Genomic DNA, 46,067 nt, shown 5'->3' with positions numbered 1-46,067 from the left:
CAATGCGGGCTGCCTGACAATGGCATAATTCAAGCATATCTCGTACCAACGCGAGGAAAATTCTGTCGCGTGGACGAATTTACGACTCATCGTCGCATGATAAGCGTCACAATGTGACGCGCCTTCCGTTATCCAAACAACGTCGGCTGGCTCACCATTCCCCGCAACGCCTTCCGCAGCCCTTCCATCTCTGCTCGCTCTCCGTGGGACAGCCCGCCTTTCCGCTCCGTTCGCTCGATCAACTCCGCGATCCCGGCGCGCCTCGCTTCGTCTTCGCTCTCGAAGGGTTCTGCCAGCCACACGGATGGGGCGTAGGAGTATCCGAAGTTGCTCGTTTGGATCGACGTGCAGAAGACCCACACATGCTCTCTGACTTTGCAAAGGCCAACCGTCGCTGTCGCTTTCCCGCAACGAGCGACAACTTCCTCCTGCCGAGGGCAAAAGACGCCCGAGTTATTGACGTGGCACTCGGCTCCCCACGCCAGTTTGGCAATCTCCAGTGTCCGGGGATCGCGTCGCCAGTTGGGGTCGGCGTCCTTGATGGCTTGGATGCGTGCGGGGATGTCCATGACCGAGCATTAGCGTGTTTGCAGGTCCGGCGCAAGCTGGGTGATCGCATCGACGCCGCTCGGTTGATGCTTGACGAGATCGAGAAATATCAGTTGTGCCGCCTCACTCTCGCGGTTATTCTTCTATTTCCTCTCCCAATGCGCCAGGTATCCCCTTCGGATGCCCGCGTCCCTCCGCACTCTCCCGCCGGTTCGTCTCGCCATTCCAAGGATTCGCCATGCCGCATCGCCTGGTCCGCTCCGCCTTCACCCTCATTGAGTTGCTGGTGGTGATCGCCATCATCGCCATCCTGATCGGATTGCTGCTGCCTGCTGTTCAGAAGATTCGGGAAGCGGCCAACCGTTTGAAATGCTCGAATAACCTCAAGCAAGTCGGGCTGGCGGTGGCCAACTACTCCGACACCAATGGCGGGAAGCTGCCGGAAATCGACTCCGTCACCGGATCGCAACGGGGATCGCTCCATTATTGGATTCTGCCCTACCTGGAGCAGGAGAGCCTGAGCCGTCTCGGCATCAGCGGGGCGGGGCTGGGACACGAAACGTGGTCGGCACCGATTGATTCGACAACCAGCCTCCAAGGCATCGTCGTCAAGACGTACCTCTGTCCGTCGGACACGAGTTCCCCGGGCGGCATCTGGGCCGGAAGCACTCCGGGGGCGCTCTCGACGTGGGCCGTCACCAATTACGCGGGCAACATCGGCCTTTTCGGACCCCAAAAAGGCTCGGACCCCGTTTACCCCTGGACGCTCAAGCCCATGTCGACGTCCCCGTTCACCATCGGGACCATTCCCGATGGCTCGTCCAACACGATGGCCTTCGTCGAGAAATACGGGACAACGGGATCGGGAGGGTCTTACGGCAGCCTTTGGTCCTGGCCATACGGGACAAACGGCCCGCAACAGAACTTCTACGCCGCCGGTTACAACCTGGAGAACTGGGACTGGGGCTGGACACTGGCGACGTTCGCCACCAACAACTACATTCAGAACCGTCCGACCGTCGCCACCGCCCAATGGAATTACGCCCAGGCGATCCACACCGGAGTGATCAATATCGGTTTGATGGACGGGAGCGTCCGTTCGGTCAAAGCCACGATTGACGGCCCGACATGGGGCAAGGTCTGCGACCCCCAAGACGGTCAGGTCATCGGGGATTACTAAAGGGCATGATCATTTCAGCCCCGCATTAATCGGCCGCAACGGTTGAAACCACCCGTTGCATTCAAGACAGGCAGGCATTGATGATGTCGCATGCAGAAAATGAACGAAAAAGATTTCGATGGTGTGAGGCGGCGAGATTTTGCCATTCGGAATGAGCTTGGTTTGCCGATGATTTTGAGCTTCGAGCCGCATTGCCGGGCGATGTGGCACAAGACGTGCATTTATCTCCATCGCTGAGTTGAATGCGTCAATCGGGAAGTGGGAGAGGTTTCGCGATTGGTGGTTCGACTCGGTCAGCATTAAAGCCATCCGAAAATCAGCCGTGGGAGAGACGGCTGGTGGTCGGATGGCTTTTCCATTTTGGTACTCGCACCAACAAGAAGCTTTCGATGATTGTGTTCATGGATGACAGCCGTGTCTTCCGGCATCGCGCCGGAATGAAACCTTGCCTCGTTCAAGCCATTGCAGCTGAACGGCTTCATCAACGCCTTGCCCGCCGCTTGTGGTCAATTATCGGCGACCTGTTCGACGCCCTTTTACGTTAATTCCCGCCCGACCTTCCCCCGCAACCACTCCCGCACCTTCACCGGCACCTCGGCCTTCCCCGCCAGCCACCTGCGGATCGTCCTTGGCTCCCTGGCGAGGTCACGGGCCAGCTTGGTTTGCCAGCCCGTTTTGCCGTAGATGGTTTCGCAGAGGGTGGTCAGTTCTTCGGGGGTCATTCCCTGGCACGGTCGCGGATAGTTGCAATGGTGTCGTCGATCAGCAGTTTTCCGTCGCGGAACACCTCTCGAAGGCAGCAGTCTTCAGGCTCAAGCGAGTCCTGGCGGTCCACCAGACAGTAAACGCCATCCACGAGAATGACACCAATGCGGCCACGGGCTGACTTCTTCACCCCGTTGTCCGTCACCGGGTCTTTGAAGATGTCTCGCCCGACACCGTTCACCTCCCCGTAGGTTGATTTGACGGCAAAGCCGAATGTGTCACGAGTGACATACTGGTACGTGTACGATCCAACGCCGAATACCACGTTACCCGATGCGAAACCCTTGGCTTTCAGCCCCTCAAGAATAGCCTCGGCGCGGGAGAGCGTGATCGAGTCGCCGTAGATCAGGCCGACATGGGAATCGAGTAGCCGGAAGCCTTTGTCGGTTTCCGTGCCACCAAAAACTTCCCACAAGCACTCCACCGCTCCCTTGCGGGCCGGGGAGCCTTCCGGGGAGTCGGGGTCGCCGACGAGTATCTTCACCGGGTCGCCGCTGTCAGGCCGAAACACCAGCTTGCCTTCGCGGGCGATGATAACATCCTTCAGCTCGGCGGCGTATTCGGTGACGACCTTCCAGAAGTCCCAAGTGTCGGAAACAATCGACACGATGCCCGAGGGATAGATGCGGGTGATGATGTGCCGAAAATGACTCAACTCGCCGTATGCCAACTTCTCTTGTTCGGTCAACTCTCTAATTCTCGTCTTCATGAATCCTCCTCCTTGATATGTTTTCCCGCCACCATAATGGCCGCAGGTTCGTGTAATGGAAACAGGCCTGTTGCTGGTCCGGCTTCGTAAGGTCGAACGAGTGGCAAGGCATGATGTGGTCGATGTGCCAGCCGAACGACCCATAGTTCTCCCAACTCATGCCTGTCTCGAACTGGGACTCGATATGCTTGACGAAGTCTTCCGCACTGCAAGAGAGCAAGTCCAGCATTGACGAGCATTTGTTTTCTCTTCGTATCACATGGCCAAGCCGACGCCGTAGATTCCGCTTGACCCTGACAATGGAGTTGTCTCGGTTTTTCTCTTCCCAGACGCGTTTGCAGTCGCGAATCCGATCCTTGTTCGCTGCCCGATACTCGACGTCATACAACCTCTTTTTGGCCACGTTTTTTCTGTAGTATGCCTTCTTCTCTTCCCTAAATTTTTCCAGATTCGATTGATACCGCACTTTTCTTGCTGCTTTCAGCCTTGCGTCGTTCTGCATGCGATATTCTTTGTTGAGCCAATTTCTGCATGCCTTACACCATGAATCCATTCCATCTTTGTGGCAGGCACGTTTGTGAAACTCTGCCTGTGGCTTATGCTCTTTGCATTTGTTACATCGCTTTGTCATTGGTCAGGTACGCTATCCGATTCCATTCACCGCTCACCTCGTCGTAAGCCTCCTCCACCATGCTCACATCACCACCAAAATGGCAAGAAGAAAGACAAGCAACGCTATGTTCAGTCGCCAGCACGCTGCAACCGATCAACTCCTTCTCCGCGTCGCCGTTGTAGTAATCCTCGATCAGATCAATTGCGGCCACGGTGTCTGTTCCCACAAAGGAAGTCAGGTGGGCGGCTCCCGACAAGGCCGCATCGGTCACACCGCTCAATCCACGGAAGGAGAAGTCATGGGCCTGAAATTGCACGAAGCCCGCGTCAGTCCCGGTTTCCAAGGCGTAACGCTCAAGCAAGGTGCGGTAATGCCTGGCGATGGTGGCCGAGGTCATCGGCTTCCACAGGTAGCAGGACAGGACGGTTTCGAGATAGTTGGTAAGCCAGAAGAAGTCGGGATGCGTGTTGTAAATCACCAACGCCGGAACCTTGATCGGCACGGACGAGCCTTCGGGCAACGCTTTGATGCAGATCGGCAGATAGCCGAGGTCGTGAAGAGCCTCGATGTGTTCGACCGGGATCGCGTCTTTCCCAAGAGAAGTGTCCATCCGGCGTTTGTACCGGGCGACAACCTCCTCCTTGGGCTTGGCGAAGAATTCCGTGTTCCATGTCTCGATCAGGAAGTGCTTGATGAAGTATTGCAACCCGAAGAACACCACCCGTCCATTGAATAGATGTTCGGGGATGTTGCTCAATTTGCCCGAGCGGGGCGTGAAGTTGGAATAGACCAGCGTCGTGCCCTCGGGATACTGGCGGCGGTGATCGGCCTTATAAAAATCGATGCAATTCAATGGGTTAAGTTTCATGGGCGAGTCCTTTCAGAAGTGAATGGTTGAGATGTGAAGTGGAACGGGAGCCTGATGCGGAGATTCAACATCGCGGCTGAGAAATGTGTCAGTGGTGAATACGGCGTCGATCAATCCATTGAAAACGCCCAAGCCCTGCGAGAAGATGCCGTGGGTGACGAAGAGGAACACCCGGTTGGCACCCTGTGACCGCAGCACCTTGGCCAGTTCGATGAACGTCCGGCCGCCGTCGCAGATGTCATCTACGATGAGAGCGCTCCTGCCTGCAACCGATGCTGCGTCGTGGACCTCCGTGTGGGTGATAGCACCGGTGGTTACATCTCGTACTTTGGAAGCAGTCAGCAACGGCAGGCGGTAATGATTGGCGACGGCGAATGCCTTCTTGGCCGCACCCGCGTCCGGCGCAACGACGGTGATGTCAGAGTGGATGATGCGTCCGATCCCTTCGTGGGCGACAACAAGATCAACTTGAGGAATGATCCTGATGTTCTCGACCAAGGCAGAAGTCACATCGCTGTGCGGATCGCATGTGACCACCTCGTCGAACCCGAGGCGATTGATCAGGCTGGCGATGCTCTTCAGGCTGAACGCCTCGCCCTCTTGCATCACTCGATCTTGCCTCGCGTAGGGGAAGTACGGGACGACCAAGGTCTTTCGGCCTCCTCGATGGACGCGGGCAATCACTTCGCATGCCAGCAGCAAACGGATGATCGCGTCGGGTGATTGCAAGCGGGCAAGAACGGAGATGTCGCCCGCTAGTTGTTGCGGAAGGCTTGGAAATCGAACTTGGATTTCGCCACCGGGGAACGTGAATGATTCAGATGGGTGGCGGTTGTCGTCGTGGAAGAGTTGGATTTCAGATGGCACCGGCCCTCACTGGTTCGCCGGGCTTGATTGCCCATGCGTGCGATGACGTTAGCGCGGATTGCGCGATGTGTAAAGCGGTTTGTTGGCCGTCAAAGGCGTTTCAATCACAGGCGATAACAATCTTGTCTTCCAGGGAAAAATCCGGCCGAAACAGGATTCCTGGAGGGATGTGATCATGAGGTGTGATAAGATCAAACCAACCTTAATTAGCGTCTTGATCAGCATCTGGAGCCCGAAAGATGGGCCGGAAGTCACCTACCAAAAAAACATGCCCGGGTTGCTCCCAAAGAGCATGCAAGTGCACGGGAACGAAGATTGCCGAAAAGGGCGAGGTCAATCGCCCGGCCGGGATCGAGATGACCTACCAATGCGATAATTGCGGTCATCAGTGGAAAGTGCGCGTGACGAAGGGGTGAGGTCACTTCCCCGGCGTGAACGACTTCAAGACAGTCACCTGCTCGATTCCCGGAAATTCATTCAATGATTTCACCAGCCCCACTCCAGGCGCATACCAGCAGCTCTGCTTTCCATTCAGATCGCCCCCGACTCGCCACACGCTTTCGATCCGCAATGCCTTGAATTTTCCAGCCGGGACTTCGATCACTTCTTCCCCGATCATCGTGTAAGTTGTTCTCGACCCCTTTGGCAACTCCGGATTGCTTTCCCACGAATCACCGGCTTTGGCAGGCAGCTTGAGAAGTTGGCGGGACAGAGCGTGTTCCATGCCATTGATGGCGACTGTGAACAATCCCTTTTGCGAAACTTCAAAAGTCAGGTCTGGCCTGGGCGGGACGGTTATGTCAGACCGAATCGTGACCAAGAAGCGACCATCCTTTTCTTCCACTTTGGTCACCAATTGCGTGTTCTCGCTGGTAGTGTCCGCTACGTTGGGTTCATGAGTCCTCCGTTCATACACCCTTTTATCGCCGACCTTGGTGGCGTAATACAAGACAGGCTTGTCCTTCTCCTTTGGAGCCGGGGCGCCGAGGAGCGGAAGGCCTGCGGCGAGCAGGGCAATGACGGCGTGGCGCATGGGAAGTCCTTGGCGATTATTTGCCGGGGGTGAACGATTTCAGGGTCTGTGTCCGCTCGCCTGATGCAAGGGTGGTGATCCTTTTCACCAATCCCACGTTGGGTGCATACCAGCAAATGTTGGTCAATCGCTGGTCCTGAACCGTAATGTGTGTTTCAACACGGATGGTTTTGAATTTTCCCGCAGGAACTTCGATGTCCACGTCCGTCTGCGTAATGGTCGAAGTACTTCTGTATCCTTTATGGTCGGTCGATTCTGGCCCGTTAAGCCACGAATCACCTGCTTTTGCAGGCAGTTTGAGCAATGGATGGGGGCGGGACGTCACGCCCGCGTTCATATGCAGTCCTTTGGGCGAGACTTCATAGGCCATGGGCCCAACTGATTTGCCGTCCCATTCACGTGAAATTGTGACGATGAGCCGTCCGTCTTTGTGTTCCACATGAGTGACCACTTCCGTTCGCTCATTCTTATGATCTTGGTCTTGGTGCTCATAAACGAGTTTGTCGCCGACCTTCGATGCGAAATAGAGAGCGTTTTTTTCTTTCGGAGCGGGCGCGGCAACGGCGAGAATGGGCAGCATCACGAAGATGGGCAAAGTGCGTAACATTACGTTTCTCCAAGGGTGACGCCATTCTACCAAACCGGGTTGCGTCTCTCCCCTCTTCTCGGTATTCCTCCTCTTCGCCAACGCAAGACGCGAAGGCAAGGGCGGGGGCGGCGAGAGCCGATGCCATGACGGCAGCCCCTCGTTCAATTCCCCGGTGCCACCCATGAAACATGGTTATTGTGCCGTTGAATCGGGCTTCTTTTCTTCGGCTTCCGTCTGGTGGGCGTGTTGCTGGAAGCTCTCTCCCTCACTATCTGCCTTTTTGAGGGTCGGCTTCTTTCCCGGCTTCGGCTTTTCGGTCGCACCACTGGCAGGCACTTCGCCGTTGTGCTTTTTCTCCTGCTGAACCTTTTTGTCGTGAGCCACGTTTTTCGGGTCTGACATGCTGTCCTCTATATCTGTGCATCTGCCCGAACCATGCCTCGGATGAGAGAGCAAACGGCCGGGGGCTCTGATGAGTGCATCAGTCATGCCCTTGGGGGCGATAATTGCCCGTTTTCCGGTTTGGCGGGAAATAACAATGCGGCGAGGTTGTGGGCCGACCGCCAGAGCGTGCCGACATTGACGCCGGTCTTGCAGTTCTCGATCCCGATGCCAAAGTAGCCCTTCATGCAGTTTCATTCACGATGGACCAGCCAAATTCAGCCATGTTCCAGATTTCCTCACGAGCACATTCCTCGAAATACTCTTGGCGCGACTCCTCATTCATGTCCTCAAGCTCTTCGTCTGGTACATCTACGATCCGCTCGCACTTACTGCCGACCTTGTCCGTGGCAATCCAAACTTTCAGCTTCATCTCACCTCACTCTCCAGCCACTTGGCGCATCACCCGCGAGGCTTGCGAGCGACAGGCGGATGATGCACAAAATGGCCGTTGATGGGGATGTGGTCGCTCGCATGGGGGAGTGAATCGCATCTGACAGGTTTGGTCAAGCATTTTAATCTCCCTCCTTTCGGCATCGATTGGCACAGAGCGTGCATGATTCACTTTCAACATTCAAACACACGAAATTCAAGCGGAGAAGCAACCATGCGAACCATCGGAATTCTGCTCGTAATCCTTGGCATCATCGCCCTCGCCGTTCCGAGCATCACTTTTATGACAACCGAGCGAGCAGTTGACACCAGCTTTTTGACAATCGACTATCAAAAACCCCACACACTCATTCTCAACCCCATCGCCGGTATTGTGGCGGTTGCCGCAGGCGTCGTGATGATCGTTGCTGGCCGTCGCCGAGGCGTGGTGTGAATTTGCCGGTGATGAAAAGCTCAAGACCCGCTCCATTTTCGGGGCGGGTTGTTTCGTTTATGGGAAAGTGGTTGCGCGAGTGTCATGGATCAGGCAAGATGTCGTCGGTTGCGGTGGCGGATGTGACAATCCGCAAGTCGTGAAGCTGGATGGCGGGCCAAGCCTGTGCGAAAGCACGAAGAGTTGTCCGTGGGGTGGGCTACCACGCGAACCCTGAATGCCAGACCCGCAACCAAACCAGCCCCTAAGCCGGACGATCACGTTCCACGTGTGAGGATGAAGGTTGAGGGGTTGGCACTCAAGACCCGCAAGGGCCGCCGGGAGTGGCTACCCGGCTCAGTCATAACCAAGGAGGGATTATGGTCGCTTGCTGCTGCACTGGAGAATGTAAACATCCTGAAGGCGTCTGCCCATCCGCAAGATTTAATCGCCATTCTTCACCTCCGTGGAAACTTGCCGTTTGGCCGGCCTTGCCAGTGAGCGAACCGCCTCCCTACAGAATGGGATGGCTCTGCCCCAAGTGCGTCGCGTCCAATGCCCCGTTCGTCCAGCAATGTCCTTGCCGAAAGCCGGTTGAGCCGACCTGTTGATTAGAACGGGATCGTCTCGTCCTTGGCCAACTGCTGGCTACGTCCTGGAATCTCACCACGGACGGCTTCTTCCATGCGAACGACCTGATCGACCAGTTTGATCGCGTCGTCACGGGTGCGGGAATTACTCACACGGCCTTCCTGCGTTTGGCCGGCCTTCAGCCACTTGCTCCAAGCCTTCGATTCGGCGTCCCAATGATAGCCGGAGTCTTTCAGAACGTGCTTGATGGAATCAAACGCCTTGGGCTGGTCGTCCTTTGTGCCACTGCCAAACGTGATTAGCATTGCCGAGGGTTTCTGGTTTTCCTTGGTCCATGATCCTTCGGAAAGAGTGACCTTATATCCATCAGGCCAGTGGTGTGACAACGAAGGCCAAGGATTGGCTCTATCAACCCAAGTGCCAGCTTTCTTTTCCTCGGCAACGGCGGGTTCGTTCACAACGGAATGTGGGTCTTCTTGATGGGCTTCGTGATGCGGTGTGTGGTGAGCATGTTCGTGGTGTTCAACCGGCTCGGCCAAAGGGACATCGGAGGGGAGTGAGAAAGAGTCAGCGACCTGTTCGACGATTTGATGGGGTTCGGTATGGGATTCGATGGGTTGGTCTTTCTTGCGTTTAGCCATGGGGCCTCCGTGGTTGTGGGGTTTTTATGCCTGACCGCTGAACCCTTTTGAAACAACGACCAGGCGGAAAAGGGGTAACGCACGGAGGAAAAGATGTCAACGGGTCGGTGAACGCCTCCTATATATGTGGATGCCACCTGCTGTCATTTAAAGACGGCGGCTTATCAGTGCGGTCAAGGAACTCCCTGATAAACTGCAACTGCCATTGGATCTTCTGGCGCTCATCGCTCCCGTCGTCAGTTGACTCAATTTTGCGTTTGAGAGCCTTGTTGGTCGCGTCCAAATGTCTTCCCATCCAATGGCTGAATCGTTCAAGTGAACGTTCGTCGCGGGGAAGTGCGTGGATTCCTTCCATTCCGCATGGCGAAGTGAAACCTCGGTAGAACAATCGCTGCACCTTCTCGCCATCTACCCTCCATGTCGTTAACATTGACAGGGTTTCTCGGGCGCTGACCAACGGAAAGCGGTCAGCGTCGTAGCGATTGGCACGAGTCCAGGCGGCCCGTGTCGCGTCAAACTCTGTCATGCCTTTTTCCTGAAGCCAAGGGATGAGTCGGCTGCGGAACACATCTTTGAATCCATTGTCGAAATCCTCGTAGGATTCCAGGTTATTAAGCTCGTCGATTTCTTCGAGATCTTTGATGAACTGACGCGACGGGGTGAAGAACAAGATGTTCGTGCCCCGGGAGATGGCGCCAAACACTTGTTCGATCATGGCCTTGTTATCATCGTTGAACTCGAACATGTTGGGAAGTAGAGTGGTTGTCGTACCGCCCCAATTGCTCTCCGGCCCCATCATTCCGAACAACCTTGACGTTCCGGCGGCGAGATCGTTCACCATTTCCATCGCCTCTGCGAGGCAGCCTTGAATCTCCCCCAGAGTTCCGGCGAGCGTTCTCTCCTTTTCCGCGGCTGCCTCCTCGCTCGTCCAGCCATCCACCACGAAATAATCAGACGCATTCTCCACAGTTACATGCTCAAGGCCCATGACCTCGCAAATCGGCCGAAAGAATCGTCTGGACCATGTGTTCGTTTTTTCCCCGTTTGAAATCGGCTGTCTGGAACAAGTGTGACGGTGCTTCGTCACCTTCTCGACCTCAAGTCCAAGGCGTCTCTGACTCCATTTTTTTTGTTTGCGAAATGCTTTTACGGTGGAGGCATACGTGGGGCGATCAGGTGTCGGGTTCATGTGGCTCATCCAAGGGGGGAATAAGGAGTGAGATAATTGGCAGAAAGGCCATGAGCGGCCTCACCGGATTGTAACGCATTTGACAGGCAACCAATATTAATAAAATGGAAAAAATCAAATTTGACCTTGCCGAACATATGAATTTTTTCGCAGAGAATCGGGGCTGATGCGCATCTGCGCAGGTGCGCATTCCCGCAAAAGAAATCACAGCCATCATGAAGCGGTGGAGGAAAATTCTTGAAACTCTGTCACGGAACACCAAGTCTTACTGGCAGGCAACATAGTTTGCCAAATGCCAAGAGCGGGCATGAACCCAACATTCCCAAGCGAGCCCCACACGAAAACAGGGAGAACATGAAGAGCCGAATCACACCTGCCGAATGCGGCGGCTTACCTTCGTGACCATCCGCTCTCATTGATCTCGCCTGACTGAAGAATCAATCCAACCCCAAAACCGGAACATTTCCGGCTCCAACGGCACGCTGCGTAAGCGTCCCTGATGACGGTACGCGCTGCCATACGAAAGACGAGGCGCTAGATGCTTCAACCACCCCCGAAACAACCGGCCAACTATGTGCCGGTGATCCTCATGGCCGCGGTCTTCGGCATCGAGCCGCCGCTGATCCAACGGACCGAGGATGATGCGAACCGAGAATCCATCAGAAAGAGCATGGCCCGTGACGGCCAGCACTTCCCGATCATCGTTGTCAAAGTCGGAGCAGGCTATCGATTGGTCGATGGGCAGCATAGGCTTGCCGCAGCCATTTCGCTGGGCTGGAAAGAAATTCAGGTCAGGGTGATCGGCGAGGATTTGCCCCGGCTCGTGGAAATGTCCCTGATTCTAAGCCTGAACCGCAACAGGAAGGGCGCGTCTCCCATCGACCAGGCGATCATGCTGAACCAACTCAAGGAGGCGACGGGCAGCACAGTATTGCAAATTGCGGAACAGGTGGGCATGTCGCCCGCAGCAGTCCAACGAAGCCTCGACATCCACAACCGCATTCCGGCAGAAATCCGCGTGTTGATTCCCTCCAAACTCGCGCCGTCCAAGGCGTCTCTCATCGCGCAGATCAAGGACGTTCCAACGCAGATCAAGCTGGCTCAAATGGTCGTTGACCAGAACCTTTCCCGTGAAATGTTGCTCGCGGAAATCCAGGAGATCAAACGAAGGAAACGCGGAGACAAAAAAGCCAAGCCGGTCACGGTCAAGACAAAGGCAGGCTCCATCTACACCTTCACGACGGCGAATATTGACGTGATGGTGACCGAGCTCAACGCCCTGATCGCCGCGTGCAAGAAGATTGCCCTCGATGGGCTTCCATGGACCGTGACGCAGGCGATTCTCTCGAAGGTAGAAGGCGATCCCGCCCCCAAGAAGTAACGCGATTTAACCCTTTGTCCACGAACCGGCCGTTCTAAACGACGGCTTTAACCGAAGGCACGGACTCATGACAAACACCAATTCAACCCGGCGGTTCACCGCCATCACCGGAGGAACACGACTTGTGGAGACGATTTCGGGGCAGGCCACGGCCTCCGCCACCTTTGTTCGACCCGCACTTCCCCATCCTGGATTTGGGGGACCGGGAGTTCATCACGCTGGGCCAGATGCTGGAATCGCTGGTCTGCTTTGGCGCGACCGGCAGCGGCAAAACATCGGGTCCGGCGTTCCATTTGTTGCTGAACATCATCCGGGCCGGGTGTTCCGTGCTGGTCCTGACCGTAAAGCCGGACGAATGCCAGCGGGTGAAACGGATATGCGAGATCGCGGGACGTGGGTCCGACTTTCGCCGAATCGGAGAGGGGGAGCCTTGGAAACTGGATTTGCTGGACTACGAGCTTTCCCAGCCCCATGCAAGCGTGGAATCCGCCGCGGCAATGCTCGACACTCTGGTGGAGCTTGCCAGCCGCAGTCAGGGCAAGAACGAAGAACCCTTCTGGCAACTTCTCTGCAAACGGCTCTTGCGCATGTCAATTGCCGCCGTCTGGCTGGGGACGGGGAAGTGTTCGATCACGGACGTTTACCGCTTTGTGGCCGACCTTCCCCAGTCACCCGATCAACTTCAAAACCCGGAGTGGATCAGGGACTCCTTTGCCGGGCAATGTTATCTGGCGGGGACGGTGAGGGATCTGCCGCCGGGCAAACGTCGGGTGTTCGAGTTGTCGGTCGGATTCTGCGAGGAATGGAGCAATTTGTCGGAAAAGACGCGCAGCATAGGCCACACGATGGCCGTGAATATTTTGTCGCAGTTCATGACCGGGCCGGTGGCCGACGTGTGCGCATCGGGGGAGTCGAACCTGACGCCGGACGAGGCGATGACCGAGGGACTGGTGGTCTGCGTGGACTTCCCGGTGCTGCTCTGGAGGGAGCCGGGGCAGTACCTCCAGCAAGCGATCAAATCGACGTTCACCAGAGCCGCGCTCCGCAGAGATGTGACGAAAAGCCCCCGCGGCTGGTGCCTGTTTGTGGACGAGGCCAATTGGTTTGCGGACGCCAGGAACGATGCCTTATTTGCATCAGTGTCTCGTTCGGCAAGGGCGTTTTCGTGCGTTTTCGCTCAAAATATTCCGCTCCTCCAGCAATCCTTCGGGGAGGAGGGGGAGCAGGCCGTCGCAAGCTGGCTGGGCAATTTCAACACGACACTTTTGTGTTCAAACGGATCGCATCAAACGAACACCTATTTCTCGGACAAGATCGGCCAGCGAAGAGAACTATTTCTCGGCGGATCAACTCAGCGTACCGACGAGCCACCCTCGTTGTTCAGCGTGCTGGCTTCAACAGTGACGGGAAGCTTTTCGGAACAGTGGTCACCCATTGTCCCTCCGCATGTCTTCGCCACACAGTTGCGCACCGGAGGCGTTCGGAACGGGAAGCTCGTGGATTTCTTCGTCATTCAAAGTGCGAGGATGTTCGGCGGGCTGCCGTTCAAACTCGCCACACTTCGGCAAGGAGACTTATGAACCCCAGCTCGACGGAGCGGCAGGACAAACTCCCGCCGCTCTTGGTGATGCTTTTTCTGTGGTTTCGCACCCACGCGGCCCCGCTGGAACTGATTCTCCGGAAGCCAGGCACGGCGGGCCGGGCCTACTTTTCTTGGGCCTCCTTCTTCAGTGTGTTTTGGGTGGCCGTCTTTGCTGCCTGCGTTGCTGTTAACGACCGTCAGATGCACGCCATGTGCGTGTTCTGGATCGCGTTTATGGTTATGGCCTTCGTCCACGCTATCGCCGGGGCGAGAGCCAGGAAACGGGGCTATGCCTGCCACTCTGGCTATATGGGCGATTCGTGGATAGGCGTCATCTGGCCGTGGTTGCTTCGGAGGAAAGGCGGCTGGTGGATTAAGTCCTGCGTCGAGCCGGTGCTGATGTTCTTCGGGTCGATTCCGGTGTTCTTGCTATGCCCGCCGCTTGGCCTGTACATGCTGGTCGGCGCATTCGCGCTGCTTGGAATCACGGGCTACATCGAGGAGCGCGACAAGCGGATGGCCGAGGCTATGAACGACGCCGTGATCGAACAGCGTCATTTGCACGACCTTTATCGCCGGAACCAATGAGGAGAAACGATGGGGGCTTTTGGGGCAATGCTGAAGTCGATGGCCGCCCGGCAGAAGCTGGTCGGCACGGACGTGAAGGGGTGGCTGGGGAACGGGTGGCAGGAATTGCAACAGGCCTTCGTCCCCGGAGTCCAGCAGATCCAGCCCGGAGACAACCCGACGCTGGGAACCACCGTCACCTCGGGCGAGGTGACGAACGAGCGACGGGTGGCGAAAGACGCCCCCGAACAGCCCGAACCGGACATGGAGTAATCATGACCGACAAGCAGTTGACGAGGACGCTTCAAGACCACCGCGACTGGGTCAAGTCCAGTGCGACGGGCAACCGCGCCGATCTCCGGGCCGCCGACCTTCGCGGCATGGACCTGGCCGGGGCGGACCTTCGCTACGCGGATCTTCGCGCCGCCGACTTGTCGAGGGCCAACCTCGTAGACGCGGACATGCGTGGGGCCGACCTTCGGGGGGCCAAATTGACGGAGGCCAACTGCCAGCGGGCGAGCTTTGTGAACGCAAACCTCCATGGCGCGACGCTCGACGGGGCCGACCTTCGAGGGGCCGACATGCAACAGGCAAACGGGGTCGGGGCCTCATTCATCGGATGGCGAAAGTCTGCCGGCAAAACCGCCCCGTCCAAGGAAGCCCCTGAAATCGACATGGAGTGAAGCCATGCTCACGCGATTCCTCGCCCTGGCCAATTGCCGCTCCGCGCTCCTGCGGCGATGGCTCCGACCGTTTCGGCCCTGAGTATTTCCCTACACGTTTCAAACATCATTGGGGTTCACATGAATCTTTGGAGAAGAATCCGCCGCCAGATCAACGGGGCGCGTTACGGCTGGGAGGAAAATCTCTACCACCCCCACACGGTTCGCATCGCCGACCTCGACAATTTTTACTCCAAGCATCCGTTTGCGATGGAGGAATTCGCCGTGCTGCGATGGATGCGCAGATGCGACACGCTGCCACCCGACATCGCCGAGTTTCAGCAACGCCACGCCATCCTCGTTGCGGCCCTGCTACCCGGCGAAACACTCTTGTATCTGTCTGAAACCAAAAAGGTTTGACCGACCGCCACTTTGCGGGACTGCTTGCATGGCATCGCCACAACGCATCGTTTCGCCCGTCACCTGATTTTCAAGGAGAAGCAAATGCGACTGTTGCAGAAGTTGGCTTACTGGGTCGGCATGGGGAAGCATCTGTCGTTCCGGCGAATTTCGATTCCCTACAAGGAGTTCTTGCAGTTTGTCATGAACGGACCGGACACGATGACCGGCTGGGAGGTTGCGGCACAAATGCGACGGCAGGGTGACTCCAAGGCGTCAATCGCCGCGTTTCGGCGGGATCACGCCAGCCAGGAAGCCGTTTCAAACAAGCATGTGATTCTCTACGTGACCGAAGAACCAACACCTAACCGCGGGAGACGAAATGGATAACGCCGCCGCCTTGGTCCTCTTTTTGTTTGTCGCCAACCTCATCCGTCGGGCGGTGTCACTCGCTCGCAAGAAGCGGGCGCCAGACAGTGAGAAACGATCCCTTGGAATACTTCGGGGGATTTGGGGACCGAAAAACCCTGATTGGCAGTGACGAATTGCCCGACCTTGGCCAAAGAAATCGACCTTTTATCAAGTGGAGCCTGTCATGAAGAAATTAATCCCCCTTTTGTCTGCGATTTACATCATCAGCCCAATCGATTTCATCCCGGATGTGATTCCAGTCATTGGCTGGATCGACGATGTTGTCGCGCTGGTCATCGGTGTCTCGGCCATGTTCAAGAAGACAGAGAAGTCATGAACGGAGAATCATTCTGCCGCGCGATCCTGCTTGGCATGGCCGCATTCGCCACGCTGCTGGCAGTCATCAACCGGAGCAACAGCCGTGGAAAACGGTGAACTGAGATGTCCCGGCACACACGGCACGACACGGCCTTCAGGCTGTCAATGCAACTCGCAGAAGTGGTGGCTCCCTGCCTGAGGGGAGAGGAGGTCGTGGAAGCACGAAAAGTCTTCTACGACCTCCTCATCGCCGCCCTTGGCGAGCATGACGAACGCACCGAACGCGAACAGCATCGGTTGCACCCTGGCAAGGAATGAGAACTGTGGGACCGTGGCACAAGGCCGCGGCTGTGGCAAACAGACCAACCATACGCCCCAATGGGGCAGGAATCCTGACGATGGCTTTTCACATGTTCATCCCCGCATTGATTGTCGGCGGCCGCACTCTGGCCCAATGGCTCAAGAGCCGCCCCTCCCGTTCGCCGGAGCAAATCCACTACCAATGGATACCGATTTTGGTCCATGAGGCCGACCGCTTCGCCCGCGAGACGCCCGACATGACGACTCTCAAAATTTTCCGCGAGGCACTGATCTCGCATGGCGACCGGGGCCGCCTGGTTTGGAACTCGCTCGCCGGGGATTTGCAACGAATCGACGAGGCGCATCCGAATCACATTATCTTCGTTCGCCTGACGTGATGTTGTTCCCGAACCCTTTCCTTCACTGACACTAACCGGAGATTTGCAATGCGAGCGATCTTGCTCAACCATTTTTGGCCCTGGATGCTCGGCATCAAATACGACAACGCCCCCATCCCGGCCGAGCCATGGCCGCCGCGAACTTACGAGGGAGTCTTTGACCGGATGAACATTCGCCATGTCGCCATTCTCCCGAAAGACGTCGTCCGATTCGAGGCGATCAACGACGGTATGCAGACACGGGGGCAATTGCTGGAGATGGTCAAAGGCAAGGTCATCGCGGAGGCCAAGATATGCGTTCTTTTCGACGACCTTGAGGCCCAATGCCCTGGCCGAGTAATTTACGTCGGGTTCTATTCCGACTCGTGACAGTAGTGCCTCTCCGAAAGCGGGGAGGTTTCGCCAAATCTTAACCCGCCTCACAAGGGCATGGAGATCATGAGATGAATTTTGCAAAGACGATGGCCATTATCTTGGGGATGATTGAAAACGCTCACAAAGCGGCCCCCGTGGTGAAGATGATGATCGACGCCGCCAAGTCGGCGATTGAAAACCAGAAGCGGCAGGAGGACCTGCCCTACACATGGACGGCGGTTGATTCCTCGCTTGCCGCCACATTTGCCGACGAACACCCCGACAAACTGCCGGCCGAGGTGCTGCTCGAAGGCATGGCTCACTTGGGCGAACAAGGCCGCCGGATGATCCAACATCTTGCGCCACAGTTAAAAAAACTGGAAGCCGCCAATCCGGACAAGGTGATCTTCGTCAAGTTGACATGATCCCGCATTGTCATTTTTCAAAAAACCTTTTCGGAGGCAGCCGTGTCTTACGAACCGCTCAAAGTGTCCGACGCAAGAAGATGTCACCTCACGGAGGCGTTCCGTCAGTTCACCCTGATGAGCGCGGCACGCACCGAATACGGGATCGAATCGCCGGGGCATGTCGAGGCGGTGGCCAGCGCCTTGGATTCGGGGCACTTGTCAGTTGCTGATTTGGTTGCTGCGAAGGGAGACGGGCCTGCATTGACTACTTTGCTTCGCAACGCCCCCAGCAATCCACACAAGGAACTCATTTTTACAACACCGTTCGATCTGATTTTGCACCCGGAATTGTCATTGAAGCAATAAGGAGAAGAATCCGCACGGATGCGTTCGTTGAGGGACAACCATGAGTTACGAAAGCGAACTGCCGAAAGGCGAGCCAAGGAATGAACCGGCCGCGGAAGAAATCGAACCTCTCATGGGTTTGTCGCCGGAGGACATTTCGCGTCTCGTCCTATGGTTGCTGGTTGAGGAAGCTTTACGCGGCCGGCTTGCCGTCTTTCGTCCCAAGAATCTGCCCACGAAGCCAACCGAGGGCAAGGGCGAACTCCTCGTCCGAAGGCTTGACGTAGTGCCGGTCGGCGACGCCCCGCGGTGAGTCGGCAAGGAAGTGCAGCGCGAAAAACTTAAACTGCGGGTGACTTCCAAGGAGGGTCGCCGAGGTCTTCCGCAGATGCTTCATCGGCAACCTCACACTCTTCTTGTCCTTGCTCCCCGCCATCCCCCTCCAAGCCGCGTGAATACAGTCGTACCGCTGCATTGCCCCGTCCTCGCCGAGAGAGAATTTCACCAGCGGGTTTCCGTTCTCGGTGGTCAGTGCGATGTCGCCTGCCACGGCCTTGTGCTTCTTCAGAAGGGCGAACGTCTCCGGCCAGAGCGCGTAGGTGACAACCGGCCCGTTCCGCTCGCGGGTTTTGCTCCTGGCCCGCGTCAGCGTTCCTTTTGTCCAGTTCACCTCGTCCTTGCGTAGTTCCGCGATGTCGTTCTGGTACATTCCGCAGTTGAGCATGAGCAGGACGTAGAGCTTCAGACGCTCCGAACGGTCGTCGCACGCGGCCAGGATGTCCCTCACCTCGGCCGGGCTGAACGTCTCAATCGTCTTCGGGGCTGAGTGGTTGAACCGCATCCGGCGGGAACGGATGTTGCCGGGCAGCGGGATGAGCTTGAGTTCGGCCAGACGGCTGATGAATTGCTTCGCGGTCATCAGGATTGTGTGGGCGTAGGCGGTCGAATATAGCTTCCCATCCACCAGGACCGTCAGATGGCAAAAGTAGGCTTCGAGCTTCGCCTCGTCGATCACATCCACTGGGTTCGTCTCCCCGATCCAGTTGCGGAAGATGCCGACAGCCCGGCAATAACTGTCAAAGCGGCCTTCGCTCATCTGGCCGGACTTGCAAATCTTGCGGAGGAACTCTTCCCAATTCTCGATTTGGACTCCAATCGAACGGTCAGCCGGGGCTGGCTTTTCGGCAACAAGGGAATCGGCCTGGCCTTTGATCTTTTGATACTTGCCGACCCCGATCATGGAATCGACCAGCTTCTCGCGGCTGGCCTCGTCCAATTGATGCCAGTCCTGCACCATCATCCAAACCTTGAAGGCGTTGGCCCGGACTTCCTCCTCAGTGGGCGGCATGGTGGCGATTTCTGTTTTCTTTGCCTCCCACCACGCGTTGGCAGCGTCAATACTGCCCTCGCGTGTCTCGGGGCAGTTGAGCTGGCGGCAGGAGACGGAGTACATCTTGCCCTGGCTTTTTTTCATCCAGCGCTTGCCCGCCGGAACCCATGTCATGTGCGATTTCTTGGGCATGGATAATTCCCGGATGCGAGGAAGATCGGGCGGCAAGATTTTTTTGCGGCCACCCGGCTGGGATCGGATTGTAAACTTTTGTAAACCCGAATGCTGCACCAGTATGGTAGCGCGACGGTTAAGACTTGTAAACCGTTTTGTAAACTTTTTGTAAACCAGAGGGGAGGAAATGGGGAAGATGGTTTACAGAAATGAAAAAAACCGCTTTCGCGGCTCGTGTCGTAAACTCTTAATTTGTAGTGTTTTAAACGGAGAGGGGGGGATTCGAACCCCCGGTGAGATTTCTCCCACACAGCATTTCCAGTGCTGCACAATCGACCACTCTGCCACCTCTCCGTGAACCAAATGATAGTTCTCGTTGGCCAAGCGTCAATCGGTTGTTTCCCTGATTCGTTGCCCCGAGATGCCTCGAGGCGTGCGTTTGAACGGCAGTCGTCTGAAGATGTATGGGAATCGCAACGTCTGATCAGAGAGAGAGTTATTTCTTCCGACACTGCGGCTATGCCGCCGCTACGACTGTGTGAACTCTGCTATAAGTTGCAGTTTTTGGCCCGGGCGGTCACATGGCCGTGGCCCAACAGGCATCCCACTGTCCTTTCTTGCTTTTGAACAAGGCCCGCAGATGGCCGACGGCATCGGCGCCCGTCTCGCCCCAACGCATGCCGCCGCCTTTCATTCGCAGGCCGATCACCCCCTTGCAGGCGCTCTCGATGTGTCCGCTGCCGATCAGCCAGCCGTTGGCCCGGTATCGCGGGTAGTCCGTGCGAAACAGGTTGTTTCGCACATAACTGGTCACTTGGCGGTGGCATTCCCGCGTCGCCTCTTTCCGGCCCCTCAGGCTCACGGCTTCCAGGACCGTCAGCACAGCCGCCCCGCCCTCGTGCTTCAACTGGTGACACCAGTGCCCGGCCACCTCCCCGGCCAGTCCGTCATTCCCCGGATGCAGAGCCTTCGCCAGGTCGTTCAGGTGTTCGGCGGCGTGGTAAAAGCCCAGGATCACCTCGGCCTGCGGGAAGTAAACCCGCAGGAACTCGTCCAGTCTGCCGCCGTCCGTCAGGCCCACCCACGTCTCGGCCGACTCCAGGCCGGCCTGGGCCGCATGCCGCCGCATCTGTTCCTCCAGGCCATGCCGGGCTCCCGGCGGCCAGAACCCACATCCGTCCCGGCCGCCGACCGCCGGGGCGAAGACAAGTCCGACGTCGATCATCCGGCCCTCGGCCTCCGACCCCCTTCGGACCCTGTATCCCCCCGTCGCGTCGATGCTCACATAACCCACCGTCCGGCCCCCTGTGTTTGATGGCCAGTCCCATTCGACGGCCTCCCCGAACACCTCTCCCTCGGACAACCGTCGGCCGACCGCCGCCCCGGCGATTTCCATCAGCCCGTCCCGATTTCAGTTGTGCCTTTCCGCTCTCAAACTTATGATGTGAGGAAGAGAAATCCCCCCGTGTTGACGGATCGGAAACCTGACCGATGAACCGTCCAAACCTTGCCATTCTCCTTATCTTCTGCGGCACCCTCCAAGCCGGTTTGCCGGACGATTGGGCGTTTCACCCCATTTCGACGGCGACGCCACCGGCGGTGAAAGACACCAAGCATCCCGTTGATGCGTTCGTCCGGGCCAGGTTGATTGCCGCAAAGATCGACCCCTCGAAACCGACTGATCCGGCCACGTTGCTTCGGCGTCTTTCCTTTGACCTCACCGGCTTGCCGCCGACCGCCGAGTTGCGGGCAAAACTCGACCGCGACGGGCTTGAGAAAACCATTGACAGTTTGCTGGCCTCCCCGGCCTTCGGCGAACGTCAGGCTCAATGGTGGCTTGACCTTGTTCGCTATGCGGAGACGGATGGCTTCAAAGCCGATGACAAACGGCCCAACGCCTGGCGTTACCGCGATTACGTCATCAAAAGTCTCAACGCCAACAAACCGTATGATCGTTTCGTCCACGAGCAAATCGCCGGGGACGAACTCTTCCCCGACGACACGGACGCCCTGACGGCCACCGGCTTCCTGCGGCATTACCCGGACGAATACAACGCGGTGAATCTGGAGAATCGCCGACAGGAGATTCTGAACGACATCACGGACACGATGAGCCAGACCATGCTGGGCCTGACGCTCGGTTGCGCCAAGTGCCACGATCACAAGTTCGACCCCGTCACTCAAAAAGACTATTACCGCATCCAAGCCTTCTTCGCGGGCTGGAAGGAACTCAACGCCCCGCTGACTGACAAGACCAGCCGGGAAGAACTGTCGAAGGCCGCCCGCGAATGGGATGAGAAGACGGCCGATATTCGCAAGCAACTCCTCGAAATCGAAAAGCCGTTTCGGGAACGCTTTTCACAAAAGCGCAAGAGTCGCTTCCCCGAGGAATATTCCAAGCTGATGGACATGCCCGCCGACCAGCGAAGCCCGTTGGAAACGCAAATCGCCGCGATGGTGGCCAAGCAGGTATATGCGCCGGACGAGAACGGCATGTTCTCCGGGATGAAAACACCGGAGAAGGAAAAGCAGGCCGCCCTCAAAAAGCAACTGGCCGCGTATGGCCCGCGCCCATCCACCGAGACGGTGGCGATGGCCTTCACCGATGTCGGGGCGAATGTCCCTCCCACACACTTGTTAAAACGGGGCAACTGGGCCAAAAAAGCCGAGGAAATCAAACCGGGTTTTCTCTCTGCGTTCGACGACCGCACGGCCGAGATTCCCGCCAGCCCCGGCCAAGCCACGAGCGGCCGACGAAGCGTTTTGGCGAAATGGCTCACTGATCCGAAGAATCCGCTGACCGCTCGCGTGTACGTCAACCGCGTCTGGCAGCACTACTTCGGCCGGGGAATCGTCGGCACGTCGGAAGATTTCGGCACACAGGGCGACAAGCCGACGCACCCGGAATTGCTCGACTGGCTCGCCGGAGAATTCATCCGCAGCGGTTGGGATATCAAACACATTCACCGGTTGATTGTGACCTCGGCGACGTATCAACAATCATCGATGCACCGGGCCGAAGCCGCCGGAGTTGATCCGGAGAACCAACTGCTTTGGAAGATGAACCGCAAGCGCCTTGATGGTGAAAGCGTGCGGGATGCCGTGCTGCAAATCGCCGGGGAATTGAACCCCAAGGCCGGGGGGCCGGGCGTCTTCCCCGAAGTGCCCGCCGACTTGAAAGCCACGGCGGCCGCCTGGCCGGTGAATGCGGATGCCACCGAGCGGAACCGTCGAAGCGTGTATGTGTGTGTGAAGCGGAACCTGCGGTATCCGCTGTTCGCGGTGTTCGACGCCCCCGACCGCAACGAAACCTGCTCCCGCCGTTATACGACCACAACAGCCCCGCAAGCCCTGATGCTGCTTAATGATTCGGTTCTCATCGCCAAGGCGAAGTCCTTTGCCGCCAAGGTGCGAAAAGAAACCGGCGATAACCCCGCGAAGCAAATCGACGGGGCCTATCGTCTCGCCTTGGGCCGCTTGCCGACCGGCGAGGAACGTGGCATCGCCGAGAGTTTCCTCAAGGAATCGACGGACGACCGCCTTGCGGACTTTTGCCACGCTTTGCTGAACCTGAACGAATTCTTGTATGTGGATTGATTCATGACCACCGCCGATCGTCGCCGCTTCCTCTCGACGGCCGCCCACGGGTTCGGGGCGCTGGCCCTCGGCACCATGCTGCATTCCGAGTCAAAGGCGGCCGAGGCAGTCTCCCCGTTTTTGCCGAAACAGCCCCACTTTGAGCCGAAGGCCAAATCGGTCATCTTCTTGTTCATGGAAGGCGGCCCGAGCCATGTCGATCTCTTCGACCCGAAGCCGGAACTGACGCGGATGAACGGCCAGCCGTTGCCCCAGAAGTTTGGCAAAGTGCTGACGGCAATGGGCACCGGCGGTAACAACCTGTTGGCCAGCAAACGCAAGTTCGCCAAGTGCGGCCAGTCCGGCCTCGACTTCTCCGACTGGCTGCCGCACATGAGCAAATGCGCGGACGACTTCGCCCTCTTGCGGGCCTGTCAGGCAGACGGCCTCAATCACGTCGGCTCCGTTTGCCAGATGAACACCGGCAGCATCCTCGCCGGGAAGCCGAGCCTCGGGGCATGGGCCTTGTACGGCCTCGGCACCCCGAACCAAAACCTGCCCGGCTTCGTGGTGATGACCGACGGCGGCGACCCGCTCGGCGGCGGCCGCAACTGGGGCACGGGCTACATGCCCGCCACCTATCAGGGAACCCAGTTCCGGCCGGGAGCCAACCCGATCCTGAACTTGAACTCCCCCCAATCAGCCGAACGACAGACAGACAAACTCGGCCTGATCCGGCAACTCAACGACATCCACCGGCGGGAACGATCCGAAGACACGCAACTCTCGGCCCGGCAATCTGCATATGAACTGGCGTTCAAGATGCAGGCGACCGCCCCGGAGGCCGTCGATTTGTCGCGAGAGTCCAATCGGGTGAAGGAAGCCTACGGCCTCAACCGCAAGGAAACCGCCGAGTTCGGCCATCGTTGTCTGCTGGCCCGCCGACTGGTGGAACGCGGTGTCCGCTTCGTGCAAGTCTACTGCGGGGCGGGCAGCGCTTGGGACGCCCACGGCGACTTGGAAGGCAACCACACCAAGATGTGCCTGCGGGCCGACCAGCCATCGGCCGCCCTCATCAACGATTTGAAATCTCGCGGCATGCTAGACGACACGCTGGTGATCTGGGGCGGCGAATTCGGCCGCACTCCCATGACCGAAGGCAAAGACGGCCGCGACCACAACCCCTATGGTTTCTCAATGCTGATGGCCGGCGGCGGCGTCAAAGGCGGCGTGGTCCACGGCACGACGGATGAGTTCGGCTTGCACGGCGTTGACGGCCGGGTTCATGTCCACGACTTCCACGCCACTATCCTGCACCTGCTCGGTTTCGATCATGAAAGGCTGACATTCAAGTTTCACGGCCGCGACGAACGCCTCACGGATGTTTCCGGCAAGGTTGTGAAGCAAATCTTGGCGTGACAACACTTTGTCCTTGTCGATGATCGATTACCGCCAACACCCCGAATACCTTGCTCTGTTGGAAACCGTGCGCATGTTTCCCCAAGATGACGCCCCTCGGGGAATCTTGGCGGACTGGATTCAGGAGGCCGGGGATGATGACCGGGCCGAGTTCATCAGGGAGCAATTGAAAAACCCGGCCGATGTGCGGCGATGTCTTGGCGCCTGGACCGACAGCCTGCCTTGCGGAAGAGGGGATGAGCCGGACTACTGCGAGCATTGTCTGATGGCTGTCGCCGATGAGGTGCCGCCGATCTTGATCGGGTTTGAGAGCTACGGTTATCGTCGCGGCTTCGTCTCCGAAATCCACCTCGAATGCGATCCGTTTCTCAGCCACGCGGCGATGCTCTTCGGCCGATATCCGATCACGCGAATCGTTATCATCGGAGCGGTCTTCGGTCATCCGCAAGGCCGCATCGCGCATTGGGACTTGGGAAAAACACTGTTGGAACGATTCCCCAAGTCGATCACGGATCGAGGACATTGGGGCGGCTACAACCAACGCATGACGACCGAAAAGGCATTGGCCGTCGTCTCGGAAGCCTGCATTTCGTATGGCCGGGAACTTGCGGGATTGCCTGTTTTGCAAGATCATTAAACGGGCTTCAGCCGGTCGTAAATCTCTCCGTTTTCCGATAACATACTCATTGTTCGATCATCACCCCGCCTTTGGCCGATCTGGCCTTTTGACCTACGATCAAGGAATGGCAAGGGATGGGTTCTCCAACGGGGGGCAGCCAATGGATACCACATCCGCGAGTTTGTTGGCGCGGGTGCGGGATTTGGGTGACGCCACCGCTTGGAGCCAGTTTGTCCGGGTCTATTCACCCATGCTCTATGGCTGGGTCCGGCAAATGGGCCTTCAGCACGACGATGCGGTCGATCTGGTGCAGGATGTGTTTGCCGTCGTCGTGCAGCAAATTCCGGAATTCGATTACGACGCCCACAAGCGGTTTCGCGGTTGGCTCTGGACGGTGACCCGGCGCCGATGGGTCGAAAAGCATCGCCGGGCGGTCCTGCCGCTGGAACCGGGACAGAATCCGGACGGGTTGCCCGCCCCGGACAATCCCGAGGCTGAGGAAGCCGAATTCCGGAACTACATTATCCGGCAGTTGATCCCCACTCTCCGGGGTAAATTTCACGAATCCACTTGGAAGGCGTTTTGGCAGCATGTGGTGGAAAACCGCTCTGCCAGTGACGTCGCCGCCGATCTGGGGCTGACGGTGTTTGCCGTGTATAAGGCAAAGGTCCGGGTGACTGCTTATTTGCACGAGGAATTGGCCGATCTGTTGGACAAATAACCAATGAACCAAGCGAATTCCTGTCCGACGATTGATGAATACGAGGCCGCTTTCGACGGCTCCGAGGACGAGTCCCGTCTGGCAGCCTTGGAGGAACATCTCGCCCATTGCAAAACCTGTCAACAGAAGTTGGAAAGCCGGCCGACCGACCCGAATTTGATCAATGCGTTACAAAGCCGGGCGGTTTCTGAACCATCGGAGAAACCCGATCCCGCTCTTGGCGGCATGTTGGCCCGGTTGGAGGACATGGCCTCGCAGTTCACGCCCGCCGGATTCGATTTGAGTTTCAGCGCCGATGGCCTGGCCGATCCGGAAACGGCGACCCGATCTTCCTATGAACCCGCTGATCTTCAACAGATGGGGGTTTACCGTGTCGTCCGTCTGCTGGGGGCGGGCGGGATGGGATTGGTCTATCTCGCGGAAGACGAAGTGCTGCGTCGTCAGGTCGCCGTCAAAGTGTTGCGGCCCCGGCTGGCTCGAAAAACGCGAGCCCGAGAGGGTTTTCTGCGGGAAGCCCGCGCGATGGCTTCGCTGAAGCATGACAACGTGGTGACGGTTTTCCAAGTGGGCGAAACCACCGGTCCCGGAGGGGAAACAATTCCCTTTCTGGCGATGGAACTCTTGGAGGGGGAAAGTCTCGCGGACTGGATTCGCCGGGAAGGCCCGCTGCCGGCCGGATGGATTCCCGGCATCGGCCGACAGGCGGCCGGAGGTCTGGCGGCCGCCCATGCCTGCGGCGTGGTTCACCGGGACATCAAGCCGGGCAATCTGTGGCTGGAGGCGCCGTCTTGGTGGACTGACATGCCCAAGGCTGATCGGCCGCCGTTGCCGACGGTGGCCCGGATCAAGGTTCTCGATTTCGGATTGGCCCAGCCAACAGGCGAAGAGAGCATCGACGACAACCGGACGATTCTCGGCACTCCGGCCTACATGCCCCCCGAACAGGCGGCCGGAAAGGAAGTCAACCACCGGGCCGATCTCTTCAGTCTGGGCGTCGTGCTTTATGAACTGACCACCGGACGCCGACCGTATCCCCGCGAAAAGCAGACCGACATCCCGGCTTATGCAACTCCCCCGCGAGTCACCGACCTCGCCCGCAATGTTCCGCCCGTTCTGGCCGATCTGATTCACCGGCTCATCTCGCCCAACCCAGCCGACCGGCCGGAAACCGCAAGGGAAGTCCAACAGGCTTTGATCCCGCTAACCAACACCGGCATGGACGAAACAATCCCGATTCATGCCGAGACCAGACGCCCGGCGCCGGTTCGCAAACAACGCCGATTGCCGGCTTCCGTCCTCATGGGGTTGCTTTCACTCGCGGCCGTCATCCTTATGGTGCGGAATCTTCCCCGGTCTCCGGAACCAGCCAAATCGAATATCACGGCGGCCGAAGCCCTCATTCCGGATGGCCCGCCGGATGATGCCTGGGTTCGGGCGGTTTCAAAACTCCCGCTGGAAAAACAGCCAGCGGTCGTGATCGCCAAACTTCAGGAACTTAATCCTGACTTCGACGGCCAAGTGAACCGGATCAGTTATCAAAATGGAACCGTGACCGACTTCTCCATCCTCACAGATGAAGTCAGCGATATTCGCCCGATCCGGGTGTTCACCGAGTTGAAAAGCCTGCAAGTCGTCGGCAGCGAACCCGGCAAAGGGAAGTTGGCGGATTTGACTCCCATCCGAAGCATGAAACTCACCACGCTCAACATCTGGCAAAATCCCGATCTGGCCGATGTGTCTCCCGCCAGGGGAATGTCGCTCACATTGTTTCAGGCGGGGGACACGGCCGTCAAAGATATCTCACCGTTGCAAGGAATGCCGATCGGCACCCTGGCGGTCAACAATTGCCGCGTCGAGGATCTTGCCCCTGTCCGGTCCATGCCCCAATTGCGCTTGCTTCGGTGCGATGGCTGCCCTATTTCCAGCCTCAAGCCCGTCCTCAACTCAACCATCCGATCATTGCTATTCACTCGACGCCCGGAACGTGGCGATGATGAATTGTTGAAACAACTGACCAAGCTCGAACAAATCAACGGCCTCTCCGCAAATGACTTTCGCAAGATGCATTTGACCACCCCCTGAACCAAGCCTCAACAATCCAATATCTGCCCCATCGTGATAGTTCCCGATAATGTGAAAATAATTTCATCCAACGTGTCCAATTTCGGACTTTCATCTCGAAGTTTATTTTGAGGCCGCTTCTGCGAAGAAGCACGTCTCATCCTCTCCCCGATATTTTTGAACCATCTTCATCTTTGGGGGCCTTCATGCGCGCGTCAGCTCGTCCGATGACATTTCGCCGTGGATTTACCTTGATTGAATTGCTGGTGGTGATCGCCATCATTGCCATTTTGATTGGCTTGCTATTGCCCGCCGTGCAAAAAATCCGCGAGGCCGCCAACCGGATGAAATGCGCCAACAACGTCAAGCAAATCGCCCTTGGCGTTCACAACTACGAGAGCGCGATGTCCGCGTTGCCTCCCATGAGCCAGACACTCGGGACCGGGACGCCTGGCAGCATTTTTGTCGTGCTGATGCCGTATCTCGAACAGGATAATTTGTACCGTCAAAATCAGTCGGCCGGGGGAATCAACACCACGCAAGGCGCGATCGTGTTGCCGGGTTTGTTGTGTCCCACCGATCCGAAATCCTCAAGTTCCTTGCTGACAGTCAGCGTGAATGGCGTCTCCGGGACTTGGGCCAGCACGTCCTACAACGCCAACGCGGTGATTTTCAGCTCCCCCAATGCCGACTCCTATCTTCCTTGGGGCAGTTGGGACATGACGAAGCCAAAGGTGTCGGGCATTGCCACGATCACGGATGGCTCGTCGAACACCATCGGATTCACGGAACGAATCATTGGCGCCGAGGGAGCGAATGTCGCCCGCGATTGTCCCCCTCAAATGGGTGGCGACGGCGCCGGCTGGAGCAGTCCCGGCTTTGGCTTTTATCAAGCGGCTTATCCGGGCGGGGCTTGCTCGTGGTCATTCGTTCAACCCCAATTGAAATCCACCGGCTTGGTTCGCTGGGCGCCAAGTTCGTCCCACACGAACGTCATCGTCTGCGGATTGATGGATGGCAGCGTGCGGAATGTCGGACCGAACATTTCGGCTCAAACCTTCTGGTACGCGACACGGCCGGATGACGGCCAGGTCAACGGACCCAATTGGTGATTGTTTTCCGTCTCGCTGTTCATTCATCGGCCAGTGTCGCCCTGCTGTTTATTCGGGATCAACCCATGAAAAGTTGTTGTCTTCGGATTGCCATGATCGGTTTGCTCGGCTGGCTGACCGGGTGCGGAAATTCTTCCACCGACAGCCAGACGAAAGGCTTGTTGACAGGCAAAATCACTGTCGGGGGCCAACCCGCCCGGCAGGTGATGATCACCGCCATCGGCTCGGGCGGTGTGGCCGGGACCACCTCCACGGACACGGGTGAATTCACCATCCCCGACCCGCCCAAGGGCAAATTGAAATTCACCATCTTCGGCTCCCAACCCGGCGTCAAGCCGGCCGCGAACTCCGCGTCGGTCGTCCCGCCAAAATATGCCGGCCCGAACGAGCTGGAGTTCGATTACACCGGAGGATCTCAGCATTTCGACATTCAAATGGGAGTGAACGGCGCCTCCGCCAAATGAGAGCGGCCCGGTTTGCGTGTTCACTCACTTTGCCCGTAAAATCGTGGTCTTCTTCCCTTCGCTGTGGTAGCTTCAGCCATCGTCGCCACTCCCCTGGCCGACGAAGACATCCCTCCGGGAACAGCCAGCCCGGCAAGATGTTTTTCCGGGCCGATCTGTTCCAACCGAGGGAGTGAGCCAATGCGTGAAGCCGACCCATCATCGCCAAACGGATTGTCGCGCCGGGAGGCCATCAAACTGGCCGGGGCAACGATCACCGCCAGTTTGATCACGTCGCCAAAACACATCCAAGCCCAAGAATCAAAAACCGATCCCGCCAAACGACGCAAACGAGTGATCGTCGCCGGTGGCGGCATCGGCGGGTTGTGCTGCGCGTTCGAGTTGATGGAACGCGGCCACGACGTGACCGTGCTGGAGGCAGCCGGACGACCGGGCGGGCATGTGCGGACAATCCATGATCCGCTGCCGGACGGCCTCTATGCCGATGTCGGCGCCGAACACTTTACCAAGCCCGGATACGACCAGTTCTGGAAGTACATCGAGAAGTTCAAACTAGAGGCGTTGCCATATCCCCGCCGGGTGAACATGTATCGCAAGATCGACGGCAAATGGCGATCCGAGGAACAACTCCAAGACCGGACGGTGTTGAAGACGTTCGGCTTCAACGACCCGGAAATCGACTTCATCGTCAAGCACGGCTGGACGGAGTTGCCTCGCCTCTACTTCGACCCGGTGATCGAAAAATTCAAGGACGAATATCAACCGTTCGGCATCGGGTTGGACGATCTGGACAAAACACTGGCAGGCGACTGGCTGGCGAAACTCGGCGCCTCCGACGCGGCGATTCGCTTCAACGGCGTGCGGCGTGGCGACGGCAGCACGGCCGCCAAGAACAGCGATGTCTCGGCCCTGTTCCGCATCTGGCAGGCGGCCATCGTTCGCAAACGCCATCTGCCGATCTTCAAACGCGAAGTCTTTCGGCTCAAGGGGGGCAATCAAACGCTGCCGGATACCTTCGCCGCCAAACTGGGCGACCGTGTTCGCCTCGCCTGCCCGATCTCCAAGATTGAACGGGGTGACACAGGGGTCACGGTTCATTTCACCGAATTTGGCGAGAAGAAGAAACTTGATGCCGAGTATCTGGTGTCGTGCATCCCGCTGATGATCCTTCGCAAGATTCCCGTCGAACCGGATTGGCCGGCCGCGAAGAAGTTCGTCATCGACAATGTGCAATTCTCATCGCAATCCCGCGTAGTGATTCAATCCCGCACCAAGTTTTGGAAGGGCGACGCCCCGAGCATCAATCTGGAAACCGGCGATTCCAACATGTACCTCGTTTATGAAACCGCCGATGAGGTAAAGACGAATCGCGGAGTCCTGATGGGAAGCGGAACGCCAGACGTGACGAGTGACGGAGCGTTGGCGTCGTTCCGAAAGTTTTATCCCGGCAAAGCCGACACCATCGAACAGTGCATCGTCCAAAACTGGTCGAAAGACCCGTGGGCTTTTGGCTGCGAGCGTCTGCCGTTCCCGTTCGGCCAATTGTCGAAGTTTTGGCCGCATATTCACGAACCCGTGGGCCGAATTCACTTCGCGGGAGCCTATGCCGATAATCTGCCGTGGGGAATGGACGCGGCCACCCGATCAGCCAACCGGGCCGCGGAAATGGTTGATGCCGCGTGAAGCCTGTCGGATGGTCACTTCACCCAGCGTCCGTCGTAATACTTGGTGAAGTCTTCCAGTTTCTGGACACCGTCAATGCCGCCCTTCATGTGCATGGCATTCTTGTAAAGCCGCAATGTGTAGCCACGATTCTTGTCGATCAGTTCCACAAAGTCGGCGTTTCGTTTGGTTTCCTTGAACTGAAAATGACTCACGCCGTTATTGTCAACCTCCCACCAAACGTCATCTCCCTTGTCCACATAACGGCACAATCCCTCGGCATGTTCCCAAACCAGTCGGTTGATCGATTCTTCGGCAGGCGCCGCCGGGGTGACAACCACTTTTGGCGGTTCTTGGGCACCCGCCATGACGGCGAGCATGCCGAACATCACCAAGCTCAGACTCATCGTTCGCATTGGGTTCCCTCCCAAAACGTGTTTCCGCTTTTCGGGGAGTCGTGGTTAAACAACCGGCCCCGCCGAACGCAGAAGATAAGTGATTGGCGAATTCGCAACAACGTCAATCGTGCGAATGAAGCGTTCAGAACACTTGGTTATTTCCGTGCCCTCGAAACCGCCCTGGCCAATGCCAGCCGGGTCACTTGGGAGAGAAAATCATAATCAAGCGTGTCGGGCGTGTCCGATGCCTGATGATAGTGCGAATTGCGAAACTCTGACGTGTCCGTCCACATGACAGACGGTATCCCGGCTTTCCAAAACGGGGCATGGTCGCTCCGATGGAAATGCCCGAAGTATTTCTCGATTCCCAGATACATCTTCAACGCGAGGACGGGAAACTCCGGCACATGGCTCGCCGCGAGCGAGAGCACGTTTTCGGCAATCCCGTTGGAATGCCGGTTGGCCAGCAACGCCAGAAAATCGCCGGTATTCGGCGCGACGATGCCCGGCAAACGCGGTGGCATTCGCTGCGAGCCGGGGGTCCGGTCGCAATACCCCACCATCTCGAAGATGTGGGCTTCATCGACGACCGTCTCAGCAAAGCCATCAAGACTGGCCACAAATTCAGAACTGCCGAGAAGACCGTCTTCCTCGCGGTTGAACAGAACGATCATGACCGAGCCGATATCGTGCTCTTTGACAAGGCGGGCACATTCCAGACAAACGGCGACGGCGCTGGCGTTGTCGTCGGCTCCCGGCGTGCCCGGCACCGAGTCGTAATGCGCTCCGAGCAACAGACTCGGCCCCTTATTGGATCCGTCAGTCGTGGCGACAATGTTGTCATAATTTCCTTGCAACACCGGAGTGTAACCAAACTCCCGGAGATGTTCGATCAGCAAATTTCTGGCCCGAACATTGGCTTTGTGTTCAGCCAGATAGTGTCGCGGAAAGGAAAGCATCTCCACAAAGGCCCGAAGTTTTTCCTTCGAGACGCCATTGATGATTTCGGCGACGCTTGCGTTCGTTTCTTTTGAGCGACGATTTTGGGAATAGGCAACAATCATGATTGACACCTTCCTCAATGGTTAGTTTCGTGAATCATCCCCGCGAAACATGGCGATGGCAATTACAAATCCGAGCCAAACCTCAAACAAAGCATGATCGGAAAAATCCCCCTCCGCGTTGCATGCGATCATTCTCGTTAATCAATCTGGATATTGGACACCGATTTAATCCAACCACATCCGGTTTTTGAGCGATAAACGCAAGATGTATCCCCGGGAAAACTCCCTCGATCAAAGGGCAGGTATCGCTTCATGACCATGATGACATGTGGCCAATGTGGATGGCGTCAGGATGCTCACTTGGGGTCGGCTTGCCTGCATTGCAAAGCAGTCGCTCAACAGCTTTACCAAGACCGTGAACTTGCAGTGACGCTGATGGTCTCGGCTGGATTTCTAACCATCCTGACGTTTGCAATCTTTGGATGAATGGTTGGATATCATTTTTTGAGTTTCACACAGGCATCGGCGGTGATGAACTCCACGTTGATCGCCATCCCAGCTTGTTCCGATCTCGTTCCCACGCCGCCACTTCTTGTTTGAGCGCCTCCAGATCCAAGATGCGACGACCCCGATATCTGATCGCCAATCGTTTCATTCTTTCCGCTCGCTCAAGGGCCGGTTGCCTGGGTGAAAAGCGAGCATGAAGCCGGGCGAACAGATCACCGCCCACACAAAATGGCTTGCCAACCGGTGGTTTCCGGGCTCGTCGTGAGCGTGTATCTTGGGAGTAAGCTTAATCGGTTGTCGCCGCCAGAGCGAACGGGAGACCAGCCTTCGATGAACTACATTGACGCGCACGTCCATGTTTGGACGCCGGACACCATCCACTACAAACTCGCCACCGGTTTTGCCAAGGAGGATATGAAGCCGCCGTCGTTCACGCCGGACGAACTGTTCAAGCACTCCAAGCCGGCGGGGGTCACCCGCGTCAACCTCATCCAGATGAGTTTTTACGGGTTCGACAACTCGTACATGACCGACATGATCCGGGTTCACGACGGCGTGTTCGTCGGCACGGCCGTCATCGACCCGCAGGCCGAGCCAGTCAAACGGATGCGAGAATTGGCCCCCAAAAAAGTCCGGGCGTTCCGCATTCTGCCGACGCTCACCAAAGCCAAAAAATGGCTGGAACCGGACGGGTACTCGGAGATGTTCGCCGAAGGGGCCAAGGCGAACCAGGCAATGAGCTGTCTCATCAATCCGGCGGACCTCCCCGAACTGGATCGCATGTGCGCGAAGTTCCCGGACACGCCGGTGATCATCGACCACCTGTGCCGCATCGGCGGCGACGGGACCATCCGCGATGCCGACGTCACCGCCCTGTGCGACATGGCGAAGCACAAGCAAGTCATGGTCAAGGTCGGGGCGTTCTACGCCTTCGGGGCAAAGAAGCCGCCATATGCCGATCTGATTCCGCTGTCGAAGGCCGTGATCAAAGCGTTCGGCGTCAAACGGTGCATGTGGGAGACCGACTGCCCGTTCCAAGTCGGACCGGGGCACACCTATCAGGACAGCGTGAATTTCATCCTCAAGCAACTCGACTTCCTGACGGCCGACGAGCGGGACTGGCTGATGCGCCGGACGGCCGAGGAGTTCTTCTTCAAGAAGAAGTGAGACTATTACCGGTTGGCCCTCAACTGGCTGCGAAACGAACGGATGCCGCCGCTCGAACGCTCGTCGCCCTGATTGAAACAGCCTACAATCAAAAGAACGGGATATTGATTGTTTGTGCGGTTAGTGATGCCTGAGTTCACTCAATTACTCGTCAATGCAGGCTCGGGCGACGAGACGGCCATTGAGCATCTGTTTGCCCAAGTGTATGGCGACCTGCGTTTGCTGGCGACGCAACGGCTGGCACAGGAAGCCCCCGGCAACACGCTGCAACCCACCGCATTAGTCCATGAAGTCTATCTGCGGCTCATCAAAAGCACCAATCAGATACTTCGCCCCGAGGATTTGCCGGGGGACAGCCGCAGCCGTTTTTTTGCCGCAGCGGCCAATGCCATGCGGCGAATTTTGATTGAATCGGCTCGCCGCAAAAAGCGGGACAAGCATGGCGGAACCCATCAACGAATCGCCCTCGATCCGGACCAAGTCGCCGAGCCGGAAATGGCCGAGGAATTGCTCGCCCTTGACGAGGCGCTGACAATTCTCGCCTCCATTGAACCGCAGATTGCCGAACTGGTCACGCTTCGTTATTTCGGCGGGCTGACGCTAAAGGAATCGGCGGTCATCTTGGGAATCGCCCCCCGGACGGCCGATGCCCATTGGGCTTACGCGCGAGCTTGGTTGCTGGCTGAGATCCAACAATCTGCCGAAAACAGCGAATTTTAATTTTCCAAAAAATTGCTGCGCGAATTGGCGGGAATTGTCGCATTAAGGGCAGGGACAAAATGCGCCCAAGCCTTTTCGACGAGATTCGCTTTGGTTTTGCCGGGCGATACGACGGAATCATTCAACCTCACGGATGTTTTGGACAACGGCCATTCCATGCGAGAGAGAGAGATTTTCACCGAAGCGCTCAATCGCCCCGGCCAGGCGGAGCGATCCGGCTATCTGGAAGAAGCCTGCGGCGGCGATCCGGCATTGCGGTCGCGCATCGAAAAATTGCTGTCCCTGCACGACAGTGACAGCCCCTTGCTTGGCTTGAAACCCACGGACATTCTCCGGGGACTCACGGAACCAACAAACCAAACCAAAACGGCCTCAAATCGGGCGGCTCTCTCAGATGTGGAGGCCAAATCCGGAACGGTGATCGATCATCGGTACAAGTTGATTGAAAAGATTGGCGAAGGAGGCGTCGGGGAAGTTTGGGTGGCCGGGCAAACCATGCCGATGCAACGTCGGGTGGCCCTGAAGTTGATTCGCGCCGGCATGGATTCGCGGATGGTGATGGCCCGGTTCGAGCAGGAGCGTCAGGTGCTGTCGCTCATGGATCACCCGAACATCGCCAACGCCCTCGACGGGGGAATCACTTCGGCCGGCCAGCCATATCTGGTCATGGAGTTGGTGAACGGTTTGCCGCTGATGAAGTTCTGCGAGGAGGCAAAACTTTCGCCCCGCGCCCGGCTGGATTTGTTCGTGCTGATTTGCCATGCGGTCCAGCACGCCCATCAGAAAGGGATCATCCACCGGGATCTCAAGCCCGCCAATATCCTCGTCAGTTGGGTTGACGGGCGCCCGGCGCCGAAGATCATCGATTTTGGAATCTCCAAGGTCATGCGGGGAAACGGGGAGGAAAGTTTCCCGGCGACCCAGGCGGGTTTGGTGATCGGCACGCTGGAATACATGTCCCCCGAACAGACCAAATTCTCGGGCCACAACATCGACACCCGGACGGACATCTATGCCCTCGGCGTCATTCTGTACGAGTTGCTGACCGGAACCCGGCCAATCGAACCGGAAGTGATCCGGAACTCGGGCATGGCCGAGATCGTTCGCATGATTCAGGAAACAGTTCCCGCCAAGCCAAGTTCGCGCGTGTTGACAGAGACAGCTTTCTCTTCGGACGTTTTCGGAAAGCTGGAGAAGAAGAAACTGGCCGCGCTGCTTCGGGGGGAACTTGACTGGGTGGTCATGAAATGCTTGGAAAAAGACCGGGAACGCCGATACGACACGGCCAACAGCCTCGCCCGCGATATCGAGAATTATTTGTCCGACCGGCCCGTGGAGGCCCGCCCGCCATCGGCTTCCTACTTGTTGCGGAAGTTTTATCGGCGAAACAAGCTGCCGTTTTTGGGGTTCGCCCTCGCCCTGTTGGCTCTGGTGGGCGGAGTGATCGGGACAAGCATCGGGTTGATCCGCGAGGAGAAGGCCCGCATCGCCGAATTGGCCGCCAGCGAAAAAGCGCAAAGGCGGCTCGAAAAAAGCCGCAAAGCGAATGAAATCCTCGCGTCGATTTTTGAAAAGACCAATCCTCGGGATTTTGCAAATGGCGGACGCCCGCTTCAAGAGTTGATGGCGGAACGATTGGGTCAGGCGGTCGACGAACTGGACAGTCTTTCGGACGAAGACCCCAAGGAAGCGGTCGTGTTGCAATACAGACTTGGCACATCGCTTATCGGCTTGGAAGATTACAACAAGGCGATCAAGATTCTGGAAAAATCACTGGCCACCCTGAAATCGCTGGATGAACCCGATTCTGAGTTGACCATCGAAATGACAAGGCAACTGGCCGAGGCGTACCTGCGATCCGGGAAACGCGATGTGGCCCTTGGCCACCTTGAACATGCCCTTCTTCTGAGTCGAACGCGATTTGGAGTCGACAACAAAACAACGTTGGCGCTCATGGGCGAGCTTGGCAATTGTTATTTGGAAATGAGACGCCAGAAAGAAGCCAGACTGATTTTGGAGGAGGTGCTTGGGCGACAAAAGGCGCTGTTCGGAAATGATTATCATCGGGACATGGTGATGACACTCTCCAGTCTCTCCGTCGCCGTGGAAGATGATTGGGCGACAACAGCCGTGCTGCTGGAAGAAGCGACTCAAGTGTTAAACAAACTGAAAACTCGGGATGTCGAGACGGAATTAAACATTCAGCAGAATCTTGGAGTGGCTTACGCCCATCTTGGCAAACTGGATCAAAGCGAGCGACTATTGCTTGACACGGTGGCCCGCAATGAAGTTCGTTTCGGACGCGACCACTCCTTCACCTTGAGTTCCAACAGCGCGCTTGCCCATACCTATCGTCGCCAAAAGCAATATGAGAAAGCTCGATCCTTGTTTGAGGATTTGGCCAGACGATCAGAAATGAAAATGGACCGGGACAATCCGCTGACGCTCAACGCCATCGGAAATCTTGGTGTCACGTATCGGGAAATGGGTCGCTTTCAGGAAGCCATTCCCTTCTTGGAGGAAGCGCACAAGATGTCCGTCAAATATCCGGAACTCGATTTTGCGGGAAAACACCTCTACGAGTGCTACCGGCGTTGCGGCCAGAAGGAAAAATCGGCAAAGCTCGCCAAAGAATTAGGCATTCCCCCATGGCAGGGTTTCCTCAACAATGTCGGGGACTCTTTCTTGGATCGCGCCAAACCGAAATAAGAAGAACAATTTCACGCCGCATATCAATTTCCCAATCACCCAAAAAATATTTACGCTTTTCTCTGCGCGTTTTGGTTGCTTCCGTCGCAGTCATGGTGTTCCGAATTCGGCCGACACCGTTCCATAAGAGACTGCGATGCGTTCCTTCTCGAAATTGAAGTGGCTGGGATCATTGCTTGCCAATCAGAAGACACAACCGTCAGCCGCGAGAACAACCCACGCCAGACTGAAACTGAGCATCGAACAGCTCGAAAGCCGCGTCACCCCGGCGGTCACCGTTTCGGGGAACGACACCACCGTTGATTACACCAACACAAACGACACCATTGTGTTGTCCACGGACGCCAACGACCCCACCAAACTGGTTCTGGACGCCGCTTTCTCCGAGGATTACTCGATTGCCAAGCCGGCCGGCAGCCTGACCCTCAACTTGGGCGGGGCCAATCTCGTCGTCAACACGACGAATTTGGGTTCGGCCAGCCTGATCGTGAACAACGCCGAAAAAGCCACCGTCTCCGGCAATTTGTCGGCCGGGAACATCTACATCGGCGCCCAGAATGAAATCGACGTTTCCGACGGGGCCAATCTGCTGGGGCAAACCGTCCGCACGTCGGCCTATGCGGGAACGGGCGGTCTCACGTTCCGCTTGAACACCATCGTTCGTCCGTTCGGCCAGTCGTGGTCGGACGACGGCTTTTTTCCCGGCGAAGTTATCACGATCGACAACACGAACAGCCGTGACCTCGACAAGGACGGCAAACCGGACAACGACGGCCAGTTTGTCGTCACCGGGGTCAGCGGGAGCACGCTGACGGTCGATCCCAGCAAGACGTTCGCCTCCGAGTATCAGGTGACCGGGGCTTCGATCACCGGCGTCGGCGGCAACGTGGCCTTGAGCGTCGACGCTGCCTTCAATCTTTCCTTTGACGCCGCCGCCCCAGTAGTTCGGGACCGGGAGGCCGCTGGGAAGATTGCCATTGGCAACGCACATTTGAACGGGAACAACGTCTTCGTCCTGTCGAACTCGAACACCCAAAAATTCGCCGACTTTGAGGTGAACACATTCGGTCTCGACCAAGTGAATCTGCCGGCGTCGATGACGGCCAACACGTTCCCGGTGTTCGTGGACAACCTGATCAATCCCCAGACTGGCCAGACCGTCCCCGACACGATTGTGCGGGCCGACGGCAACTGGCTCGCCGAGGGCTTCCGGGCCGGGGACTACATCCAAGTCAGCAATTCCCAGTTCAACAACGGGATCTATCGCATCGCGGCTCTCAACGAGTCCACGCTCACGCTCGACGCCAGCGCCCAGTTGAAGCCGGAGAACGGCACCAGCGATCTGACCATCGAAACCGTCAATCTGATGACCGGTGACCCGAGCCTCGATTTTGTCACCGACCCGACGACGGGTGTCGCGTCGATTCACCGAAATGACGGCGTGACTTGGGCCAGCCAGGGATTTGAAAAAGGGCAGACGCTCTCCGTCAAGAACACGCCGGACGGCCTCGATGCCGACACCCAAGGCGACAACGACGGCGAATACCCCATCATGGATGTGAACGGCGAGGACCTGATCCTCGATTTGGGCAACGCCGTGCCGGGATCAACATCCGGCAACCCTGGTTTGAAACTGGTTCCCCAGACCGGCGTTCATGGAGCGGTCATCACGTCGCAGGGTTCGGGCGCGGACATTCCTTTGGCCCGGCTTGATGAAACCGTTGTCGTGCAACCTGCGAACGTGCAACTCACCTTTGCGGACAACGGCAGCCAGCCCGACACGATCACGCGGGCCACAGGCAACTGGGGCGACGAACATTTTGGGGTCGGCCAGTCGATTCTGGTCAAGGGCACCCGGTTCAACGACAACACGTTCACGATTGCCGCTGTCAGCTCGGATGGCAAAACCTTGACTCTGTCGAGCGATGACGAGTTGGTGAACGAAACCATCGTGACGGGAAGCGACACGGATATTCAATCGCTGACCGCCGATGAGGGGCAGGATCCGCCGACGCTCGTGTTCAACCCCGCCAACAATTCAATCACCCGCAAAGACACGCGCACCTGGCGGCAAGACGGCTTTCAGGCCGGCCAGACCATCAACGTCAACGGAACGGCAAGCAACGACGGCCCGAACCAGATCGCGTCCATCAGTCCGGACGGCAAGACATTGTTCATGGCGAGTTTCATCAACATGTTTGAGGACACTGAGGCCACCCCGCCGCCGGGCGTCGTCGATGTTGTCTCCACGGGAGCCTTGGCCAAGCCCGAACTTTCGTTCACGGGTAACACGATCACCCGGAGTTCCGGCAGTTGGTCCGACGACGGCTTCACGGCCGGGGGCAAAATCAACATCGACGGATCGGCCGACAACAACGGTCAATTCACCGTCACTTCGATCACCAACAACGGCCGGACATTGGTGATCGACTTGGGCACAAAGCCCGACAACACGCCGATTGTCTTCGCGGACGAACACACGCTCACGGCCACCGTGCAGGGTCTGATTCTGTTGACCAAGAGCAACGGGGTGGCTTTCACGGCCGGTGACCTCGCGGGCGGGTTGTTGCTTCGCATGGCGGGAATCAGCGACATGCTTTCGGGTTTCATCGCCCAAGCCACCACCCAACAATCGACCAGCGAAATCACCGTGGCCGACGGCGCGACGCTCAACGCCACACAGGATTTGGGGCTGCGGTCCATGGCGCAAAGCACGTTGAACGCCAAGATTCAAAGTTTGTGGCTGGGCGTTTCTTACGGCAAATCAGAGGCGACATCGCGATTGATCGTCGGCGACAACACCAAGATCACGGCGGGGGACACGGTCGGCCTGAACGCCGATGTCTTCAACACGCTCTATGTCGGAAACAAAATCACCACGGGGGCCAATTTTCCGCTATTGGCGGCGCAAAGGGTCGTGCTCGACAAAGCCAAGTTGATTCCCGGCCCGGCGTTCACCGCCGCCGCCGGAGAGGCTTCGTCCGTCTCCGAGACGCGCATCGGCGGACCAAATTCATTTATCTCCGGCTCGATTGTGAATGTTTCCGCAAAGAACCTGAACGACTTCACTGTGGAGACAAAGGGGAAAGTCAACGGCATCGCCGTCCCGAACACCGGCGGCGCGGCCGCGATCATCGTCAGCAAGACCTCTTCCTCCGCCGATGCCACTCTGTCCGGCACCGTTCATGCGACCGGCCAGCTCAATCTCGATTCCCGCTCTGTGAATGTCAACGACGACGCCAGCGGCACAGCGTCCGTCAAACGGGATTTGTTCGGGTCGAATGACGGCAGCTTTGCCGCCGCCCAAAAAGCCAAGGTGGCGTCGGCACTCGCCAGCAAAGGCTTCGACCTCAAGGGGACGGCTGACGCCGGCAAGGTGTCCGGCGCGGCGGCCCTTACGATTGCCAACAGCACGAACGAAGCCTCTTCGCTGGTGACCGGGGACGCCCGGCTTTACTCGAAGGGCGATGTCTCGGTGACTTCTTACGCGGAAGATAACTTCAATGCCTCGGCGATCGCGGCCGCGAAGGCCAATTCCACCGTCGCCTTGGCCGGGGCGATCATCATTTCCAATTATGACAACGAATCCAACGCCACGGTGGCCGACGGCGCGGTCATCACGGCGGCACAGAATTTGAATGTCCACGCCGACAGCGTGGTTCCCAATCAAGTGACGCTGGACGACGCGATCAAAGCGCTGGCCCAGCCGCCGGGAATTCAATCCCTGCCGACCGTCAATATCGACGACTCCGATCCCTTCAAGGCGTCGCAATCCGCCCAGCAAGGCTCAACCGATTTGACCGGTTGGTCGCAGGATAATCTCGCGGACAACATGGCTTATCTCCAGGCGAGCATCCTGCCGCTCGTCAAGTTCTCCCGATGGGTGCCGGACTTCCTCGCCAGCACCGATGCCTCCGCTTCCGCCGGGGAAATTGAAAAAGAGGCCGCCTTTGGCTCCGATGGCAAGCCCATCCAAAAAGACAGCGTCAAAGGCAAGCTGGGGCTTGACCCGGAGACACGAGTTGTTTCCCAGGCGGACTACGCCATCAGCGGAACAGTGAAGGCTCATCAGGTTCACAACACGGCCCATGCCACGGTGGGCGAAGGCGTGAAACTGAATATCAACCTGAGTGATCTGAACCCGGCAACTCCCTTTGTCGTCTCGCCGGCGGACACCCAGAAAATCTCCGTCACCGCCAACACGAGTTTTGAAAGCATCGACCTGGCCGGGATTGCGAAACTCGGGTTGAACAAGAGCGAAGGCGGCTCGGTGATCGGCGGCAGTTACAGCGGCATCACGCTGACCAACGAGGCGATTGCCTATGTCGATGACGGAGCGCAACTAAAGGCAAAAGGCGACATTGAAGTCAAGGCGGCCAATCGAAATTGGGATCTGGCGATCGGCCAGCAAGGGGGAAAGGCCTCGGTGGTGGGCGTGAACGGCGCCGTCACGATTTACCGGATCGACAACAATGTCCAGGCTTACATCGAAGACCAGGCAAAGGTCGATTCGGGCGGCACGCTGACGGTCAACGCAAACGACGATGTCCGGTTGCTCAACGTCAACGCCGTCATGCAAGACGGCGGTGTGTTGGCGGTCGGCATCGGCGTCTCGATCAATTCGCTGGAACACACCACGCATGCCTTCATCGGCAATCTGAACACGGCCACAAATTCCTTCCCCTCGGCTGGTTCCATCCACGCGGCCAAGGCCGTCGATGTCAACGCAGATTCGGAAACCAAATTGCTCGGCATCGGGCTGGCCAAAACAGCCGTCAAAGGGGAAGAGCCGGACGATCTGCCTGCGGACGAAAACGGGGAGAAAAAGCCGGTGCCGTTGAAGGCAAGCAAACTGCTTGGCGTCGACGACACGACCCAACAGGGCAACGCCCCGCAGTTCGGCCTCGGAATTTCCGCCAATGTCGCGTTGAACTTCCAAAAGGACGACACGCAGGCGTTCATCCGCGGAACCGATCAGGCGGACGGAACCAAGCATCAAGTCCAACTTGATCCCGGCGGGGTTGTCTCCGTGACGGCCGAAAGCAATGTGTTTGCCATCGCCGTCACTGCCAGCATTCTCACCGGAAGCGAAATCGCCCCGGCCGGCGCCCTTTCCGGCGCCTTCACGTGGAACTCGACCAGCGGGGACGAACTCGACAATCCCGACGACAACACGCAACCCCGCATCAACCGGGCTTACATTGCCGACACGACCGTGACGGCCGATCAAGTCAAGGTCAACGCGAACACCAATGATTTCTCCGTCTCCGTCACCGCCGGTGTCGGCGCCGTCAAGCCGACCTATGTGGCCAACATTGCCGGTTCGGGCACGGTTAGCGTGAACGATTCTCAAACCGAATCGTTCATCGGCGATCCCACGGATTCCCCGACGCCCGCCAAGACCATCATCCGGACGACCGGCGATGTCGATGTCGAGGCCAAGAGCGACAACTTCTTGGTTTCAGTGACCGGGGCGGTCACGGTCTCCGGCAAGGTCGCCGTTGGTGCGGCTCTTGATGTGGGCCTTTTTGACAACGCCGTCAATGCTTACATCGGCGGCGACGCTGATGTGAAATCGTTTAATCCGTCGGCGGGAAGCACTCCGGGGAATGTCACCATCCATGCCGAATCCGATCAGACGATCACCACGGTCGGGGCCGCCGTTTCGCTGTTGGCAAGCACGCTGGCCCTCCCGTTCACGATCAACACGCAAAACTTTAACAGCAACGTGACGAGCTACATCGGGGCCGGGGCCATTGTCTCCGCACCCAATGTGTACGTGACGGCCGATGAAGACCTTCGGGTCACCAGTGTGAGCGGCACGGCGGCCTTCGGCGCCAGCAAAGCCGGCGTCGGTCTGGCCTTGGGATTGGTCGATGTTGAGCGAAACGTGCAGGCGACCGTCAATCCCGGCGCCGTCGTGACGGCCAACGGAACTGACGGATTGAAAGTCCTGTCCAACGGCGTTGAAAAGATTGTCAACGCCGTTGCCTCGGGGACGGGCGGGCAACAAATCTCGGCCACCGTCTCGCCGGCATTTACTCAGTTGGCCGGGGCGGTCAAATCCACGATTGTCGGGTCGAATGTCACCGCCTCCGGCGTGGATGTCGATGCCAATTCGGCTCCGCTAATTTTCAATTTGGCCATCGCCGGCAGCGTTGCCGTCGCCAAGGGGCCGGAGTCTGGTCCCCCGCCGTCCCCCGGAGATGCTGCCAAGGCGCAAGGACAGCCGTTCCGGCCGTTGCCGATCACATTCGCCGGGGCTGGGGCGGGTTCCGGAGCCTATATTCGCAATGATGTTCAGGCGTTGGTTATCAACAGCACGGTCAATGCGACCGGCGCGGTTTCCGTGGAAGGGCACGATCACAGTTCGATCTATGCGGATGCCGGCGGTCTGGCCCTCGCCTTCCGGCTTGGCAGTCAGGCGTCGGTAAGCGGCGTCAACGGTACGATTGGCGCCTCGGTCGCCATCAACGATGTCCAGTCAAACACGCACGCTCTGATTCAAAATTCGACGGTCAACGCCCACGATGATGTCCATTTGCTGGCCGACGCCTCCCCGAAGATCCAAGCCCTCACCGTCGCCGGCGCCGGGACTGTTTCTTCCGGAGGCAATGGGTTCAGCGTCAACTTCGCCGGGGCCGGCGCGGGATCGGGCAACAATGTCAAGAACGCCGTCGATGCCTTGATTGCCGGATCGAATGTCACATCAACCGCCGCTGATGTGATTTTGGAGGCGTATGACAAATCGACCATTCATTCGGATGCCGGGGCCGTCGCGGTGTCGTTGTCTCTCGCCCAGGCAGGCAAGGCCAACGTCAACATGTCCGTCGGCGCCTCGGCGGCGGTCAACCAAGTTCGCAATGCGATCCAAGCCGCCGTCGAACCTTTTGCAGGCGTCAACTCAAACGTCACCGCCGCCAGTGATGTGAGACTGACATCGCAATCCACGTCCAAGATCGACACGTTGTCCATTGCAGGCGCATTGAGCGCCACCATTGCCGGAAGCGGTGGCGGGGTCGGTGCGAACTTTGTCGGCGCCGGAACCGGTTCGGCCAATGACATCGCCAACACCATCGACGCCAGCATCACCGGCGGGACGACGATGGCCCAGCAAGGCAAGCTCGCGATTGGCGCCTCGGATGATTCAACCATCCATGCCGACGCCGGGGCGGTCGCGGTCGCCCTGTCGATTGCCTCGCAAAATCGTGTGGGTGTGCAGGGATCAGTGGGCGCGTCCATCGGCGTGAATGACATTTCCAACGCAACGACTGCCACGGCGGCCAATGCCAGCATTCAGGCGAATGGCGATGTCTCCCTGACGGCGGATGAAGACGCCGCCATTGACGCGGTGACCATCGCCGGGGCCGGCAGCGTGGCCGCCGGGACGGGAACCGTGGGGGTGAGCTTCGCGGGCGCGGGAGCCGGTTCGGCCAACCAGATCAGCAACACAACCAAAGCCACGCTGTCCTCCGACAGCCACGTCGCATCGACCACCGGGGGACTCAATCTTTCCTCCAGCGATGATTCGACGATCAAGGCGAATTCGACGGGCGCCGCCCTGGCCGTGTCGGCCGGTTCGCAAAATAGCGCGGCCATCACGGTCGGGGTGGCGGTGGCACTCAATGACATTCACAACACGATCCAATCTGTGATTAATGGATCGAATGATGTGAGTTCGCATCAATCAACCAAAGTAACTTCCGATGACTCGGCCAGGATTGACAGCGTGGCGGTCGCGGCGACCCTTTCGGTGGCGGCCGGAGCGCAAAACGGCGTCGCCGTCAGCGGAGGAGGAGCGGTCACCAAGAACACCATCGGCAACACGAACAACGCGACGATCAAGGACAGCACGCTGGTTTCAGGCGGCGGAGTGACGGTGTCCGCTCAAAACAATTCGGCCGACTCCGCGAAAGTGGCGAGTGTTTCCGTCGCCGGCGCGTTCGGGGCAAACGGGGCGGCCGGTGTGGCGGTCGGCATCGGCGTGGCGACAAACGACATCGCCAACACCGTGGCGGGAATCATCGATCATTCGACGGTCAACTCCGGCGGGCCGGTGGCCGTGTCGTCCACGGAATCTTCCAACATTAACGCCTTGACGATTGGAGCGGCCGTCGCCGTGGGTGGTGGCGGCGCGGCGGGTGTCGGTGTCGGGGCGGCCGGAGCCGGTTCGGGAAACACCGTCAAGAACACCGTTCAAGCGTTGATTCAGAAGGGGGCGACGGTCACGACGACAAGCGGCGATGTGACGTTGTCCGCGACGGATTCCGCAAGCATCACGGCCAATGGCGGCGGTGTCGGCGTGAGCGTGGGCGCCGGCGGGTCGGGTGGCGGCGTGGGAGCTTCGCTGGGTGTGAGCTTCGCCACGAATGACATTGAGGACACTGTTCAGGCAATCGCCGACCAATCGAACGTGACCTCGGCCGGTCAAGTCGGGCTGACGACGAACGAAATGGCGAC

At 57.9% G+C, this 46,067-nt stretch carries 44 protein-coding genes, 1 tRNA gene and 2 pseudogenes; 28 read left to right on the top strand and 19 right to left on the bottom strand.

The annotated features are described in order from the left end of the window. Positions 1-128 precede the first annotated feature (128 nt). On the bottom strand, positions 129-569 hold the full coding sequence (locus BGIM_RS0135800; protein ID WP_020474463.1) for a hypothetical protein: 441 nt from the start codon (positions 567-569) through the stop codon (positions 129-131). A gap of 218 nt (positions 570-787) precedes the next feature. Here BGIM_RS0135800 and BGIM_RS0135795 point away from each other — a divergent pair, with 218 nt between their 5' ends. Continuing rightward, on the top strand, positions 788-1,729 hold the full coding sequence (locus tag BGIM_RS0135795; protein ID WP_020474462.1) for a DUF1559 family PulG-like putative transporter: 942 nt from the start codon (positions 788-790) through the stop codon (positions 1,727-1,729). 9 nt (positions 1,730-1,738) lie between these two features. Here BGIM_RS0135795 and BGIM_RS0135790 read toward each other — a convergent pair whose 3' ends face one another. After that, positions 1,739-2,029: a hypothetical protein gene (locus BGIM_RS0135790; RefSeq protein WP_029631297.1), complete on the bottom strand. Its 291-nt coding sequence runs from the start codon at positions 2,027-2,029 to the stop codon at positions 1,739-1,741. 38 nt (positions 2,030-2,067) lie between these two features. Between BGIM_RS0135790 and BGIM_RS63810 the strand changes: the two genes are divergently transcribed. Continuing rightward, the gene (locus BGIM_RS63810; RefSeq protein WP_020474460.1) at positions 2,068-2,274 is read left to right on the top strand and encodes a hypothetical protein; all 207 of its coding nucleotides are present in this window, start codon (positions 2,068-2,070) and stop codon (positions 2,272-2,274) included. Here BGIM_RS63810 and BGIM_RS0135780 read toward each other — a convergent pair. The 10 genes and pseudogenes from BGIM_RS0135780 to BGIM_RS0135735 form a co-directional block, all read right to left on the bottom strand. Next, positions 2,266-2,451: a hypothetical protein gene (locus BGIM_RS0135780; RefSeq protein ID WP_020474459.1), complete on the bottom strand. Its 186-nt coding sequence runs from the start codon at positions 2,449-2,451 to the stop codon at positions 2,266-2,268. The two genes, BGIM_RS63810 and BGIM_RS0135780, sit on opposite strands and share 9 nt — an antisense overlap. Then, positions 2,448-3,152: pseudogene (locus BGIM_RS58840) on the bottom strand (nicotinate phosphoribosyltransferase); the annotation flags it as partial. The gene BGIM_RS0135780 and the pseudogene BGIM_RS58840, both read right to left, overlap by 4 nt. A 34-nt stretch (positions 3,153-3,186) precedes the next feature. Further along, positions 3,187-3,705, bottom strand: a complete 519-nt coding sequence (locus tag BGIM_RS66680) for a hypothetical protein (protein ID WP_020474458.1) — start codon at positions 3,703-3,705, stop codon at positions 3,187-3,189. Positions 3,706-3,919: 214 nt separating this feature from the next. After that, positions 3,920-4,684, bottom strand: a pseudogene (locus tag BGIM_RS54090) (nicotinamide phosphoribosyltransferase domain-containing protein); the annotation flags it as partial. A 12-nt stretch (positions 4,685-4,696) separates the two neighbouring features. Next, positions 4,697-5,551: a ribose-phosphate diphosphokinase gene (gene prs, locus BGIM_RS54085; RefSeq protein ID WP_020474457.1), complete on the bottom strand. Its 855-nt coding sequence runs from the start codon at positions 5,549-5,551 to the stop codon at positions 4,697-4,699. 418 nt (positions 5,552-5,969) lie between these two features. Then, entirely contained in the window at positions 5,970-6,584 is a 615-nt protein-coding gene (locus BGIM_RS0135755) for a TapB family protein (protein WP_020474455.1), read from the bottom strand. Between the two features lie 16 nt (positions 6,585-6,600). Continuing rightward, on the bottom strand, positions 6,601-7,191 hold the full coding sequence (locus BGIM_RS0135750) for a hypothetical protein (RefSeq protein WP_020474454.1): 591 nt from the start codon (positions 7,189-7,191) through the stop codon (positions 6,601-6,603). 174 nt (positions 7,192-7,365) lie between these two features. Next, a complete protein-coding gene (locus tag BGIM_RS54080; RefSeq protein ID WP_040891332.1) occupies positions 7,366-7,575 on the bottom strand; it encodes a hypothetical protein in 210 nt (69 codons plus the stop codon). 83 nt (positions 7,576-7,658) lie between these two features. Beyond that, the gene (locus BGIM_RS63805) at positions 7,659-7,802 is read right to left on the bottom strand and encodes an RNA methyltransferase (RefSeq protein ID WP_020474452.1); all 144 of its coding nucleotides are present in this window, start codon (positions 7,800-7,802) and stop codon (positions 7,659-7,661) included. Continuing rightward, entirely contained in the window at positions 7,799-7,987 is a 189-nt protein-coding gene (locus tag BGIM_RS0135735; RefSeq protein WP_020474451.1) for a DUF7167 family protein, read from the bottom strand. Before BGIM_RS0135735 ends, BGIM_RS63805 begins: the two co-directional genes overlap by 4 nt. Positions 7,988-8,221: 234 nt before the next feature. Between BGIM_RS0135735 and BGIM_RS0135730 the strand changes: the two genes are divergently transcribed. Continuing rightward, positions 8,222-8,440 carry a hypothetical protein gene (locus tag BGIM_RS0135730; RefSeq protein ID WP_020474450.1) on the top strand — a complete coding sequence of 73 codons (219 nt, stop codon included), beginning with the start codon at positions 8,222-8,224 and terminating at the stop codon, positions 8,438-8,440. A 590-nt stretch (positions 8,441-9,030) separates the two neighbouring features. On the opposite strand, the gene BGIM_RS0135720 is transcribed toward BGIM_RS0135730, so the two are convergent. Together BGIM_RS0135720 and BGIM_RS0135710 are read right to left on the bottom strand one after the other, a co-directional pair. Further along, positions 9,031-9,651 carry a hypothetical protein gene (locus BGIM_RS0135720; protein WP_020474449.1) on the bottom strand — a complete coding sequence of 207 codons (621 nt, stop codon included), beginning with the start codon at positions 9,649-9,651 and terminating at the stop codon, positions 9,031-9,033. A 118-nt stretch (positions 9,652-9,769) separates the two neighbouring features. Then, positions 9,770-10,840, bottom strand: coding sequence for a hypothetical protein (locus BGIM_RS0135710; protein WP_157369668.1), 1,071 nt, complete (start codon positions 10,838-10,840; stop codon positions 9,770-9,772). A 589-nt stretch (positions 10,841-11,429) separates the two neighbouring features. Between BGIM_RS0135710 and BGIM_RS0135700 the strand changes: the two genes are divergently transcribed. The 13 genes from BGIM_RS0135700 (at position 11,430) to BGIM_RS0135635 (ending at position 17,985) form a co-directional block, all read left to right on the top strand. Next, positions 11,430-12,221 carry a ParB/RepB/Spo0J family partition protein gene (locus BGIM_RS0135700; RefSeq protein ID WP_238537785.1) on the top strand — a complete coding sequence of 264 codons (792 nt, stop codon included), beginning with the start codon at positions 11,430-11,432 and terminating at the stop codon, positions 12,219-12,221. A 122-nt stretch (positions 12,222-12,343) separates the two neighbouring features. Beyond that, positions 12,344-13,801: a type IV secretory system conjugative DNA transfer family protein gene (locus tag BGIM_RS0135695; RefSeq protein ID WP_157369667.1), complete on the top strand. Its 1,458-nt coding sequence runs from the start codon at positions 12,344-12,346 to the stop codon at positions 13,799-13,801. Then, the gene (locus tag BGIM_RS0135690) at positions 13,798-14,391 is read left to right on the top strand and encodes a hypothetical protein (RefSeq protein WP_020474445.1); all 594 of its coding nucleotides are present in this window, start codon (positions 13,798-13,800) and stop codon (positions 14,389-14,391) included. The genes BGIM_RS0135695 and BGIM_RS0135690 overlap by 4 nt, the downstream gene beginning before the upstream one ends. A gap of 9 nt (positions 14,392-14,400) precedes the next feature. Beyond that, on the top strand, positions 14,401-14,643 hold the full coding sequence (locus BGIM_RS0135685) for a hypothetical protein (RefSeq protein WP_020474444.1): 243 nt from the start codon (positions 14,401-14,403) through the stop codon (positions 14,641-14,643). 2 nt (positions 14,644-14,645) lie between these two features. After that, entirely contained in the window at positions 14,646-15,053 is a 408-nt protein-coding gene (locus BGIM_RS54075) for a pentapeptide repeat-containing protein (RefSeq protein ID WP_020474443.1), read from the top strand. 120 nt (positions 15,054-15,173) lie between these two features. After that, complete coding sequence (locus BGIM_RS0135675) at positions 15,174-15,452, top strand: hypothetical protein (protein WP_020474442.1); 279 nt, start codon at positions 15,174-15,176, stop codon at positions 15,450-15,452. An 84-nt stretch (positions 15,453-15,536) separates the two neighbouring features. After that, on the top strand, positions 15,537-15,821 hold the full coding sequence (locus tag BGIM_RS0135670; protein ID WP_157369666.1) for a hypothetical protein: 285 nt from the start codon (positions 15,537-15,539) through the stop codon (positions 15,819-15,821). 205 nt (positions 15,822-16,026) lie between these two features. After that, complete coding sequence (locus tag BGIM_RS60670; protein WP_020474440.1) at positions 16,027-16,179, top strand: YkvA family protein; 153 nt, start codon at positions 16,027-16,029, stop codon at positions 16,177-16,179. A 104-nt stretch (positions 16,180-16,283) separates the two neighbouring features. After that, positions 16,284-16,478 (top strand): hypothetical protein, encoded by a 195-nt coding sequence (locus BGIM_RS63800; protein WP_020474438.1) that lies wholly within the window; start codon positions 16,284-16,286, stop codon positions 16,476-16,478. Positions 16,479-16,558: 80 nt separating this feature from the next. Then, complete coding sequence (locus BGIM_RS0135650) at positions 16,559-16,858, top strand: hypothetical protein (RefSeq protein WP_020474437.1); 300 nt, start codon at positions 16,559-16,561, stop codon at positions 16,856-16,858. A 48-nt stretch (positions 16,859-16,906) separates the two neighbouring features. Continuing rightward, complete coding sequence (locus tag BGIM_RS0135645; protein WP_020474436.1) at positions 16,907-17,227, top strand: hypothetical protein; 321 nt, start codon at positions 16,907-16,909, stop codon at positions 17,225-17,227. 74 nt (positions 17,228-17,301) lie between these two features. After that, positions 17,302-17,637, top strand: a complete 336-nt coding sequence (locus BGIM_RS0135640) for a hypothetical protein (RefSeq protein WP_020474435.1) — start codon at positions 17,302-17,304, stop codon at positions 17,635-17,637. A gap of 42 nt (positions 17,638-17,679) precedes the next feature. Then, complete coding sequence (locus BGIM_RS0135635; protein WP_020474434.1) at positions 17,680-17,985, top strand: hypothetical protein; 306 nt, start codon at positions 17,680-17,682, stop codon at positions 17,983-17,985. Between the two features lie 172 nt (positions 17,986-18,157). Here the strand turns inward: BGIM_RS0135635 and BGIM_RS0135630 are convergent, their stop codons facing one another. The 3 genes from BGIM_RS0135630 to BGIM_RS54070 form a co-directional block, all read right to left on the bottom strand. Continuing rightward, a complete protein-coding gene (locus BGIM_RS0135630; protein WP_020474433.1) occupies positions 18,158-19,486 on the bottom strand; it encodes a tyrosine-type recombinase/integrase in 1,329 nt (442 codons plus the stop codon). A 249-nt stretch (positions 19,487-19,735) separates the two neighbouring features. Then, positions 19,736-19,822: transfer RNA gene (locus BGIM_RS0135625), tRNA-Ser, on the bottom strand. A gap of 223 nt (positions 19,823-20,045) precedes the next feature. Then, entirely contained in the window at positions 20,046-20,864 is an 819-nt protein-coding gene (locus BGIM_RS54070; RefSeq protein WP_020474432.1) for a hypothetical protein, read from the bottom strand. Between the two features lie 95 nt (positions 20,865-20,959). Here BGIM_RS54070 and BGIM_RS0135615 point away from each other — a divergent pair, with 95 nt between their 5' ends. From BGIM_RS0135615 to BGIM_RS0135580, 8 genes are all read left to right on the top strand, one after another. After that, on the top strand, positions 20,960-23,065 hold the full coding sequence (locus tag BGIM_RS0135615; protein ID WP_020474431.1) for a DUF1549 and DUF1553 domain-containing protein: 2,106 nt from the start codon (positions 20,960-20,962) through the stop codon (positions 23,063-23,065). Positions 23,066-23,068: 3 nt separating this feature from the next. After that, on the top strand, positions 23,069-24,463 hold the full coding sequence (locus tag BGIM_RS0135610; RefSeq protein WP_020474430.1) for a DUF1501 domain-containing protein: 1,395 nt from the start codon (positions 23,069-23,071) through the stop codon (positions 24,461-24,463). Between the two features lie 19 nt (positions 24,464-24,482). After that, positions 24,483-25,100 carry a TIGR02996 domain-containing protein gene (locus tag BGIM_RS0135605; RefSeq protein ID WP_020474429.1) on the top strand — a complete coding sequence of 206 codons (618 nt, stop codon included), beginning with the start codon at positions 24,483-24,485 and terminating at the stop codon, positions 25,098-25,100. A 142-nt stretch (positions 25,101-25,242) separates the two neighbouring features. Further along, positions 25,243-25,803: an RNA polymerase sigma factor gene (locus tag BGIM_RS0135600; RefSeq protein WP_020474428.1), complete on the top strand. Its 561-nt coding sequence runs from the start codon at positions 25,243-25,245 to the stop codon at positions 25,801-25,803. Between the two features lie 3 nt (positions 25,804-25,806). Beyond that, positions 25,807-27,885 (top strand): protein kinase domain-containing protein, encoded by a 2,079-nt coding sequence (locus BGIM_RS58835; RefSeq protein ID WP_020474427.1) that lies wholly within the window; start codon positions 25,807-25,809, stop codon positions 27,883-27,885. A gap of 185 nt (positions 27,886-28,070) precedes the next feature. Beyond that, complete coding sequence (locus BGIM_RS0135590; RefSeq protein ID WP_084760295.1) at positions 28,071-28,976, top strand: DUF1559 family PulG-like putative transporter; 906 nt, start codon at positions 28,071-28,073, stop codon at positions 28,974-28,976. A gap of 65 nt (positions 28,977-29,041) precedes the next feature. Then, complete coding sequence (locus tag BGIM_RS0135585; RefSeq protein ID WP_157369664.1) at positions 29,042-29,440, top strand: carboxypeptidase-like regulatory domain-containing protein; 399 nt, start codon at positions 29,042-29,044, stop codon at positions 29,438-29,440. A 180-nt stretch (positions 29,441-29,620) separates the two neighbouring features. Next, positions 29,621-31,123 carry a flavin monoamine oxidase family protein gene (locus BGIM_RS0135580; protein ID WP_020474424.1) on the top strand — a complete coding sequence of 501 codons (1,503 nt, stop codon included), beginning with the start codon at positions 29,621-29,623 and terminating at the stop codon, positions 31,121-31,123. A gap of 14 nt (positions 31,124-31,137) precedes the next feature. Here the strand turns inward: BGIM_RS0135580 and BGIM_RS0135575 are convergent, their stop codons facing one another. Then, positions 31,138-31,518 carry a hypothetical protein gene (locus BGIM_RS0135575; protein WP_020474423.1) on the bottom strand — a complete coding sequence of 127 codons (381 nt, stop codon included), beginning with the start codon at positions 31,516-31,518 and terminating at the stop codon, positions 31,138-31,140. 137 nt (positions 31,519-31,655) lie between these two features. Beyond that, on the bottom strand, positions 31,656-32,564 hold the full coding sequence (locus BGIM_RS0135570) for a M28 family peptidase (RefSeq protein WP_020474422.1): 909 nt from the start codon (positions 32,562-32,564) through the stop codon (positions 31,656-31,658). 777 nt (positions 32,565-33,341) lie between these two features. Between BGIM_RS0135570 and BGIM_RS0135555 the strand changes: the two genes are divergently transcribed. From BGIM_RS0135555 to BGIM_RS54055, 4 genes are all read left to right on the top strand, one after another. Beyond that, positions 33,342-34,178 (top strand): amidohydrolase family protein, encoded by an 837-nt coding sequence (locus BGIM_RS0135555; protein WP_020474420.1) that lies wholly within the window; start codon positions 33,342-33,344, stop codon positions 34,176-34,178. A gap of 126 nt (positions 34,179-34,304) precedes the next feature. Then, the gene (locus tag BGIM_RS0135550; protein ID WP_020474419.1) at positions 34,305-34,898 is read left to right on the top strand and encodes an ECF-type sigma factor; all 594 of its coding nucleotides are present in this window, start codon (positions 34,305-34,307) and stop codon (positions 34,896-34,898) included. A gap of 156 nt (positions 34,899-35,054) precedes the next feature. Next, the gene (locus BGIM_RS58830) at positions 35,055-37,607 is read left to right on the top strand and encodes a serine/threonine-protein kinase (protein WP_052640135.1); all 2,553 of its coding nucleotides are present in this window, start codon (positions 35,055-35,057) and stop codon (positions 37,605-37,607) included. A gap of 136 nt (positions 37,608-37,743) precedes the next feature. Then, positions 37,744-46,067: beta strand repeat-containing protein (locus tag BGIM_RS54055; RefSeq protein WP_157369663.1), on the top strand; the 8,324-nt coding region annotated here is incomplete at its 3' end.

The sequence above is a fragment of the Zavarzinella formosa DSM 19928 genome, from assembly GCF_000255705.1.
GTDB lineage: Bacteria > Planctomycetota > Planctomycetia > Gemmatales > Gemmataceae > Zavarzinella > Zavarzinella formosa.
This window is presented reverse-complemented; position numbering and strand designations above follow the sequence as displayed.

What these genes read in the sequence shown, in the direction of transcription:
- BGIM_RS0135685 (WP_020474444.1), top strand. Translation starts at nt 14,401, where the DNA reads ATGGGGGCTTTTGGGGCAATGCTGAAGTCGATGGCCGCCCGGCAGAAG.
- BGIM_RS0135730 (WP_020474450.1), top strand. Translation starts at nt 8,222, where the DNA reads ATGCGAACCATCGGAATTCTGCTCGTAATCCTTGGCATCATCGCCCTC.
- BGIM_RS0135755 (WP_020474455.1), bottom strand. Translation starts at nt 6,584, where the DNA reads ATGCGCCACGCCGTCATTGCCCTGCTCGCCGCAGGCCTTCCGCTCCTC.
- BGIM_RS0135670 (WP_157369666.1), top strand. Translation starts at nt 15,537, where the DNA reads ATGCGACTGTTGCAGAAGTTGGCTTACTGGGTCGGCATGGGGAAGCAT.
- BGIM_RS63800 (WP_020474438.1), top strand. Translation starts at nt 16,284, where the DNA reads ATGTCCCGGCACACACGGCACGACACGGCCTTCAGGCTGTCAATGCAA.
- BGIM_RS54075 (WP_020474443.1), top strand. Translation starts at nt 14,646, where the DNA reads ATGACCGACAAGCAGTTGACGAGGACGCTTCAAGACCACCGCGACTGG.
- BGIM_RS58835 (WP_020474427.1), top strand. Translation starts at nt 25,807, where the DNA reads ATGAACCAAGCGAATTCCTGTCCGACGATTGATGAATACGAGGCCGCT.
- BGIM_RS54080 (WP_040891332.1), bottom strand. Translation starts at nt 7,575, where the DNA reads ATGTCAGACCCGAAAAACGTGGCTCACGACAAAAAGGTTCAGCAGGAG.
- BGIM_RS0135585 (WP_157369664.1), top strand. Translation starts at nt 29,042, where the DNA reads ATGAAAAGTTGTTGTCTTCGGATTGCCATGATCGGTTTGCTCGGCTGG.
- BGIM_RS54070 (WP_020474432.1), bottom strand. Translation starts at nt 20,864, where the DNA reads ATGGAAATCGCCGGGGCGGCGGTCGGCCGACGGTTGTCCGAGGGAGAG.
- BGIM_RS60670 (WP_020474440.1), top strand. Translation starts at nt 16,027, where the DNA reads ATGAAGAAATTAATCCCCCTTTTGTCTGCGATTTACATCATCAGCCCA.
- BGIM_RS0135790 (WP_029631297.1), bottom strand. Translation starts at nt 2,029, where the DNA reads ATGCTGACCGAGTCGAACCACCAATCGCGAAACCTCTCCCACTTCCCG.
- BGIM_RS0135640 (WP_020474435.1), top strand. Translation starts at nt 17,302, where the DNA reads ATGAATTTTGCAAAGACGATGGCCATTATCTTGGGGATGATTGAAAAC.
- BGIM_RS0135645 (WP_020474436.1), top strand. Translation starts at nt 16,907, where the DNA reads ATGCGAGCGATCTTGCTCAACCATTTTTGGCCCTGGATGCTCGGCATC.
- BGIM_RS0135735 (WP_020474451.1), bottom strand. Translation starts at nt 7,987, where the DNA reads ATGAAGCTGAAAGTTTGGATTGCCACGGACAAGGTCGGCAGTAAGTGC.
- BGIM_RS66680 (WP_020474458.1), bottom strand. Translation starts at nt 3,705, where the DNA reads ATGCAGAACGACGCAAGGCTGAAAGCAGCAAGAAAAGTGCGGTATCAA.
- BGIM_RS58830 (WP_052640135.1), top strand. Translation starts at nt 35,055, where the DNA reads ATGCGAGAGAGAGAGATTTTCACCGAAGCGCTCAATCGCCCCGGCCAG.
- BGIM_RS0135690 (WP_020474445.1), top strand. Translation starts at nt 13,798, where the DNA reads ATGAACCCCAGCTCGACGGAGCGGCAGGACAAACTCCCGCCGCTCTTG.
- BGIM_RS0135800 (WP_020474463.1), bottom strand. Translation starts at nt 569, where the DNA reads ATGGACATCCCCGCACGCATCCAAGCCATCAAGGACGCCGACCCCAAC.
- BGIM_RS0135600 (WP_020474428.1), top strand. Translation starts at nt 25,243, where the DNA reads ATGGATACCACATCCGCGAGTTTGTTGGCGCGGGTGCGGGATTTGGGT.
- BGIM_RS0135630 (WP_020474433.1), bottom strand. Translation starts at nt 19,486, where the DNA reads ATGCCCAAGAAATCGCACATGACATGGGTTCCGGCGGGCAAGCGCTGG.
- BGIM_RS0135700 (WP_238537785.1), top strand. Translation starts at nt 11,430, where the DNA reads ATGGCCGCGGTCTTCGGCATCGAGCCGCCGCTGATCCAACGGACCGAG.
- BGIM_RS0135605 (WP_020474429.1), top strand. Translation starts at nt 24,483, where the DNA reads ATGATCGATTACCGCCAACACCCCGAATACCTTGCTCTGTTGGAAACC.
- BGIM_RS0135720 (WP_020474449.1), bottom strand. Translation starts at nt 9,651, where the DNA reads ATGGCTAAACGCAAGAAAGACCAACCCATCGAATCCCATACCGAACCC.
- BGIM_RS0135780 (WP_020474459.1), bottom strand. Translation starts at nt 2,451, where the DNA reads ATGACCCCCGAAGAACTGACCACCCTCTGCGAAACCATCTACGGCAAA.
- BGIM_RS0135570 (WP_020474422.1), bottom strand. Translation starts at nt 32,564, where the DNA reads ATGATTGTTGCCTATTCCCAAAATCGTCGCTCAAAAGAAACGAACGCA.
- BGIM_RS63805 (WP_020474452.1), bottom strand. Translation starts at nt 7,802, where the DNA reads ATGAAGGGCTACTTTGGCATCGGGATCGAGAACTGCAAGACCGGCGTC.
- BGIM_RS0135750 (WP_020474454.1), bottom strand. Translation starts at nt 7,191, where the DNA reads ATGTTACGCACTTTGCCCATCTTCGTGATGCTGCCCATTCTCGCCGTT.
- BGIM_RS0135795 (WP_020474462.1), top strand. Translation starts at nt 788, where the DNA reads ATGCCGCATCGCCTGGTCCGCTCCGCCTTCACCCTCATTGAGTTGCTG.
- BGIM_RS0135615 (WP_020474431.1), top strand. Translation starts at nt 20,960, where the DNA reads ATGAACCGTCCAAACCTTGCCATTCTCCTTATCTTCTGCGGCACCCTC.
- BGIM_RS0135675 (WP_020474442.1), top strand. Translation starts at nt 15,174, where the DNA reads ATGAATCTTTGGAGAAGAATCCGCCGCCAGATCAACGGGGCGCGTTAC.
- BGIM_RS0135590 (WP_084760295.1), top strand. Translation starts at nt 28,071, where the DNA reads ATGCGCGCGTCAGCTCGTCCGATGACATTTCGCCGTGGATTTACCTTG.
- BGIM_RS0135610 (WP_020474430.1), top strand. Translation starts at nt 23,069, where the DNA reads ATGACCACCGCCGATCGTCGCCGCTTCCTCTCGACGGCCGCCCACGGG.
- BGIM_RS0135555 (WP_020474420.1), top strand. Translation starts at nt 33,342, where the DNA reads ATGAACTACATTGACGCGCACGTCCATGTTTGGACGCCGGACACCATC.
- BGIM_RS0135710 (WP_157369668.1), bottom strand. Translation starts at nt 10,840, where the DNA reads ATGAACCCGACACCTGATCGCCCCACGTATGCCTCCACCGTAAAAGCA.
- BGIM_RS0135650 (WP_020474437.1), top strand. Translation starts at nt 16,559, where the DNA reads ATGGCTTTTCACATGTTCATCCCCGCATTGATTGTCGGCGGCCGCACT.
- BGIM_RS0135580 (WP_020474424.1), top strand. Translation starts at nt 29,621, where the DNA reads ATGCGTGAAGCCGACCCATCATCGCCAAACGGATTGTCGCGCCGGGAG.
- BGIM_RS0135550 (WP_020474419.1), top strand. Translation starts at nt 34,305, where the DNA reads ATGCCTGAGTTCACTCAATTACTCGTCAATGCAGGCTCGGGCGACGAG.
- BGIM_RS0135575 (WP_020474423.1), bottom strand. Translation starts at nt 31,518, where the DNA reads ATGCGAACGATGAGTCTGAGCTTGGTGATGTTCGGCATGCTCGCCGTC.